General features: G+C 71.0%; 48 protein-coding genes (1 of these 48 only partly in view). 18 read left to right on the forward strand and 30 right to left on the reverse strand.

All coding sequences use genetic code 11. From position 1 onward, the window contains the following. A partial coding sequence (locus tag ACIQCZ_RS21520) for a hypothetical protein (RefSeq protein WP_402284229.1) occupies window positions 1–405 on the forward strand: 405 nt, incomplete at its 5' end. Window positions 406–621: 216 nt separating this feature from the next. On the opposite strand, the gene glnA is transcribed toward ACIQCZ_RS21520, so the two are convergent. Further along, a complete protein-coding gene (glnA, locus tag ACIQCZ_RS21525; RefSeq protein WP_351082790.1) occupies window positions 622–2,031 on the reverse strand; it encodes a type I glutamate--ammonia ligase in 1,410 nt (469 codons plus the stop codon). A gap of 256 nt (window positions 2,032–2,287) precedes the next feature. Between glnA and ACIQCZ_RS21530 the strand changes: the two genes are divergently transcribed. Further along, entirely contained in the window at window positions 2,288–2,755 is a 468-nt protein-coding gene (locus tag ACIQCZ_RS21530) for an RDD family protein (protein ID WP_402284231.1), read from the forward strand. 270 nt (window positions 2,756–3,025) lie between these two features. Here ACIQCZ_RS21530 and ACIQCZ_RS21535 read toward each other — a convergent pair whose 3' ends face one another. The 4 genes from ACIQCZ_RS21535 to lipB form a co-directional block, all read right to left on the reverse strand. After that, complete coding sequence (locus tag ACIQCZ_RS21535) at window positions 3,026–3,733, reverse strand: DUF4191 domain-containing protein (RefSeq protein ID WP_402284234.1); 708 nt, start codon at window positions 3,731–3,733, stop codon at window positions 3,026–3,028. Between the two features lie 19 nt (window positions 3,734–3,752). Continuing rightward, entirely contained in the window at window positions 3,753–3,953 is a 201-nt protein-coding gene (locus ACIQCZ_RS21540; RefSeq protein ID WP_114244165.1) for a hypothetical protein, read from the reverse strand. A gap of 329 nt (window positions 3,954–4,282) precedes the next feature. Beyond that, window positions 4,283–5,248 (reverse strand): lipoyl synthase, encoded by a 966-nt coding sequence (lipA, locus tag ACIQCZ_RS21545; protein ID WP_402284235.1) that lies wholly within the window; start codon window positions 5,246–5,248, stop codon window positions 4,283–4,285. A gap of 144 nt (window positions 5,249–5,392) precedes the next feature. Further along, window positions 5,393–6,205, reverse strand: coding sequence for a lipoyl(octanoyl) transferase LipB (gene lipB, locus ACIQCZ_RS21550; protein ID WP_351083240.1), 813 nt, complete (start codon window positions 6,203–6,205; stop codon window positions 5,393–5,395). Between the two features lie 263 nt (window positions 6,206–6,468). On the opposite strand from lipB, the gene ACIQCZ_RS21555 reads away from it, so the two are divergent. Next, window positions 6,469–8,220, forward strand: a complete 1,752-nt coding sequence (locus tag ACIQCZ_RS21555) for a regulator (protein ID WP_402284238.1) — start codon at window positions 6,469–6,471, stop codon at window positions 8,218–8,220. Window positions 8,221–8,341: 121 nt separating this feature from the next. Here ACIQCZ_RS21555 and ACIQCZ_RS21560 read toward each other — a convergent pair whose 3' ends face one another. Both ACIQCZ_RS21560 and ACIQCZ_RS21565 read right to left on the reverse strand, forming a co-directional pair. Continuing rightward, window positions 8,342–9,649 carry an FAD-dependent oxidoreductase gene (locus ACIQCZ_RS21560; protein WP_402284240.1) on the reverse strand — a complete coding sequence of 436 codons (1,308 nt, stop codon included), beginning with the start codon at window positions 9,647–9,649 and terminating at the stop codon, window positions 8,342–8,344. Between the two features lie 229 nt (window positions 9,650–9,878). Then, window positions 9,879–10,778: a TIGR01777 family oxidoreductase gene (locus ACIQCZ_RS21565; RefSeq protein ID WP_402284243.1), complete on the reverse strand. Its 900-nt coding sequence runs from the start codon at window positions 10,776–10,778 to the stop codon at window positions 9,879–9,881. Between the two features lie 129 nt (window positions 10,779–10,907). On the opposite strand from ACIQCZ_RS21565, the gene ACIQCZ_RS21570 reads away from it, so the two are divergent. Beyond that, window positions 10,908–11,435: a GNAT family N-acetyltransferase gene (locus tag ACIQCZ_RS21570; protein ID WP_402284245.1), complete on the forward strand. Its 528-nt coding sequence runs from the start codon at window positions 10,908–10,910 to the stop codon at window positions 11,433–11,435. Window positions 11,436–11,653: 218 nt separating this feature from the next. Here the strand turns inward: ACIQCZ_RS21570 and ACIQCZ_RS21575 are convergent, their stop codons facing one another. Then, window positions 11,654–12,289, reverse strand: coding sequence for a TetR/AcrR family transcriptional regulator (locus ACIQCZ_RS21575; protein ID WP_376285593.1), 636 nt, complete (start codon window positions 12,287–12,289; stop codon window positions 11,654–11,656). Between the two features lie 146 nt (window positions 12,290–12,435). Between ACIQCZ_RS21575 and ACIQCZ_RS21580 the strand changes: the two genes are divergently transcribed. Next, window positions 12,436–13,206 (forward strand): SDR family NAD(P)-dependent oxidoreductase, encoded by a 771-nt coding sequence (locus ACIQCZ_RS21580; protein WP_402284247.1) that lies wholly within the window; start codon window positions 12,436–12,438, stop codon window positions 13,204–13,206. A 25-nt stretch (window positions 13,207–13,231) separates the two neighbouring features. On the opposite strand, the gene ACIQCZ_RS21585 is transcribed toward ACIQCZ_RS21580, so the two are convergent. The 8 genes from ACIQCZ_RS21585 to ACIQCZ_RS21620 form a co-directional block, all read right to left on the reverse strand. Then, the gene (locus ACIQCZ_RS21585) at window positions 13,232–13,753 is read right to left on the reverse strand and encodes a DUF4240 domain-containing protein (protein WP_402284671.1); all 522 of its coding nucleotides are present in this window, start codon (window positions 13,751–13,753) and stop codon (window positions 13,232–13,234) included. Window positions 13,754–13,814: 61 nt separating this feature from the next. After that, window positions 13,815–14,786: a helix-turn-helix transcriptional regulator gene (locus ACIQCZ_RS21590; protein WP_402284248.1), complete on the reverse strand. Its 972-nt coding sequence runs from the start codon at window positions 14,784–14,786 to the stop codon at window positions 13,815–13,817. A gap of 174 nt (window positions 14,787–14,960) precedes the next feature. Further along, entirely contained in the window at window positions 14,961–17,630 is a 2,670-nt protein-coding gene (gene aceE, locus ACIQCZ_RS21595; protein ID WP_376477905.1) for a pyruvate dehydrogenase (acetyl-transferring), homodimeric type, read from the reverse strand. 371 nt (window positions 17,631–18,001) lie between these two features. Then, complete coding sequence (locus ACIQCZ_RS21600) at window positions 18,002–18,625, reverse strand: GntR family transcriptional regulator (RefSeq protein WP_351083259.1); 624 nt, start codon at window positions 18,623–18,625, stop codon at window positions 18,002–18,004. A 147-nt stretch (window positions 18,626–18,772) separates the two neighbouring features. Next, window positions 18,773–20,572 (reverse strand): 2-oxoglutarate dehydrogenase, E2 component, dihydrolipoamide succinyltransferase, encoded by a 1,800-nt coding sequence (gene sucB, locus ACIQCZ_RS21605; protein WP_402284251.1) that lies wholly within the window; start codon window positions 20,570–20,572, stop codon window positions 18,773–18,775. A 62-nt stretch (window positions 20,573–20,634) separates the two neighbouring features. After that, window positions 20,635–22,023 carry a dihydrolipoyl dehydrogenase gene (gene lpdA / locus ACIQCZ_RS21610; RefSeq protein WP_402284254.1) on the reverse strand — a complete coding sequence of 463 codons (1,389 nt, stop codon included), beginning with the start codon at window positions 22,021–22,023 and terminating at the stop codon, window positions 20,635–20,637. Between the two features lie 326 nt (window positions 22,024–22,349). Continuing rightward, the gene (locus tag ACIQCZ_RS21615; protein ID WP_402284255.1) at window positions 22,350–23,906 is read right to left on the reverse strand and encodes a leucyl aminopeptidase; all 1,557 of its coding nucleotides are present in this window, start codon (window positions 23,904–23,906) and stop codon (window positions 22,350–22,352) included. A gap of 486 nt (window positions 23,907–24,392) precedes the next feature. Then, on the reverse strand, window positions 24,393–25,172 hold the full coding sequence (locus ACIQCZ_RS21620) for an adenosylcobinamide-GDP ribazoletransferase (protein WP_402284258.1): 780 nt from the start codon (window positions 25,170–25,172) through the stop codon (window positions 24,393–24,395). Window positions 25,173–25,260: 88 nt separating this feature from the next. On the opposite strand from ACIQCZ_RS21620, the gene ACIQCZ_RS21625 reads away from it, so the two are divergent. Then, window positions 25,261–26,031: a hypothetical protein gene (locus ACIQCZ_RS21625; RefSeq protein WP_402284260.1), complete on the forward strand. Its 771-nt coding sequence runs from the start codon at window positions 25,261–25,263 to the stop codon at window positions 26,029–26,031. 140 nt (window positions 26,032–26,171) lie between these two features. Here ACIQCZ_RS21625 and ACIQCZ_RS21630 read toward each other — a convergent pair whose 3' ends face one another. The 5 genes from ACIQCZ_RS21630 to ACIQCZ_RS21650 all read right to left on the reverse strand — a co-directional run bounded on the left by ACIQCZ_RS21630 (window position 26,172) and on the right by ACIQCZ_RS21650 (window position 32,128). Then, window positions 26,172–26,900, reverse strand: coding sequence for a hypothetical protein (locus ACIQCZ_RS21630; protein WP_402284262.1), 729 nt, complete (start codon window positions 26,898–26,900; stop codon window positions 26,172–26,174). Then, window positions 26,897–28,702, reverse strand: coding sequence for a phosphatidylglycerol lysyltransferase domain-containing protein (locus ACIQCZ_RS21635; protein ID WP_402284264.1), 1,806 nt, complete (start codon window positions 28,700–28,702; stop codon window positions 26,897–26,899). The genes ACIQCZ_RS21630 and ACIQCZ_RS21635 overlap by 4 nt, the downstream gene beginning before the upstream one ends. A gap of 86 nt (window positions 28,703–28,788) precedes the next feature. Continuing rightward, window positions 28,789–29,901 (reverse strand): nicotinate-nucleotide--dimethylbenzimidazole phosphoribosyltransferase, encoded by a 1,113-nt coding sequence (gene cobT, locus ACIQCZ_RS21640; RefSeq protein ID WP_402284267.1) that lies wholly within the window; start codon window positions 29,899–29,901, stop codon window positions 28,789–28,791. 95 nt (window positions 29,902–29,996) lie between these two features. Beyond that, window positions 29,997–30,836, reverse strand: coding sequence for a class I SAM-dependent methyltransferase (locus ACIQCZ_RS21645; protein WP_402284269.1), 840 nt, complete (start codon window positions 30,834–30,836; stop codon window positions 29,997–29,999). An 89-nt stretch (window positions 30,837–30,925) separates the two neighbouring features. Further along, window positions 30,926–32,128 (reverse strand): bifunctional adenosylcobinamide kinase/adenosylcobinamide-phosphate guanylyltransferase, encoded by a 1,203-nt coding sequence (locus ACIQCZ_RS21650; protein WP_402284272.1) that lies wholly within the window; start codon window positions 32,126–32,128, stop codon window positions 30,926–30,928. A 128-nt stretch (window positions 32,129–32,256) separates the two neighbouring features. Between ACIQCZ_RS21650 and ACIQCZ_RS21655 the strand changes: the two genes are divergently transcribed. Beyond that, window positions 32,257–32,466: a hypothetical protein gene (locus tag ACIQCZ_RS21655; RefSeq protein ID WP_376219958.1), complete on the forward strand. Its 210-nt coding sequence runs from the start codon at window positions 32,257–32,259 to the stop codon at window positions 32,464–32,466. 92 nt (window positions 32,467–32,558) lie between these two features. Here the strand turns inward: ACIQCZ_RS21655 and ACIQCZ_RS21660 are convergent, their stop codons facing one another. The 3 genes from ACIQCZ_RS21660 to ACIQCZ_RS21670 all read right to left on the reverse strand — a co-directional run bounded on the left by ACIQCZ_RS21660 (window position 32,559) and on the right by ACIQCZ_RS21670 (window position 35,416). Beyond that, the gene (locus tag ACIQCZ_RS21660) at window positions 32,559–33,635 is read right to left on the reverse strand and encodes a S1C family serine protease (protein WP_402284274.1); all 1,077 of its coding nucleotides are present in this window, start codon (window positions 33,633–33,635) and stop codon (window positions 32,559–32,561) included. Window positions 33,636–33,962: 327 nt separating this feature from the next. Further along, window positions 33,963–34,721, reverse strand: a complete 759-nt coding sequence (locus tag ACIQCZ_RS21665; RefSeq protein ID WP_402284275.1) for a class I SAM-dependent methyltransferase — start codon at window positions 34,719–34,721, stop codon at window positions 33,963–33,965. A gap of 95 nt (window positions 34,722–34,816) precedes the next feature. Further along, entirely contained in the window at window positions 34,817–35,416 is a 600-nt protein-coding gene (locus ACIQCZ_RS21670; RefSeq protein WP_351083287.1) for a DUF3043 domain-containing protein, read from the reverse strand. A gap of 296 nt (window positions 35,417–35,712) precedes the next feature. Between ACIQCZ_RS21670 and ACIQCZ_RS21675 the strand changes: the two genes are divergently transcribed. The 5 genes from ACIQCZ_RS21675 (at window position 35,713) to ACIQCZ_RS21695 (ending at window position 42,333) form a co-directional block, all read left to right on the forward strand. Further along, window positions 35,713–36,495, forward strand: coding sequence for a PspA/IM30 family protein (locus tag ACIQCZ_RS21675; RefSeq protein ID WP_114248945.1), 783 nt, complete (start codon window positions 35,713–35,715; stop codon window positions 36,493–36,495). 9 nt (window positions 36,496–36,504) lie between these two features. Continuing rightward, on the forward strand, window positions 36,505–36,783 hold the full coding sequence (locus ACIQCZ_RS21680; RefSeq protein WP_351083289.1) for a hypothetical protein: 279 nt from the start codon (window positions 36,505–36,507) through the stop codon (window positions 36,781–36,783). Between the two features lie 278 nt (window positions 36,784–37,061). Continuing rightward, on the forward strand, window positions 37,062–38,321 hold the full coding sequence (locus tag ACIQCZ_RS21685; RefSeq protein ID WP_402284278.1) for a sensor histidine kinase: 1,260 nt from the start codon (window positions 37,062–37,064) through the stop codon (window positions 38,319–38,321). After that, entirely contained in the window at window positions 38,318–39,013 is a 696-nt protein-coding gene (locus ACIQCZ_RS21690) for a response regulator (protein WP_376219972.1), read from the forward strand. Before ACIQCZ_RS21685 ends, ACIQCZ_RS21690 begins: the two co-directional genes overlap by 4 nt. A gap of 164 nt (window positions 39,014–39,177) precedes the next feature. Continuing rightward, complete coding sequence (locus tag ACIQCZ_RS21695; RefSeq protein ID WP_402284280.1) at window positions 39,178–42,333, forward strand: efflux RND transporter permease subunit; 3,156 nt, start codon at window positions 39,178–39,180, stop codon at window positions 42,331–42,333. Window positions 42,334–42,486: 153 nt separating this feature from the next. Here the strand turns inward: ACIQCZ_RS21695 and ACIQCZ_RS21700 are convergent, their stop codons facing one another. Further along, complete coding sequence (locus ACIQCZ_RS21700; RefSeq protein WP_402284282.1) at window positions 42,487–45,930, reverse strand: hypothetical protein; 3,444 nt, start codon at window positions 45,928–45,930, stop codon at window positions 42,487–42,489. Window positions 45,931–46,122: 192 nt separating this feature from the next. Further along, window positions 46,123–47,322 carry a quinolinate synthase NadA gene (gene nadA, locus ACIQCZ_RS21705; protein ID WP_402284283.1) on the reverse strand — a complete coding sequence of 400 codons (1,200 nt, stop codon included), beginning with the start codon at window positions 47,320–47,322 and terminating at the stop codon, window positions 46,123–46,125. 223 nt (window positions 47,323–47,545) lie between these two features. Here nadA and ACIQCZ_RS21710 point away from each other — a divergent pair, with 223 nt between their 5' ends. After that, complete coding sequence (locus ACIQCZ_RS21710; RefSeq protein WP_030933606.1) at window positions 47,546–47,902, forward strand: iron-sulfur cluster assembly accessory protein; 357 nt, start codon at window positions 47,546–47,548, stop codon at window positions 47,900–47,902. A gap of 88 nt (window positions 47,903–47,990) precedes the next feature. Here the strand turns inward: ACIQCZ_RS21710 and ACIQCZ_RS21715 are convergent, their stop codons facing one another. Next, a complete protein-coding gene (locus ACIQCZ_RS21715; protein ID WP_402284284.1) occupies window positions 47,991–49,487 on the reverse strand; it encodes a hypothetical protein in 1,497 nt (498 codons plus the stop codon). A 140-nt stretch (window positions 49,488–49,627) separates the two neighbouring features. Then, entirely contained in the window at window positions 49,628–49,825 is a 198-nt protein-coding gene (locus ACIQCZ_RS21720; protein ID WP_376284994.1) for a hypothetical protein, read from the reverse strand. A 160-nt stretch (window positions 49,826–49,985) separates the two neighbouring features. On the opposite strand from ACIQCZ_RS21720, the gene ACIQCZ_RS21725 reads away from it, so the two are divergent. Further along, entirely contained in the window at window positions 49,986–50,960 is a 975-nt protein-coding gene (locus ACIQCZ_RS21725; RefSeq protein ID WP_402284286.1) for a carbohydrate kinase family protein, read from the forward strand. A 15-nt stretch (window positions 50,961–50,975) separates the two neighbouring features. On the opposite strand, the gene ACIQCZ_RS21730 is transcribed toward ACIQCZ_RS21725, so the two are convergent. Beyond that, window positions 50,976–52,358, reverse strand: coding sequence for a cysteine desulfurase/sulfurtransferase TusA family protein (locus ACIQCZ_RS21730; RefSeq protein ID WP_402284289.1), 1,383 nt, complete (start codon window positions 52,356–52,358; stop codon window positions 50,976–50,978). Between the two features lie 270 nt (window positions 52,359–52,628). On the opposite strand from ACIQCZ_RS21730, the gene coxB reads away from it, so the two are divergent. The 4 genes from coxB to ACIQCZ_RS21750 all read left to right on the forward strand — a co-directional run bounded on the left by coxB (window position 52,629) and on the right by ACIQCZ_RS21750 (window position 57,094). Then, complete coding sequence (gene coxB / locus ACIQCZ_RS21735; RefSeq protein WP_376209748.1) at window positions 52,629–53,591, forward strand: cytochrome c oxidase subunit II; 963 nt, start codon at window positions 52,629–52,631, stop codon at window positions 53,589–53,591. Next, window positions 53,588–55,324 (forward strand): cytochrome c oxidase subunit I, encoded by a 1,737-nt coding sequence (gene ctaD / locus ACIQCZ_RS21740; RefSeq protein WP_351078273.1) that lies wholly within the window; start codon window positions 53,588–53,590, stop codon window positions 55,322–55,324. Before coxB ends, ctaD begins: the two co-directional genes overlap by 4 nt. Further along, the gene (locus tag ACIQCZ_RS21745) at window positions 55,321–55,719 is read left to right on the forward strand and encodes a cytochrome c oxidase subunit 4 (protein WP_391740050.1); all 399 of its coding nucleotides are present in this window, start codon (window positions 55,321–55,323) and stop codon (window positions 55,717–55,719) included. Before ctaD ends, ACIQCZ_RS21745 begins: the two co-directional genes overlap by 4 nt. A 118-nt stretch (window positions 55,720–55,837) precedes the next feature. Beyond that, on the forward strand, window positions 55,838–57,094 hold the full coding sequence (locus ACIQCZ_RS21750; protein ID WP_402284292.1) for an Ig-like domain-containing protein: 1,257 nt from the start codon (window positions 55,838–55,840) through the stop codon (window positions 57,092–57,094). Between the two features lie 90 nt (window positions 57,095–57,184). Here ACIQCZ_RS21750 and ACIQCZ_RS21755 read toward each other — a convergent pair whose 3' ends face one another. Then, a protein-coding gene (locus ACIQCZ_RS21755) for a hypothetical protein (RefSeq protein WP_351078266.1) crosses the window boundary here: on the reverse strand, window positions 57,185–57,330 show its 3' end. It continues 253 nt past the right edge of the window; the window shows 146 of its 399 coding nt (coding positions 254–399); its start codon lies beyond the right edge, outside the window; its stop codon occupies window positions 57,185–57,187.

Below are 57,330 nucleotides of genomic sequence, written 5' to 3' on the forward strand. Positions count from 1 at the left end.
TCCGCCGACGACGGGTGGTGGCACGACTCCTCCGACGACGGGTGGTGGCACGACTCCGCCGACGACGGGTGGTGGCACGACTCCTCCGACGACGGGTGGTGGCACGACTCCTCCGACGACGGGTGGTGGCACGACTCCTCCGACGACGGGTGGTGGCACGACTCCTCCGACGACGGGTGGTGGCACGACTCCTCCGACGACGGGTGGCGGGACGACTCCTCCGACGACGGGTGGCGGGACCACTGCGCCGACGACGGGTGGCGGGACCACTGCGCCGACGACCGGTGGCGGGACGACCACCCCGACCACGACGGGAGCCATGTGATCCGGCACCGGGCCTTGCGAGCAACGAGTGACAGTGCAGGCTCAGCCACTCCCTCGTGGTGTCCTGCGCCCGACAGTTGATCGCCGGCCTCGATCGTTCATGAGCCCTCATCGCTTCTCGATGAGGGCTCATGAACCTGTGTGGTGCCGCCGCCCCGGAGCCACCTCGACGTTGCGCCTCACCTGGCGCATCCCCGAGCCGCCGACGGCGCGGCCTCCTTCGCCTCTCGTGCGGGCTCTCACGGCGAAGGCCGCCACCCCGCGGAGGGATGGCGGCCTTCGTGGAGAATCGGCCCCTCAGAGGTCGAAGTACAGCTCGAACTCGTGCGGGTGCGGGCGCAGCTGGATCGGGGCGATCTCGTTGGTGCGCTTGTAGTCGATCCACGTCTCGATCAGGTCGGAGGTGAAGACACCACCGGCCTGCAGGTACTCGTTGTCCGCCTCCAGCGCCTCCAGAACGGCCGGGAGGGACGTCGGGACCTGCTGGACGTTCGCGTGCTCCTCGGGAGCCAGCTCGTAGAGGTCCTTGTCGATCGGCTCGGCGGGCTCGATCTTGTTCTTGATGCCGTCGAGGCCCGCCATCAGCAGGGCGGAGAAGGCGAGGTACGGGTTCGACGACGGGTCCGGGGCGCGGAACTCGACGCGCTTGGCCTTCGGGTTGGAGCCCGTGATCGGGATACGCATCGCGGCGGAGCGGTTGCGCTGCGAGTACACCATGTTGACCGGGGCCTCGAAGCCGGGGACCAGTCGGTGGTACGAGTTCACCGTCGGGTTGGTGAAGGCCAGCAGCGACGGTGCGTGCTTGAGGATGCCGCCGATGTAGTAGCGGGCGATGTCCGAGAGCCCCGCGTAACCCTGCTCGTCGTAGAAGAGGGGGTTGCCGCCGGCCCACAGGGACTGGTGGACGTGCATGCCCGAGCCGTTGTCGCCGAAGATCGGCTTCGGCATGAAGGTCGCGGTCTTGCCGTTGCGCCAGGCGACGTTCTTCACGATGTACTTGAAGAGCATCAGGTCGTCGGCCGCGGCGAGCAGCGTGTTGAACTTGTAGTTGATCTCGGCCTGGCCGGCGGTGCCGACCTCGTGGTGCTGGCGCTCGATCTGGAGTCCGCTCCGCTCCAGCTCCAGGGACATCTCGGCGCGCAGGTCGGCGAAGTGGTCGACCGGCGGGACCGGGAAGTAGCCGCCCTTGTAACGGACCTTGTACCCACGGTTGTTCTCGACCGCGCCGGTGTTCCAGGCGCCGGCCTCGGAGTCGATGTGGTAGAAGCTCTCGTTCGCCGACGTCTGGAAACGGACGTTGTCGAAGACGTAGAACTCGGCCTCGGGGCCGAAGTACGCGGTGTCGGCGATGCCGGTGGAGGCGAGGTACGCCTCGGCCTTCTTGGCCACGTTCCGCGGGTCACGGCTGTACTGCTCGCCGGTGATCGGGTCGTGGATGAAGAAGTTGATGTTGATGGTCTTGTCGCGGCGGAAGGGGTCGACACGGGCGGTCGACAGGTCTGCGCGCAGTGCCATGTCGGACTCGTGGATGGCCTGGAAGCCGCGGATCGACGAGCCGTCGAAGGCAAGCTCGTCGGCCGGGTCGAAGGTCGCCGCCGGGACGGTGACGTGCTGCATCACACCGGGCAGGTCACAGAACCGGACATCGATGAACTTGACGTCTTCGTCGGCGATGAACTTCTTCGCGTCGTCGGCGTTCTGGAACATCCAACTCCTCCTACTCCCGGCCCGGGAGGGACGGGGTTGCAGCTCGTGGTGCGGCCAGTGCGGTGGCACACGCTGGACCCGACCATAGGCAGACCGGATTTCTCAAGCATGACCCATTTGTTTCGCAGAAGTTAACCGAGGCGGGTGTGAGCGACACCTCGTGGCCGACTCCGGGCCCCTCCCGAGGGGCGGCGCGGCGGCCCTCGGGAGGGGCCCGCCCGGGGGGCGGCACGGGCGGGCGCAGTACCGTGGTCGGGTGGACAACAGGCAAGCAATCGGATCGTGGCTCTCAGGGCCGCGCGCGGCCGCCGAGGAAATGGGGGCCGACTTCGGCTACCGGGGCAAGCGGCTCGGTCTGCCCGAGCACGGCCCGGGATCCGTGGCGCCGCTCGGCCGGCGCTTCGGCGCGGTCTTCATCGACTGGGCCCTGTGCCTGGTGATCGCATACGGGCTGCTCGCTCGCGGTGACCAGCAGGCGGCCGGAAACTGGGCGCTCGGCGTCTTTCTCGTACTGAGTGTGCTCACCGTCGGCACCATCGGCTGCACGCCGGGCAAGCGCCTCCTGGGCATCAGGGTCGTCGCCGAGAGCGGCGGCCGGCTCACCTTCGGCCGAGTGATCGTCCGGAGCGTGCTGCTGTGCATCGTGATCCCGGCCCTGGTCTGGGACCGCGACGGCCGCGGCCTGCACGACCGGCTGGCCCGCGCGGTTCAGGTCCGTATCTGAGCCACTGAGCCGAGGACGTACGGCCGAGGAAGCGGACGCCGAGGACGGAACAGGGAAGGGGGCGGGGGGGGGGGCCGGGGGGGGGGGGGCCCCCCCCCCGCCCCCCCCCCGCGGGCGGGGGGGGGGGGGGCCCGCCGCCCCCGGGCGCGGGCCCGGGGGCCGCCCCCCGCCCCGGGGGGGGGGGGGGGGGCCCCCCGGGGGGGGGCCCCCCCCCCGCCCCCTTCCCACGTGCAGCGGCCGTGTGCGGGAACAGCAGGTACGACGGAGGTGTCAGCGCATCTTCCCGCCGCGCGGCATCCGCGTGCCCTTCGGCATCGGGCCCTTGGGCAGCGGCATGTTGCTCATCAGGTCGCCCATCGCGCGCAGCCGGTCGTTGGCGGCCGTCACCTGCGGGCCGGTCAGTACGCGCGGCAGCTTCAGCATCTTGGTGCGCACCTTCTTGAGCGGCACCTGGCCCTCGTCGTTGCCGACGATGATGTCGTGCACCGGTACGTCGACCAGGATGCGCGCCATCTTCTTCTTCTCGGCCGCGAGCAGCTGCTTCACCCGGTTCGGGTTGCCCTCGCCGACCAGCACGATGCCCGCCTTGCCCACGGCGCGGTGGACGACGTCCTGGCTGCGGTTCATCGCGACCGCGGGTGTCGTGGTCCAGCCACGGCCGACCCGGTCCAGCACCGCGGCCGCAGCGCCCGGCTGTCCTTCCATCTGCCCGAAGGCCGCGCGCTCGGCACGCCGTCCGAAGACGATCGCCATCGCGAGGAGGGCCAGCACGAAGCCCAGGATGCCCAGGTAGACCGGGTGGTCGATCAGGAAACCGACCGCGAGAAGGACACCGAAGGTGACGATTCCCACACCCGCGACGACAAGACCGATCTTGGAGTCGGTCCGCCGGGTCATCTTGTAGGTCAGGGCGATCTGCTTGAGCCGCCCCGCGTTCTCGGCGCTGTCCGCGCCTTCAGTGTTTGCCTTCCTCGCCATGTACAGAAGTTTACGTGGCTCAAGAACGGTGGTCGGCCGCGGCCTCCAGTACGTACTCGGTCTCGACCCGGTCCTTGGCCCGGCGCCGGTCCTCCAGGACGGCGGTCCAGGCATTACGGCGAGCGGTGCGCTGGCCGCTGCTCAGCAGCAGCGACTCGACGGCACGGAGAGCATCGGTGACGGAAGGGATGGCGGTGGCGCGTACCGGCACGGCCTGCATCGTGGAAATCTCCTCGGAGCGGATGTGCGGACTGAGTGGCATGGACTCAGCTGCCCGGGTTGAGCTACCCGGGACTGCGTTGCGCGAAGTGGGTGGCGTGCGTCGGATGCGGGAAGCGGCGGTGGCAGCGGCCTGTGGGACCACTGCACCTGAGCATCCAGCGTCACTGCCCGGTGTTACCAGCGCATGACCGGTCGGTCAAACACCAATGAAACCTTGATCCGGGCTCGGCGCACGTCGACGCGGCCCATACGCGCTTCCGACCTGCGGAGAGCGTACGGGCCGCGTCGAATCAGCTATTACCGAGCGGTAGCCTCTTGTGCTCGGATTCACACGGCGGGCGTCGCCACGACGGCGCCGCGACGCTCGATCGCCTGCTGGAAGAGACGGCCCGCGCGGTAGGAGGAACGGACCAGCGGCCCGGACATCACGCCGGAGTAGCCGATCTCGTCGGCCTCCTCCTTCAGCTCGACGAACTCCTGCGGCTTCACCCAGCGCTCGACCGGGTGGTGACGCACGGACGGCCGCAGATACTGCGTGATCGTGATCAGCTCGCAACCCGCGTCGTACAGGTCCTGGAGCGCCTCGCTGACCTCCTCACGGGTCTCGCCCATGCCGAGGATCAGGTTGGACTTGGTCACCAGACCGGCCTCGCGGGCCCGCGTGATGACCTCCAGGGAACGCTCGTAACGGAAGCCGGGGCGGATCCGCTTGAAGATCCGCGGCACCGTCTCGACGTTGTGCGCGAGCACCTCGGGGCGGGCGGAGAAGACCTCGGCGAGCTGCTCGGGAACCGCGTTGAAGTCGGGGATCAGCAGCTCGACCTTGGTGCGTCCGGCCTCTCGCTCCGCGGTCAGCGCATGGATCTGGCGCACCGTCTCCGCGTAGAGCCACGCGCCGCCGTCCTCCAGGTCGTCGCGTGCGACGCCGGTGATGGTGGCGTAGTTCAGGTCCATCGTGACCACGGACTCGCCGACCCTGCGGGGCTCGTCCCGGTCCAGCGCCTGCGGCTTGCCCGTGTCGATCTGGCAGAAGTCGCAACGCCGGGTGCACTGGTCGCCACCGATGAGGAACGTGGCCTCGCGGTCCTCCCAGCACTCGAAGATGTTGGGGCAGCCGGCCTCCTGGCACACCGTGTGCAGACCCTCGCTCTTCACGAGCTTCTGCAGCTGGTTGTACTCGGGGCCCATCTTCGCCCGGGTTTTGATCCACTCGGGCTTGCGCTCGATGGGGGTCTGGCTGTTCCGGACCTCAAGGCGCAGCATCTTGCGCCCGTCGGGTGCGACAGCGGACACTCCGGCACTCCCCTTTGCTTTCACTGCATTGGATTCTTCGGCGAACACCAGGGTACGCCCGTGGTTCAAACGGCCTTACGTCCGGCCAACCTGTGGCCGGCAGGGCCTATTCCCGCATGGTCCGAACGGGACGTCCTGGGGCTGTCATGCCGTGGCCGCGGCATCCGTCGGGCGTTCGATGGTGCGCGGGGCGAGTTGCGCGTTCTCCAGGACGTCCTTGAGGTGCTTCTCGACGACCGGGAGCACCTCCTCGATTCCGATGTCGCGGCCCAGCTCGTACGCGAGCGACGTGACGCCCGCGTCCCGGATCCCGCACGGCACGATGCGGTCGAACCAGGTGTTGTCCGGGTTCACGTTGAACGAGAAGCCGTGCATGGTCACGCCCTTCGCGACCCGGATGCCGATCGCGGCCAGCTTGCGGTCCTCGCGCCGCTGGCCGGCGTTGGACGGGGCGTACTCCGGGCCGTTCAGCCGCGCGTCGAACTCCTCGTCGTGCAGCCGCGGATCGAAGTCGAGGGAGAGGCCGCCGATCGCCGGACGCTCCTCGACCGGGTCGCCGAGCACCCAGACCCCGCTGCGGCCCTCGACCCGGGAGGTCTCCAGGCCGAATTCGGCGGCGGTGCGGATCAGGGCGTCCTCCAGCCGGCGGACGTGCGCGACGACATCGACCGGGCGGGGCAGCTTCTGGATCGGGTAGCCGACCAGCTGCCCGGGACCGTGCCAGGTGATCTTTCCGCCGCGGTCCACATCGATGACCGGGGTGCCGTCCAGCGGGCGCTCACTGTCGGTCGTGCGCCGCCCCGCCGTGTAGACGGGCGGGTGTTCCAGCAGCAGACAGGTGTCGGGGACGGCGTCCTCGAATCTGGCCGCGTGCACCTCGCGCTGCTTCTGCCAGGCCTCCTGGTAGTCGACGGCTTCCACGCCGAATCCCAGCCGGACGAACCGAAGCTCGCTCACGACAGCTGCCTCCCTACTCGCGGTGACTGGAGCCGGGGTGCCCGGAGCCACGCCACCCTGCACTCAATCGGCCCCAAGCCACTGTACGACCGGTCACCGAACGGCGGCCCAGCAGGTCGATCCCGTCAGTACCACCACCCAATCCTCACACGATCGGATGAAAGTGAAGCGATGGTGGCTTTGACCGCCGCAGAGGCCGCTAAATTCGCGCCGTTCCATTAGGGCCGCCCGCCCGGCCCCGAAGGCAGGAGACCGTACAGCTGATGTCGGAACGACCTCCGCAGCGCACCCCGAACCGCCGACTCGCCTCGCTCATCACCGAGGCCGGTTTCTCCCATGCCGGTCTCGCCCGAAGAGTGGACCAACTCGGCCTGGAACACGGTCTCGACCTGCGGTACGACAAGACCTCCGTGACCCGTTGGCTGCGCGGTCAGCAGCCGCGCGGGACCACGCCCGCGCTGATCGCCGAGGTCTTCACCCGGCGCCTCGGACGCCGCCTCTCCGCGCAGGACCTGGGCCTCGACGCGTGCGCTCCCGTCTACGCGGGGCTGGAGTTCGCGGCCACGCCCGCCGAGGCGGTCGACATCGTCAGCGGTCTGTGGCGGAAGGACTCGGGCAGCCATGCGGAGCTGCGCAAGATCGCCTTCACCCCGGCCGGACTCGTCGTACCCAGCAGGGACTGGCTGATCGGCCGGGCCGACGAGTGGGTGGGAAGGGGAAGCGCGTCCTCGCCGCCGGTGCCGGACGGGGCGGACGGTGCCCGTGCGGCCGGGGGGCCGGGCAGGACCATCGGGGCCTCCGGGATCGCGGGGACTGCCGAGATGGGCGCTCCGAGGCGGGCCGGCGGCCCCGGCGGGACGCGCGGGGCGCCGGGGTTGCACGGGGCGTACGGTTCGCACTGGCCCGGCGGCGGGCACGGCGGGACGGGGACCGCGGCGGCCGGCGCCGGTGGCCGCAACGCCGCGGCCCGCGGGCCCGTGCCGTCCCGGCCCTCCGGACCGTCCGCCCCACCCGGATCCCCCGCCCCTTCGGCAGGCCCCCTCTCCCCGGGAGCCGGGCTGCCGGGTGCCCCCGGAGTCCCCCGGCAGCGGCAGTCCGACCGGGGACCCGGCCAGCGGGTCAGCGGCGGCGACGTCGCCGCACTGCGTTCGGTCGGGGAGCTCTTCCGCACCCTCGACAACGCCTACGGCGGCGGCCACGCCCGGCAGGCCCTCGTCCGGTACCTGGAGCACGAGACGGAACCGATGCTGCGCGGGACGTACGGGGAGGCCACGGGGCGCCGGCTCTTCTCCGCCGCCGCCGAGCTGACCCGGCTGGCGGGCTGGACGTCGTACGACATCGCGGCCCACGGCCTGGCCCAGCGCTACTTCGTCCAGGCCCTGCGGCTCGCCCAGGCCGCCGGTGACCGCGCGTACGGCAGCTACGTCCTGGTCACCATGAGCCGGCAGGCGGTCTATCTCGGGCACGGCAGGGAGGCCGTACAGCTGGCGCGCGTCGCTCAGCAGGGCATCGGTTCGTCGGCGCCGCCCGTCGTCCAGGCGCTGCTGCACGCCGTCGAGGCGCGCGGGCACGGAGTGCTCGGCGAGGCCAGGCCCTGCACCGCCTCGCTGGCGCGGGCGGAACGCGCGCTGGAGAGCGCCCGCGCCGGGGACGAGATGCCGCACTGGGCACGGTATTTCGACGAGGCCCAGCTCGCCGACGAATTCGGACACTGCCACCGGGACCTGCAGCAGTACCGGGCCGCGGCGCAGCACGCGGAGCGCTCCCTCGAACTCCGCGCCCCGGCGTACGCCCGCAGCCGGCTGTTCTGTCGGGTGGTGCTGGCCTGCGCGCGGCTCGGGCTCGGCGAGCTCGACCAGGCGTGTGAGCTCGGCGCCGAGGCCGCGCAGCAGGCGGCGGAGATGCGGTCGGTACGGGCGACGGAGTACGTACGGGACTTCGAGCGCCGCCTTGAGCCGTTCAGGGACGCGGCAGCGGTGCGGGGGTACCGCGAGCGGGTCGCCGCGCTGGGATGAGCCCGGGGCGTCCACCGGACGGGCCCGGCGCCCCGGGGCCGGGCCCTACGCCGCTTCGGGCAGTACCGCCCCGCTTCCGGGCCCTGCACCGCTTCGGGCAGCACCGCCCCGCTTCCGGGCCCTACGCCGCTTCGGGCAGCACCGCCCCGCTTCCGTGTCCCGGCCGTACGCCCAGGTCGGTGAGGATCGCGTCGGCCGCGCGGCGTCCGGAGAACAGGGCGCCCTGGACCGAGCTCGTGTCGCGGTGGTCGCCGCACACGTACAGCCCGGTGAGCAGCCGGACCGGGCGGCGCAGATCGTGCGGGGCCGGCATCGTGGGGACGGCCTCGGGATCGTGGTGGGCGGCCAGCAGCTCCCAGTCGTCCGTAGGAGTGCCGTACAGGGCGGCGAGATGGGAGCGGACCGTGCGGTCCAGGTCGGACGGCGGGGTGCCGAGCACCGTCGAGCTGATCAGGGTCCGGCCGCGCGGGGCGCGCGAGGGGTCGACCGCACTCATCACCGCGGTGTGCGCGACCGGGCCGGAACGGTCGGCGTCCAGCAGCAGCGAGGCGCCGGTCGGCGGGGGAGCGGGGGCGGTGTGGTGAAGGACCGTCACGGGGTGGAAGGACGGCATCCGCAGACCGGGCAGCAGCTCGGTGGCGGCACCCGCGCCGGTCGCCAACAGCAGGGAGCGGCAGCCCAGTTCACCGTGCTCCTTGGTGCGGACCGAGGTGATGTCGGCGGCGGTGACATGCACACCCGTGCGCACGGTGCCGGGCGGCAGGGCGGCGGCGAGCCGCTCGGGCAGCTCGCCCGAGCCGCCCTCGGGCACGCACAGCCTGCCGCGTGCGTAGTCGCGCAGGGCGAGATCGGCGCACCGGCTGGACGTGATGAGGTCCGGGTCGCTGAGAAGCGCGGAGAGCAGGGGGCGCAGAAAGCCGTTGACGGTACGGGAGGTCAGACCGCGGTGCGACAGCGCGGCGAGCGCGGTCTGTTCGGGCCGGGCCAGGATGCGGGTGGCCGGCGTGGCGGCGAGCCGGGTCAGGGCGGCGCCCAGCCTGGCCTGGTCGATCGGCCCGCCCATCGGCGGACGGGGGGCGCTTGCGCGGGCGCGTGCCGCCTTGAATGCGCCCCGCGCGCCCCGCGCATCGCCCGTCCGGTACTGACGGCCCTCGCTGTGGACGAGCACACCCGGCGCGAAGGTGCGCAGTGCGAGACCTTCGAGGGCGGGTATTCGGCGCAGTTCCGGGTACGAGGTGCTGAGCAGCGGGCCGATGTGGTCGAGCCGGAAGCCGTCCACGTCGGCCGTGGTCATCCGGCCGCCGACCCGGGGGCCGGCCTCCAGGACGCTGACACTTACCCCTGCGCTGATCAGTTGGTGAGCGGCTGACAGGCCGGCGATCCCGGCTCCGATGATGACGACGTCCGCGTGATGTGCCGAGCTGAGCACGTGCCCCTCCCCGAGTCGGCGCAACTACTGGGAAGCTCTTGCCCCCAACAGGCCCCCGGAATGCCCGAGTTCGCAAGGAGGCTAGGAGGGCGTCCGGTGCGGGCGCAGTCGCGCGCGGCCGGGGCACCGTTGCACACGGGGTCGCATGTCCGTCCGATTCCTGAGTGGATGTGCGGGCTCCGGCTCCGAGCGGTGCGGTCCCGTGGACGCCGGCGCCGTCCCGGTGCGCTCAGCGCAGCGCCGCGCGGATCGCCGCGTCGATTCCGGGGAAGGCGAACACGAAACCCGAGTCCAGCAGCTTGCCCGGCAGTACCCGCTGGCTCCCCAGCACGTCCTGGGCGAAGTCCCCGAGGGCGATCCGCAGGGCGGGTGCCGGGGCGGTCAGCAGCGTGGGGCGGTGCAGCACCCGCCCCATCGCGGCTGTCACCTCCGCGTTGGTGACGGGGTCGGGGCCGGTCAGATTCACCGGGCCCGACAGCGACTCCGTGTCCAGGATGTGCCGCAGCGCCGCGACCTCGTCGTGCAGCGCGATGAAGCTCCAGTACTGACGTCCGTTGCCCAGCCGCCCGCCGAGCCCCGCGCGGAACAGCGGGAAGAGCCGGCCCCAGGCACCGCCCTCACGGCCGACGACCAGACCGGTGCGCGCGTGCGCGATCCGGACGCCCGCCTCGTGAGCGGCGGCCGTGGCCGCCTCCCACTCCACGCACACGGACGGCAGGAAGCCCTCGCCGGCCGGCGCGCTCTCGTCGACCGCGCGGTCCCCGGTGTCGCCGTAGTAGCCGATGGCCGATCCGGACAACAGCACCTTCGGCGGTACGTCCAGTGAGGCGACGGCCTCGGCGATCGCCGTCGTCCCGAGGACCCGGCTGTCCCGGATCTCCCGCTTGTACGCCGGTGTCCAGCGGTGGTCGCCGACCCCGGCCCCGGCGAGATGGACGACCGCGTCGCAGCCCACCAGGCCCGCCACGTCGACGAACCCGCGCCCGGGATCCCATTCCACCTCGTCGCCGGCCCGGGCCGGACGCCGCACCAGGCGTACGACCTCGTGTCCGTCGGCCCGCAGCGAGCGCACCAGCGCCGCTCCGATGAGTCCGGATGCTCCGGTGACAGCGATACGGGAGTGCAGCATGGGTCCATCCTGCCGCAGCGGCCCCCCGCGCGCCCCGCTCGCCGGGCCGACGGCCTGCCGCGTCGGCGGTCGGCGCCGAGCCGGAAACAGGGCTGACCGGGTGAAGGGCGGCGTGGCACAGTGGCGCGCATGGTTGAGAACCACGCGCACCCGGTCCGCCTCGTCCGCCCCGCCGCTCCGTCCGACGAAGCCGCTCTCGGCGAGCTCGACCGCTCCACCTGGTCGACGCTGCACGCCGTGACACCACGGCCCCAGCCGCCGTACGAACCGTTCTTCGACGACCGGCACAAGCCCGAGGACTTCCTCGTGGCCGAGGCGGAGAACGAGGCGGGCGAGGTGTGCCTCGCCGGGTACACCCGGCTGGTCCCGCCGACCCCGCTGGCCTGTAACACGCACGTCCGGCAGATACAGGGCCTCGCCGTGGCCGACTGGGCGCGCGGGCGCGGTGTCGCCAGGGCCCTGCTGCGGGCGGCGTGCGCGGCGGCGCGCGGCGACGGGGCGAACCGGATGACGCTGCGGGTGCTCGGGCACAACGCACCCGCGCGGGCCCTGTACGAGTCGGAGGGGTTCGTCGTCGAGGGCGTGCTGCCCGGTGAGTTCTTCCTGAACGGGCGTTACGTCGACGACGTCATGATGGGCCGTTCGCTCGCCCCGTGACCCCGCGTTTCCCGCTCAGAGCCTGTCGGGTGACCTCCGACCGGGCGGGCACGCCCCGGCACGCACACTTCCCGCGTTGTCGTCGGTCGCCGGCGCTCCTTCCCCGAGCTCTCAGCTGCGTTCGAGCAGGGGAGGCCCCATCCGACTCTCTCCTCCGCCTTGGAAGCGCACGCACCGGACCGCGCCCGCCATCCGGTCCGAGGCCACCCGACAGACCCTCAGCCCTTGAACAGCCTCATGCCGCCCATGAGTTCATGGAGGCAGCGCACCGCCAGATCGGCAGGTGAGCCGGGCCCGTCGGCCGGCGCCTCCGTCCGTGCCCAGGCCTCCAGTGCGACACGTACCGCGTCCGTGGCGGCGGCTGCGGCGAGCCGGACCTCCAGCGGGTCCGCTCCGTCGCCCGCCAGCCGGGCCAGCACCGGCAGCAGTCGTTCCTCCGAATCCTGATTGACCCGGTACCAGACGGCACGCAGCGCCGGGTCCTCCACCGCCGCCCGCAGCAGCCCGCGCGTCCAGCCGAGCTGCTCGGCGGCGTGTGCGTCGGGTACCCGCAGTGCCTCGGTGACCGCCTGCTCCAGGACCTCGGCGAGTGCCTCCCCCGGCTCGGCCGCCTCCAGCAGCGCCCGCCAGCGCTCGGCACCGCCGGAGAGCAGCGGGCCCACCGCGTCCTGCTTGGAGCGGAAGTACCGGTAGAAGGTGCGCAGCGCGACGCCCGCCCGGTGCGCGATGTCCTCCGCCGTGGTGCCGTCGGGGCCGCGCTCGGCGAAGAGCGCGGCGGCGGCGCGCGCGATGTCCAGCTGGGTCGCGGCCTTGCGGCGCTCAGTGAGGGACGGCTGACTCGGCTTGGGGCTCATTCCCAGGAGATTACCTCGGCAAGGAAGAAGCATGCGTGAAATGCCGTCGTGGCAAAACGTGCCAGACAGGCGTACGGTGGACATCGATCGAGACGCTATCGAGACAGCCCCGGGGCAGCAGTCACCGGGATCGGGAGAGAACAGACATGAACCGCTATGAAGGTCGCCGTGCACTCATCACCGGTGGTGGCTCCGGCATCGGACAGGCCACCGTCCACCGCGTCCTCGCCGAGGGCGGCCGTGTCGTCGCGGCCGACGTCAACGAGGCCGGGCTGAAGGCCACCCATGAGACGGCCGTGGCGAACGGTGTGGCCGACCGCCTCACCACCCTCGTCCTCGACATCTCGGACGAGGCGGCGGTCCAGGCGGGTGTCGCCTCCGCCGTGGCCACCCTCGGGGGCCTGGACGTACTGGTCAACGCGGCCGGAATCCTGCGCTCCGAGCACACGCACAAGACGTCGCTGGAGTTCTTCAACAAGATCCTCGCGGTCAACCTGACGGGTACGTTCCTGATGATCCGTGAGGCGATACCGGCCCTGCTCGCGGGCGACCAGCCGGTCGTGGTGAACTTCTCCTCCACTTCGGCGAGCTTCGCGCACCCCTACATGGCGGCGTACGCGGCGAGCAAGGGCGGCATCCAGTCGATGACGCACGCGCTGGCGAGCGAGTACAGCAAGCAGGGGCTGCGAGTCGTCGCCGTCGCGCCCGGCTCGATCTCCTCCGACATGACCAGCGGCAACGGCCCGGGGCTGCCCGCCGATGCCGACATGTCGCTCTTCATGAAGCTGGCGCCGGCCCTCGGGGAGGGCTTCGCCAGCCCGGACACCGTCGCGGGCGTCGTCGCGATGCTCGGATCGCAGGACGGGGCGTTCATCACGGGTACGGAGATCCGGATCGACGGCGGAACCCACTTCTGACCGGGCGGCAGGGCCCCGGACTCGGTCAGCCGGCCCCGAACCGCGCCCAGAGCGCGGGAAAGCGTTCCGCCAGGACCGCCTCGTCCTCCAGATCGAAGGGCGTGCCCTCCGGCTCGGCGGTCTGGGGCGGCAGACCGAGGTCCGGGGTGACCACGCCGGTGAGCTGTTCGTACGCCTCGTCGGCGGCGTAGCCGAGATCCTCGGCGTCCCCGTCGATCTCCTCGTCGAAGTCGTCGAGGAGTTCGGCGAGGCCGTCCGGGTCGTGCACGGCGCCCTCGAAGACCTCCCGGCCCTGTCCGATCAGCCAGCAGCGGAAGAAGTCGAAGGCGTCGTCGCTCGCGCCGCCGAGCAGCACGGCGGCGGCCCCCCACAGCTCCCAGCGGTAGGCGCGGTGGTAACGGGCCTCGAAGTGCCTGGCGAAATCCAGCACGGCTTCGGGATCGAGCCGGATCAGCCGTTCGACGAGCAGGTCGGCCTGGTCCTCGGGGTCGCCCTCGGCGGCCTCGCGGGTGCTGTCGACGATCTCCCAGAACTCCGTCTCGTCCATCACGGGTCAAGCATCGGTCCTGGCGACGGACGATGCACGCGGACGCGGCGGGAAGAAGTCCTCAGTGATAGAGGTCGCGCAGGCGTTCGGCGGCCTCGCGGAGACGGTCCCGCAGAGCGGCCGGTTCGACGACTTCCAACTCGGGCCCCAGGCCCAGCAGTTGGCTGTACGCGATATCGAGGGACTCGACCGGCAGGACGGCCGTGAGCCACCCCTGCGCATCGGGTGGACCGGCCGCGTCCAGCGCTTCGCGGACCGCCGAACGGTCCAGGGCGTACGGCAGTCGGCGTACACCCTCCTGCGACACCCGTACCGTCACCTCGGTACGCAGGAGAGAGCGGGCGAACTGGGCGGCCCGCTCGTCCCAGAAGCCCCGCAGATCGAACTGCTCGTCACGGGCGAACCGCTCGTCGGACACCGCGGCGGCCGAGAACCGGTCGATCCGGTACACCCGGAAGTCGTCGGCCACGCGGGCGCAGAGGTACCAGACCCCGGCCTTCAGCACGAGCCCGTACGGGGCCAGCTCGCGCTCCACCTCGTGGTCCCGGCCGCTGCGGCGGTAGCGGGCGTGGACGATCCGGTCGTCCCAGACCGCCTCCGCGACGGCGGGCAGCAGTTCCGGGGTGACCGGCTCCTGGTACCAGCCGGGAGCGTCCAGGTGGAAGCGCCGGGCGGCACTGTCCGAGGCGCCGCGCAGGGACGGGAGCAGGGCCGCCGACACCTTGAGCCGGGCGGCGGACGCGGCGTCCTCCAGGCCCATCTCGCGCAGCGCGGACGGCAGTCCGGACAGGAAGAGCGCCTCGGCCTCGTCGCGGGCGAGTCCGGTCAGCCGTGTGCGGTACCCCCCGACGAGCCGATATCCCCCGGCCCGGCCCCGGTCCGCGTACACCGGTACGCCCGCTTCGGAGAGTGCCTGCGCGTCCCGGGTGACGGTCCGCTCGGACACCTCCAGCTCCTGCGCGAGCTCGGCGGCGGTCATGGCGGGGCGGGACTGCAGGAGCAGCACCATTTTGATGAGACGGGCAGCACGCATGGGGCCATTGTGGCCGTGGTGAGCGGGGTCGTGAGCCGTGTCCCCGTCACATGGCGGCCCCGGTCGTCTGCCGAGCGCGAGAACGTCCCCGACCGCCGGGCGGGCTCGGCCTTCGAGCCCGCCCGGCGGCCGGGGACGGAGCGGCGGACGGGCGTCCCCGGCCGCCTTCGCGCGTCAGAGCCCGTAGCGCTCCCGGGCCTCCTTGACCGCGGACGCGGTCACCTCGCCGCGGCGGGCCAGCTGGGCCAGGGCCGCGACCGTGATCGACTGGGCGTCGACGCCGAAGTGGCGGCGGGCCGCGTCGCGGGTGTCGGAGAGGCCGAAGCCGTCCGTGCCGAGCGAGGACCAGTCCTGCTCCACCCACTGGCTGATCTGGTCCGGGACCTGGCGCATCCAGTCGCTGACCGCGAGGACCGGTCCCGGCGCACCCTCCAGCGCCCGGGTCACGTACGGCACCCGCTGCTCACCGCGGAGCAGCGCCTCGTCGCACTCCAGCGCCTCGCGGCGCAGCTCGCCCCACGAGGTGGCGGACCAGACGTCGGCCGTGACACCCCAGTCCGCGGCCAGCAGCTCCTGCGCCTCCAGGGCCCAGTGGATCGCCGTACCGGAGGCCAGCAGCTGGACGCGCGGCGCCTCCGCCGTCGCGGGCGTGCCCTCCTTGAAGCGGTAGAGGCCCTTGACGATGCCCTCTTCGACGCCTTCCGGCATCGCAGGCTGCGGCTTCGGCTCGTTGTAGACCGTCAGGTAGTAGAAGACGTCCTCGGCCTCGGGGCCGTACATCCGGCGCAGACCGTCCTTGACGATCACCGCGATCTCGTACGCGAACGCCGGGTCGTAGTTGAGCGCGGCCGGGTTCGTCGAGGCGATCAGGTGGGAGTGGCCGTCCGCGTGCTGCAGACCCTCGCCCGTCAGCGTCGTACGGCCCGCGGTGGCGCCGACCACGAAGCCGCGGCCGAGCTGGTCGCCGAGCTGCCAGAACTGGTCGCCCGTGCGCTGCCAGCCGAACATCGAGTAGAAGATGTAGAAGGGGATCATCGGCTCGCCGTGCGTCGCGTACGACGTGGACGCGGCGATGAAGTCGGCCATGGCGCCGGCCTCGGTGATGCCCTCGTTGAGGACCTGGCCGTCCTTGGCTTCCTTGTAGTACATCAGCTGGTCGCGGTCGACCGGGTCGTACGTCTGTCCCAGCGGCGAGTAGATGCCGGCCGACGGGAACAGCGCCTCCATGCCGAAGGTGCGCGCCTCGTCGGGGACGATCGGAACCCAGCGCCTGCCGGTCTCCTTGTCCCGCATCAGGTCCTTGGCCAGGCGTACGAACGCCATCGTGGTGGCCAGCTCCTGCTTGCCGGAGCCCTTCTTCAGCGCGGCGAACGCACGTTCGTCGGGTTCCGGCAGCGCCACCGCGTGGACCCGGCGGGCCGGGGCGGGACCGCCGAGGGCGGCACGGCGCTCCTGGAGGTAGCGGACCTCGGGGGAGTCGGCGCCCGGGTGACCGTACGGCACCAGGCCCTCGTCGAGCTTCGAGTCCGGGATCGGCAGCTCCAGCAGGTCCCGCATGGCGCGGAACTCCTTGCCGGAGAGCTTCTTCATCTGGTGGTTGGCGTTGCGCGACTCGAAGCCGGGGCCGAGCGTGTAGCCCTTCACCGTCTGGGCGAGGATCACGGTCGGCGCGCCCTTGTGCTCGACGGCCGCCTTGTACGCCGCGTACACCTTGCGGGCCTCGTGGCCGCCGCGCGAGGTGTGGAAGCACTCGGCGATCTTCGCGTCGGTGAGCAGCTTCGCCAGCTCGGCGAGCGCGGGCTCGGCGCCGAAGAAGTGCTCGCGGATGTACGCGACGTCGCGGGTGGCGTACGTCTGGAACTGCGCGTCCGGGACCTCCCGGAGCCGGCGGACCAGCGCACCGGTGGTGTCCAGCTGGAACAGCTCGTCCCAGGCGTTGCCCCAGAGCGTCTTGACGACGTTCCAGCCGGCACCGCGGAACGCGCCCTCCAGCTCCTGGACCACGCGGAAGTTGGCGCGGACCGGGCCGTCGAGCCGCTGCAGGTTGCAGTTGATGACGAAGGTCAGGTTGTCGAGCCGCTCACGCGCCGCGAGGGCGAGGGCCGCCGTCGACTCGGGCTCGTCCATCTCGCCGTCGCCGAGGAAGGCCCAGACGTGCGAGTTCGACGTGTCCTTGATGTTGCGGTTGGCCAGGTAACGGTTGAAGCGCGCCTGGTAGATCGCCGAGAGCGGGCCGAGGCCCATCGACACGGTGGGGAACTCCCACAGCCAGGGCAGCCGCCGCGGGTGCGGGTAGGACGGCAGACCGTCGCCGCCCGCCTCCTGGCGGAAGTTGTCGAGCTGCTGCTCGCTGAGCCGGCCGTCGAGGAAGGCGCGGGCGTAGATGCCGGGGGAGGCGTGACCCTGGACGTAGAGCTGGTCGCCGGAGCCGTCCCCCTCCTTGCCGCGGAAGAAGTGGTTGAAGCCGGTCTCGTACAGCCAGGCCGCCGAGGCGAAGGTGGCGATGTGGCCGCCGACGCCGAGCCGGGAGCCGCGGGTGACCATCGCGGCCGCGTTCCAGCGGTTCCAGGCGGTGATCCGGGACTCCATCTCCAGGTCGCCGTCGAACGCGGGCTCGGCGGCGGTCGGGATGGAGTTGACGTAATCGGTCTCCAGCAGCTTGGGCAGCGCGAGACCGGCGCCCTCGGCGTGCTGGAGCGAGCGACGCATCAGGTACGCGGCGCGGTGCGGGCCCGCGGCCTTGGTGACGGCATCCAGGGAGGCCGCCCATTCGGCGGTCTCCTCGGGGTCGCGGTCCGGGAGCTGGTCGAGCTCGCTCGGAAGCTTTCCTACGGGGTCGGTCATGATCGCCGCCTTCCGGAGTGGAGGGGGGTGGAGAAAGGCCCTGACTGGCAGGACAGGGCGATGGGGCCGGTGGGCCCGCGGACTGAACTGTAAGCGGTCGATCGATGATCGATCAAAGGATGAACGGCAAAACTTCTCGATATGAAGAAAAGTGGCATTCGGTGCCGCGGGACGGGGCACGGAGTGACGGGATTTTGCTGGCAAAAGGGGTGCTCACCTGCACGGGCGAGCACCCCGCGCGACAGATGCGCCGACTCCTCGGCCGCGCCCCTCGGAGCCTGTCGGGTGATCTCCGACCACCATCCCGGCGCCTGGGAATCGCACGCACCGCACCGCGTCCGCTCTCCGGTCGAAGGCCGCCCGACAGGCTCTCAGGCGCGCGGCGCACAGCCGAGCACATGCGCCTTGACCAGCACCCCGATGTCCGGATCCTTGCGCAGGAACGCCTCGATGAGCGCCTCGTGCTCCTCCGCGTACGACTTCTGCACGGTGCCCAGCCACCGGATCGACAGGGCGGTGAACACCTCGATGCCCAGCCCCTCCCAGGTGTGCAGCAGCACGGCGTTCCCGGCGGCCCGCACCATCTCGCGGTGGAATCCCACGGTGTGCCGGACCTGCGCCTCGCCGTCGGCCAGCCGGTCCGCCTCGTAGAGTGCCGCCACGTGCGGTGCGAGGCGCGAGCAGTCCTCGCCGAGGGCCGGAGCCGCCAGTTCCGCCGCGATCTGCTCCAGGCCGGCCCGTACCGGATAGCTCTCCTCCAGGTCGGCCGCCGTGAGATTGCGGACCCGTACGCCCTTGTTGGGCGCCGACTCGATCAGCCGGAGCGTCTCCAGCTCCCGCAGGGCCTCGCGCACGGGCGTCTGGCTGACCTCCAGCTCGGTGGCGATCCGGCGCTCCACGATCCGCTCACCGGGCTTCCAGCGCCCGCTGACGATCCCGTCCACGATGTGCTCGCGGATCTGTTCGCGCAGCGAGTGGACGACGGGCGGGGTCATGAGGGGCTCCTTCGGGGCAAACCGGTGCTGTCCGCACCATCACGGCTGCCGGGGCGACCGGTGGTGTCTAGACAATACGGCGGCGCCCCCGTCCGGAAGTGTTCCGGACGGGGGCGCCGCTGGTGAGGCTGGTTACAGCCGTGGTGCTCAGAGGCCGAGCTCGACCTCGAACTCACCGGCCTCCAGGATCGCCTTGACCGCGGTCAGGTAGCGGGCGGCGTCGGCGCCGTCCACCAGACGGTGGTCGTAGGAGAGCGAGAGGTACGTCATGTCGCGGACACCGATGACGGTGCCCTCGGCGGTCTCGATGACGGCCGGACGCTTGACGGTGGCACCGATGCCCAGGATGGCTGCCTGGTTCGGCGGCACGATGACCGTGTCGAACAGGGCACCGCGCGAACCGGTGTTGCTGATGGTGAAGGTGGCACCGGACATGTCGTCCGGCGTCAGGCCGCCACCGCGGGCCTTGCCGGCCAGCTCGGCGGTCTTCTTCGAGATACCGGCGATGTTCAGGTCGCCCGCACCCTTGATGACCGGCGTCATCAGACCCTTCTCGGCGTCCACGGCGATGCCGATGTTCTCCGAGTCGAAGTACGTGATGGTGCCTTCGTCCTCGTTGATCCGGGCGTTGACGACCGGGTGGGCCTTCAGCGCCTGGGCGGCGGCCTTGACGTAGAACGGCATCGGCGAGAGCTTGACGCCCTCACGGGCCGCGAAGGCGTCCTTCGCCTGGTTGCGCAGCTTCATCAGCTTGGTGACGTCGACCTCGACGACCGAGGTCAGCTGGGCCTGCGAGTGCAGCGCCTTCATCATGTTGTCGCCGATGACCTTGCGCATGCGGGTCATCTTGACCGTCTGACCGCGCAGCGGGGACGCCTCCAGCTTCGGCGCCTTCGAGGCCGCGACGCCTCCGGCGGTCACCGCGGCGGCGGCCGGGGCCGGGGCAGCGGCGGCGGCCTTGGCGGCCTCCGCGGCGGCGACGACGTCCTGCTTGCGGATACGGCCACCGACGCCGGTGCCCTTGACCGCGCCCAGGTCGACGCCGCTCTCGGCGGCGAGCTTGCGGACCAGCGGCGTGACGTACGCGCCGTCGTCACCGGAGGTCGCGGCCGGGGCGACCGGAGCCGGAGCGGCGACGGGCGCCGGAGCGGCCGGGGCCACCGGAGCCGGGGCGGCGGCCGGGGCGGCGGGCGCCACCGGGGCCGGAGCCGGAGCGGGGGCGGCCGGTGCCGGTGCCGGGGCGGCCGGTGCCGGTGCCGGAGCGGCCGGAGCCGGGGCGGCGGCGGGTGCCGGCGCGGCCGGTGCCGGGGCAGCCGCCGGAGCGGCACCCGGGGCACCGATGACGGCGAGCTTGGCGCCGACCTCGGCGGTCTCGTCCTCGGCGACGACGATCTCCAGCAGCACACCGGAAACCGGGGCCGGGATCTCGGTGTCGACCTTGTCCGTGGAGACCTCCAGGAGGGGCTCGTCCTCCGTGACCTCCTCGCCGACCTCCTTCAGCCAGCGGGTGACGGTGCCCTCGGTGACGCTCTCGCCGAGCGCCGGCAGGGTGACGTCGGTCCCGGCGGCGCCACCGGCCGGTGCGGCGGCGGCCGGTGCCTCGGCCACGGGGGCCGGGGCCGGGGCGGCGGGAGCCTCGGCGGCGGGCGCCGGGGCCGGGACGGCGGCGGGCTCGGCGGCCGGAGCCGCGGCGGCAGCCGGCGCGCCCGTGCCGTCGTCGATGACGGCCAGCTCGGCGCCGACCTCGACGGTCTCGTCCTCGGCGACCTTGATGGCGGAGAGGATGCCGGCCGCCGGGGCCGGGATCTCGGTGTCGACCTTGTCGGTCGAAACCTCGAGCAGCGGCTCGTCGGCCTCGACGCGCTCGCCCTCGGCCTTCAGCCAGCGGGTGACAGTGCCCTCGGTGACGCTCTCGCCGAGCGCCGGAAGGGTTACGGAAACCGACATGGTTTCAGTTGCTCCTTACGAAAGTGCGGAAGTAGGTCGGTCGTCGCGCCCGGTCGACTGAATCAGTCGTGGGAGTGCAGGGGCTTGCCGGCGAGGGCCAGGTGGGCCTCGCCCATCGCCTCGTTCTGCGTCGGGTGGGCGTGGATGAGCTGCGCGACCTCGGCGGGCAGCGCCTCCCAGTTGTAGATCAGCTGGGCTTCGCCGACCTGCTCGCCCATACGGTCACCGACCATGTGGACGCCTACCACGGCACCGTCCTTGACCTGGACGAGCTTGATCTCGCCCGCGGTCTTGAGGATCTTGCTCTTGCCGTTGCCCGCGAGGTTGTACTTCAGAGCGACGACCTTGTCCGCGCCGTAGAGCTCCTTGGCCTTGGCCTCGGTGATGCCGACGGAGGCGACCTCGGGGTGGCAGTACGTCACCCGCGGGACACCGTCGTAGTCGATCGGAACGGTCTTCAGACCGGCCAGCCGCTCCGCCACCAGGATGCCCTCGGCGAAGCCGACGTGCGCGAGCTGGAGCGTCGGGGCCAGGTCACCCACGGCCGAGATGGTGGGCACGTTGGTCTGCATGTACTCGTCGACGAGGACGTAGCCGCGGTCCATCGCGACGCCGGCCTCCTCGTAGCCCAGACCCTGCGAGACCGGGCCGCGGCCGATGGCGACCAGCAGCACCTCGGCCTCGAAGGTCTTGCCGTCGGCGAGGGTCACGCGGACGCCGTCCTGCGTGTACTCGGCGCTCTGGAAGAACGTACCGAGGTTGAACTTGATGCCGCGCTTGCGGAAGGCGCGCTCAAGAAGCTTCGAGCTGTTCTCGTCCTCGACCGGGACGAGGTGCTTCAGACCCTCGATGATCGTGACATCGGTGCCGAAGGACGTCCACGCCGAGGCGAACTCGACGCCGATGACGCCGCCGCCCAGCACGATCGCGGACTTCGGGACGCGGTCCAGCTTGAGCGCGTGGTCCGAGGAGATGATGCGGTTGCCGTCGATCTCCAGGCCCGGCAGCGACTTCGGCACGGAGCCGGTCGCGAGAAGCACGTGGCGGCCCTCGACGCGCCGGCCGTTCACATCCACCGAGGTGGGGGAGGAGAGCCGTCCCTCACCCTCGATGTAGGTGACCTTGCGCGAGGCGATGAGACCCTGCAGACCCTTGTACAGGCCCGAGATCACGTCGTCCTTGTACTTGTGGACGGCCTCGATGTCGATGCCCTCGAAGGTGGCCTTGACACCGAACTGGTCGGCCTCGCGCGCCTGGTCGGCGATCTCGCCGGCGTGCAGCAGGGCCTTCGTGGGGATGCAGCCGTTGTGCAGGCAGGTGCCGCCGACCTTGCCCTTCTCGATCAGAGCGACGTCCAGGCCCAGCTGCGCTCCGCGCAGGGCCGCGGCGTAACCGCCGCTACCACCGCCGAGGATCACTAGGTCGAAAACGGTGCTGGCGTCGTTCGCCACGTCACGTCCTCCATGCATGTGCGCCGTACGCCGGGCCCCGCCGCTGGGGGATGACCGGCCGGTCGGCTGGTGTTCGGCCGCTTTTGTTATTCGGCCCTGTGGTGGGGGCCCTGTCCTGCCGAGAACCCATCTTCGCACTTGTTGACGGTGGGCGGGACGCGGGGCCCGGGTCTGGGACGGATGATCAACCGTCCCTGGTGGTTACCGCTGCGTAGAGCCCCACGGATTTCGTTGAGAGCGAAACCTGCCGGATCCCTGCCGCGATGCCACCCGGAGAACACGTACGGCCCCGGACGTATGCCCGGGGCCGTAGGTCGGCTGCTGCGTCAGCCGAGGTCTCCGGCAGCGGTGCGCTCGGCCAGCTTCACCAGCGTGCGGACGGCGGAACCGGTGCCGCCCTTCGGCGTGTAGCCGTACGGCGCGCCCTCGTGGAAGGCCGGGCCCGCGATGTCCAGGTGCGCCCAGGCGATGCCCTCGCCCACGAACTCCTTCAGGAACAGACCGGCGACCAGACCGCCGCCCATCCGCTCGCCCATGTTGGCGATGTCGGCGGTCGGGGAGTCCATGCCCTTGCGCAGGTCGGCGGGGAGCGGCATCGGCCAGGAGGCCTCGCCGACCTCCTCGGCGATCTCGTGGATGGAGGTACGGAAGGCGTCGTCGTTCGCCATGATGCCGAAGGTGCGGTTGCCCAGCGCCAGCACCATGGCGCCGGTCAGGGTCGCCACGTCGACGATCGCGTCCGGGTTCTCCTCCGAGGCGCGGGTCAGCGCGTCGGCGAGGACGAGCCGGCCCTCGGCGTCCGTGTTCAGGACCTCGACGGTCTTGCCGCTGTACATGCGCAGCACGTCACCGGGGCGGGTGGCGTTGCCCGACGGCATGTTCTCGGCCAGCGCCAGCCAGCCGGTGACATTGACCTGGAGGCCCAGACGGGCGGCCGCGACGACGCTCGCGAACACGGCGGCGGCGCCACTCATGTCGCACTTCATCGTCTCGTTGTGACCGGCCGGCTTCAGCGAGATGCCGCCCGAGTCGTAGGTGATGCCCTTGCCGACCAGGGCCAGGGTCTTCTCCGCCTTCGGGTGCGTGTAGGCGAGCTTCACCAGGCGCGGGCCGTGGGTCGAGCCCTGGCCGACGCCCAGCAGACCGCCGAAGCCGCCCTTGACGAGCGCCTTCTCGTCGAGGACCTGCACCTTGATGCCGTGCTCCTTGCCCGCGGCGGTGGCCACGGCGGCGAAGGACTCGGGGTACAGGTCGTTCGGCGGGGTGTTGATCAGGTCGCGGGCGCGGTTGATCTCCTCGACGACCGCGACGGCGCGCTCGGCGGCCGCCTTGAACGCCTTGTCGCGCGGCTTGGTGCCGAGCAGGGCGACTTCGCCGAGCGGCTGCTTCGCGCCGTTGCCGTTCTTCTTGCCCTTGGGCGCCAGCTTGTCCTCGCCGCCCTGGTACGCGGTGAAGGCGTACGCACCGAGGAGCGCGCCCTCGGCGATCGCTTCGGCGTCCTCGGCGGACGCGACGGGCAGCGCGAAGCCGGCCTTCTTCGAGCCGCTCAGGGCACGGGCGGCCGAGCCCGCGGCCCGGCGCAGTGCCTCGGCGTCGTACGCCGCGTCCTTCTCCGGGACGGAGCCGAGTCCGGCCGCGATGACGACCGGGACCTTGAGGCCGTCGGGCGCGGGGAGCTTGGTCACCTCGCCCTCGGCACCCGCGGCGCCCAGGGCCTCCAGGACGGCGGCGAGCTTTCCGCCGAACGCCTTGTCCACGGCCTCGGCGCCCGGCGCGAGGACCAGGCCCCCAGACTTGGATCCAGCGCCCTTGGCGACGCCGACGACGAGTGCGTCGGCGCGCAGCGTCGCCGCACCGGCAGTGCTGAGAGTGAGAGCAGTCACGGTGGTGAAATCTCGCTTCCGTTGAGTTCGTTTTCGGTCGAGGGGTGGGCCGACCGTGCCCGGCGCATCGTAGACGCCGCCGCAATGTGCCGGGAATGAGCCTACGCGCGCACTTGCTGCGGGATCACGGCGGCGGGCCGTCCGCGGCCCGTCGTGGCGCCGTGGCCGAGATCGAGCGTCGCAGGATCGGGGGCCGTGCGGCACGAACGCGCCGTGGAAACAGGGTCGTTGCCGGTGACAGACCCATCGGCGGAGAACCATGCGGGCCCACGGGGCCGCACACATGACGCGACCAGGACCGGCGTTGCCGGTCACCGTGCCGATGTGCCGGGGCGTGGCCGCCCGGTCGGAGGTCACCAGGCTCTGAGGGCTGTGCCGGAGCGGGGGCGGACAGGTCCCGGCCGGCCGTCCGGGCCGGCCCCGACCGACGTCGACGCGGCGGGGTGTGGCACCGGGGCGCGCCCGGCACGATCCGGACGAGAGGCCCTAACCGAGGGCCAGCATCACCAGGGACGCCGTCGCCGCCGTCTCCGCCAGGGCACCGAAGACATCGCCGGTCACCCCGCCGAAGCGCCGCACGCAGTGGCGCAGCAGCAGTTGGGCGACGCCGAGGGCGACCAGCGCGGCGAGGGCGTGGCGGGGTGCTCCGTACCCGCCGAGGAGCGCGCCGGCCCCGGCGCAGGCCACGACCACCACGGCCCCGACCACCACCGCGGCCCGGAGCGTGACCGTGCCCGCCACCGCCGCGCCCAGCCCCTCCGGACGGGCCGCCGGCACGCCCTGACGCGAAGCCAGCGTGAGCGCCAGCCGGGCGGTGACCGCGGAGACGACCGCCGCCACCGCTCCCCGCGCCCAGCCCTGCCCGTACAACTGGTCGAGGACCGCGACCTGGGCCGCCAGCACGAACAGCAGCGTGATCACACCGAACGGCCCGATGTCCGACCGCTTCATGATCCGCAGGGCGTCGTCGGCGGGTCTGCCGCTGCCCAGGCCGTCCGCGGTGTCCGCGAGGCCGTCCAGATGCAGCCCCCGGGTCAGCACGGCCGGTACGGCGACGGACGCGACCGCGGCGAGCAGCGGGCCGGAGCCGAGCAGCAGCAACAGGCCGCCGGGCACCGCCGCGAGCAGCCCCACGACGAGGCCGGCCAGTGGCGCGCACAGCATCCCGGCGCGGGCGGTACCGCGGTCCCAGCGGGTGACGCGGACGGGGAGCACGGTCAGGGTGCCGAAGGCGAAACGCAGGCCATGGCTGTTCAGGGAGGTCACGGCGCGCAGGCTAATCGCTGCGACAGGCCGATAGATTGGACAGAACGCGACAGATCGTGACGGAAGCGTCCTATCGGGGGTGGGTGGCATGGGTCACTGGTTCGATCGCAACATCGTCGAGCCGGGGAAGCTGCCGCTGCTCCTCGCCCTGGCCGCCTTTGTGCTCACCTTCGTCATCACCCGGTTCATCACCCGGATGATCAGGGCGGGAAAGGGGCCGTTCCGCAACATCACGCCCGGTGGGGTGCACATCCATCACGTGGTGCCCGGGGTGGTGCTCAGCGTCGTCGGCGGTTTCGGGGCGGTCGCCAGCGGACGCCACGGCGTCACCGCGGCCGTCTGTGCGGTGATCTTCGGCATGGGTGCGGGTCTGGTCCTGGACGAGTTCGCCCTGATCCTCCACCTCGACGACGTGTACTGGACCGAGGAGGGCCGCCAGAGCGTGGAGGTCGTGGTCCTCACGGCGGCGCTGGTGCTGCTGGTCCTGGCCGGTTTCTCACCGCTCGGCGTGAACGAGCTGAGCAGTGAGGAGCAGCAGAGCAGGCTCGGTGTCGTCCTGACCCTGGTCGTCAACTTCTGCTTCGTGCTGATCTCCCTGTTCAAGGGCAAGGCGCGGCTCGCGGTCCTCGGCACCCTCGTTCCGTTCGTCGCATTGATCGGGGCGATCCGGCTCGCCCGGCCGACCTCGATGTGGGCGAGGCGCTTCTACCGCAAGCGCCACCGCGCCCGTGCGCGAGCGGTGCTGCGCGCCTACCACCACGATGTGCGCTGGGCGGGCCCGCGCCGCCGGATTCAGGACCTGATCGGCGGCGCCCCGGACCGGTCCCCGGCCCCGGGCCCCGAGAGGCCGCGCACATAGGTGGGGCGGCGTCGCGTGCCGATGGGCGGCTCCCGGCGGCGTTGTCGTCGGTCGACGACGCTCCTTCCCCAAGCTCTCAGCTGCGTTCGAGCAGGGGAGACCCCATCCGCCTCCCTCCTCCGCCTTGCCGGGCTTGCCCCTCACCCCGCTCCTCTCCCCACCCCACCCACGTGCGCGGCCTCCGAGTCCTGAGCCCGGCGGCGCTGGAGCCGGCGCCGGTCCCGGCGGACCGTGGCGGCGCACAGCACGAGCACCGCGGCGATCGCGGCCAGGTGCTCCTTGCCCGCCAGATTGTTCTTGAAGATCATTTCGGCCACCATCGCCGCGATCACCAGCACCCCGGTGAACCAGGCCCGGTAGACGTAACACACATAGACGGCCAGCCCGACCACCGCCGCCGACGGGCCGGTGTCGACGACCGCGGCATCCGTCGCCGGCAGCCCGAACAGCCCTTCGGGATCGATCGAGACACCGATCCGCGCGTACATCGTCCCGGCCAGCGTCGCGACGTACGCGATCAGCAGGGTCCGCCGGCGGCCCAGACAGATCTCGGCGGTCCCGAACACCACCAGGATCTGCACCAGCGCCCCCCACACCGGCAGGTCCAGCGCCGGGACGAACAGCGACAACGGGGTGCGCAGCAGGGCCGCCCACAGCGGGTCCTCGGCCCGCACCGCCCCGAGGTCGTGCACCGGCCCGTACCCCCAGGACTGGTTCTGCACCACCTGGACCAGTCCCGTCAGACAGACGGCCGCGAGCGTCATCGGGATCGCCTGCAACCGGGAGGTGGCGAGTGCGTTGCGTACGGTCGAGAACAGCGGGCCCCACTCGTGAAGGGCCGCTCCGCGCAGGGCGCGCACCGGTCTCATCCACGGGTCCCGAGATGCGAGCGGTGCAGCCACTTGGGCAGTCCGGGCGCCTCCAGGAACCCTTCGGCCCGGCCCGCCGCGAGGCCGATGCGCAGCAGGTCCGAACTCTTCTCGAAGAGCATGAAGCGCGGCTCCCAGATCGGCCGGTACTTGGCGTTGGCACGGTAGAGCGACTCGATCTGCCACCAGCGCGAGAAGAAGCTGAGCATGGAGCGCCACAGCCTCAGCACCGGTCCGGCGCCGAGCCGTGAACCCCGCTCGAAGACGGACCGGAACATCGCGAAGTTCAGCGAGACCTGGGTGATCCCGATTTTCTCGGCGCGCTGCAGGAGTTCGATGACCATGAACTCCATCAGGCCGTTCTCGGCGTCCCGGTCACGGCGCATCAGGTCCAGCGAGAGGCCGTTCGGCCCCCACGGCACAAAGCTCAGCACCGCGCGCAACTCGCCCGGACCGCCCCCCTCCTCGGTGGGCGCGTCGCGGCATTCGAGCATGACGCACTGCCCGTCCGCCGGATCGCCCAGCCGGCCCAGCGCCATCGAGAAGCCGCGCTCGGTCGCCCCGTCGCGCCAGTCGTCGGCGCGCCGCACCAGTTCGTCCATCTCGTCGGCGGGGATGTCGGCGTGCCGGCGGACGGTCACGTCGTACCCGGCGCGCCTGACCCGGTTGTAGGCCTGGCGGACGGTCCTCATCGCGCGTCCTTCGAGGGTGAACTCGGCGGTCTCCACGATCGCCTCGTCGCCCAGTTCCAGGGCGTCCAGGCCGTGCCGCGCGTAGATGGTGCCGCCCTCCTCGCTCACCCCCATCGCAGCCGGGATCCAGCCGTGCTCGCGGGCCTCGGCCAGCCACGGCTCGATCGCGCCGGGCCACGCCTCCGGGTCTCCGATGGGATCGCCGGAGGCCAGCGAGACCCCGCCGACCACCCGGTAGACGACGGCGGCCTTCCCCGTGGGCGACCAGATGACGCTCTTCTCCCGGCGCAGCGCGAAGTACCCGAGCGAGTCCCGCTCGCCGTGCTTGTCGAGCAGCACGCGCAGCCGGGCCTCGTCCTCGGAGGTGATCGGGTCGACGGCCCGGCGGGCCCGGAACGCCGCGTACACGACGGCGATCAGCAGCAGGGTGGAGAGGATGTTGATGCTGACGTTGACCCAGCCGGGCGTGGTGATCCCGGGGTAGTTGGTGTCGTTGTCGGTGATCGAGACCAGTCGCAGGGTGCCGTAGCGCCAGCGGTCCAGGAAGGTCGAGCGGTATTCGTCGTGCGCGGTGTTGGTGAGGGTCACCAGGCCCGCGGCGATCAGCGACGTGACCAGGAGTCCGCCGGCCGCGACGATCGCGGCCAGCCGGGGGTTGGACCGGTCGCCCTTCGCGTAGAACTCACGCCGCCCGAGGACCAGGGCCAGCACGAAGAAGGCCGTCAGCACCAGCGAGACCCAGTTCTGCGGATACTGCCGCACTTCCGGGAACGGGATCACCAGGACGAAGAGCAGCAGCAGAAGACTGCTCACCACCATGTTCACGATCCAGGCGGCCCGCTTGCGGCGGCGCATGGTGATCGCGAGGAAGAGGGCGACCACCCCGGAGGAGAAACCCGCGGTGAGCAGGTACGGGGTGAAGTAGTTCGCGGTGTTGTGGCGGCGCAGGTCGTTTCCGAGCGTGACCCAGACGGCGCTCAGGAAATTGATGAACGACACGACGCGCAGGTACCAGATGGTGAACGCGGCACTGCGGCGTGACCGGGCGGTGCTCTGTGCCCGGGGGCTGCCCCGCCCGGAATCCTCGGTGGACAATCGGACCTCTCCCATGAAAAGCGAGCATATGTCGCATCGCGCAGCATGAGGGGACTGTGCTGCGGCCGTTTGTTTCGGCGACCGCAGCTCTGCCGGGTCCGTCAGCCGTCGGTCGCGTCGTGGTCGGCTCCGCTTCCGTCGGCCTCTTCGCCGGCACCGTCCTTCTCGTCGGCGACGGGTGCGCGCTCGGGCAGCTCCGCCGCCAGTGCGGCCGCGGCCCGAACAAGTGGAAGTGCGAGCAATGCCCCGCTTCCTTCCCCCACCATGACGCCGTGGTCCAGCAAGGGGTTGAGTGCCATCCGGTCCAGGGCCTTGGACTGCGCCGGCTCTCCGCTCGCCTGGCCCGCCAGCCACCAGTCCGGTGCCCGGAACGCCGCCCGCTGACCCACCAGCGCACAGGCCGAGGAGACCACCCCGTCCAGAATCACCGGCAGCCTGCGCACCGCGCACTGCAGCAGGAACCCGGTCGTGGCCGCCAGATCCGCACCGCCCACCGTGGCAAGCAGCTCCAGCTGATCACCGAGGACCGGCCGGGCCCGCCGCAGCGCGTCCCGGATCGCCGCACACTTGCGCATCCACGCCAGATCGTCGATGCCCGCACCGCCGCGCCCGGTGACCACCGAGGCGTCCGTGCCGCACAGCGCCGCGATCAACGTGGCCGCGGCCGTCGTACCACCGACGCTCAGATCGCCGAGCACCACCAGATCGGTGCCCGAGTCGGCCTCCTCGTCGGCGATCGTCATGCCCAGACGCACCGCCTGCTCGGCCTCCTCGGCCGTCAGCGCGTCCTCGATGTCGATCCGGCCGCTGCCGCGCCGCACCCGGTGCCGGACCGCGGACTCGGGCAACAGCTCGGGGTTGCAGTCCAGACCGGCGTCGATGATCCGCACGGGTACGGAGAACTGCCGGGCCAGCACGGCGAGCGGGGTGGAACCCTCCAGCGTGGCCCGCACCAGCTCGTACGCGGTCCCGGCGGCGCGCCCGGAGACACCCAGCTCGGCCACCCCGTGGTCGCCGGCGAAGAGCACCACGCGTGGCTGCTCGATCGCCCTGACCGGTACGGACTGCTGGGCGGCGGAGAGCCATTCGCCCAGCTCGTCCAGGCGGCCGAGGGCGCCCGGAGGAACGGCCAGGCGCTCCCGGCGTTCCTCGGCGTCGCGCCGTACGCCGCCGTCGGGGCGTTCGATCAGGTCGGAGAAGTCGTCCAGGTTCACGGGGGTCTGCCTCGCGGGTCGATGCGTCCAATGGGCCGGTGAGCCCGGCGGCGGGCTCACTGCGGAACAGTACCCGTCACATTTCTGACGCCCGGTCAGTGCGGAGTTCCGCCTCCGAACCGCAACTGCGTCATCGCGGGCGTCAGGGTCCGCAGCCCCGGCAACAGCGACTGGAGCCGGATCAGTTCGCCCATCGCGCCCCGCCCCCGCGGCAGTCGCAGCGCCCGCACCTCGGTGATCGCCGGATGCGCGCAGCGCAGCTTGTGCCGCTCGCCGGGGTTCATCGCCCAGCGCATCGGCGGAACGGTCGTCCGGCCGACCTTCGACGTACCGGCCACCGTGCCCCTGGCCAGCCAGCGCGCCATCGTGTCCAGGACCAGGATGCCGCCGGGCAGGCGTTCGGCGCAGCCCGCCAGGATCCTGCGTACCTCGGGGGGAGGCAGATACATCAGCAGCCCCTGCGTCGTCACGACGACCCCGCGGCCCACCGGGTCCTCGATCTCGTCCAGCCAGGACAGATCGGTCGCCGACCGGGCCAGGGTGCGCAGCCGGTCACAGGCGGGCAGCAGCGCCCGGCGCAGCTCGGCGACCTCGGGAAGCTCCACGCTCAGCCAGTTCAGCCGGTTGTTGTCGACCCGCCAGAAGCCGGTCTCCAGCCCGTCGCCGAGCGCGACCACCGTGGCCTGCGGCCGGTCGGCGAGATACTCCTGCACGGCCAGGTCGAAACAGCGGGAGCGCAGCCCCTGGGCCTGCGAGTGGAACGCGTTCGGCCGCCCGAACCGCTCCTCGAAGGGGTAGTCCAGATCCTTCAGCAGCCGCAGGGCCATCGGATCGTCCAGCACCGGGTAGCGCTGCCCCGCCTCGTACGCCCGGTTGTACAGCGTCCACAACAGGGTCTCGGGAACCCCGTTCAGCATCGGTCGTGCGCCTGCCATGTCCGCTCCTCCTGATTCTCTTCCGTCGGCGACCCCGCGTTCCGTGTCCGAGTCCGTTCCCCCGTCCCGTTCCCGTCGGCGTGTGCCGGTCAACCGCGCAGCGTCAGCACCTGTCCGGCCACCACCAGCAGCACCTGCTCGCACTCGTCGGCGAACGCGGCGTTCAACCGCCCCAGCTCGTCCCGGAACCGTCGCCCGGCAGCCGACGCGGGCACCACGCCCGAGCCGGTCTCGTTGGTCACGGCGACGACCGTGCGCCGTGTTCCGCGCACCGCGGCGACCAGCTCGGCGGTCCGCTTCCGCAGCGTGTCCTCGCCGCCGCCCGCCCACGCCGCGTCGTCCCAGGCGTTCACCCGGTCCATCGCGTCCGTCAGCCACAACGACAGACAGTCGATCAGCAGCGGCGGCCCGTCCGATGCCAGCAGCTCCACCAGCTCGCAGGTCTCCTCGGTACGCCAGGCGGCCGGCCTGCGCTCCCGGTGCAGTCCGACCCGGGCCGCCCACTCCGTGTCCCCCTCCCTGCCTCCGCCGGTCGCCACGTAGACCACCTCGGGGTACGTCTCCAGCCGCCGCTCGGCCTCCACCGACTTCCCCGACCTGGCGCCGCCGGTCACCAGCGTGCGCCGCGGCACCTCCGGCACCGCGTGGTACTCGCCCACCATCAGCGTCGTCCCGTCCGGCACGGCCCGCGCGCCGGCCGCGGCGAGCCGCCGGTCCAGTTCGGCGCCGGGAGGCGCGTCGTGGTCCAGGTGGACGGCGACGATCTCGGTGGCCGGCCCGATCGCCTCGACGGCCCGCAGCCGTGCCACCGCGTCCGGCCGTCCGACGACATCGCCCACCACCATGTCGTACGGCTGCGCCACCCGGTCCGCGAGACCGGAGGGGGCGCCGCCCGGCGGCAGGTAGAGCAGCCGGGCGCCCTCCGGCGCGGTCACGTCGTAGCCCGTGCCCGGCGCGTCCATCGGCACCGCCCGCACCCGATGCCCGCTGATCAGCGTCAGCTCCCGTCCGTCCGGTACCCGTCCCGCCGGAGGCAGCCCGGCGGGCAGCTCCACGGCCGGCCCGTCGTGCGGGTGGGTGAGCAGCACCTGCCGTACGCCGGTGAGCGAGTGCCCCGCACGGGCCGCGGCGAACACGGCCCCCGGCGTGAGATCGAGCAGCAGCGCGTCGTCGATCAGCAGGGCGGTCGCGGCCCGCGAGCGTGCCCCGCGGGCGGTGGCGCAGGCGGCGCATGGGCAATCGGGCCGCGGCAGCCCGTCGGGGGCTCCGGTGCCGAGCAGAGTCAGTTCCACGCCTCCGATCCTCCCGCGTCCGGGCTTCGGCTGCGCGGTCTGGGGGGTGTCCGGACCGGCGCACGACCCGTTCCGTCACTGGTTGGAGGCACTAGGCTGCGGGCAGCAAAGCGACCCAGGAGGCGGACATGGCGTGGACGTGGCGGTTCGAGAAGTCCGACGGTACGGAGACGGAGCCGGCCCTGCGGCCGGAGGAATTCACGACGCAGGGCGACGCGGAGTCCTGGATCGGTGAGTACTGGAAGGAACTCCTCGACGGTGGGGCGGACCAGGTGACGCTGTTCGAGGACACGACGAAGATCTACGGCCCCATGAGCCTCCAGGCCGACCAGGACTGACCTGCCCCGACGCGTGGCGGGTCGGTCCCGGTGCCGGGCGTACGGGCTCGGGCTTGCCGCCGAGCCCGTACGGCCGCGGACCGGGCGTGAGGTCAGATCTCGCCCAGGGTGACCTTCGCCGTCGACTCCGCCCCGTTGCGCAGATACGTCACGGTGACCTTCTGACCCGGCCTGTCCGAGGCCAGCGCCTCCGACAGGGACGTGATCGTCGTGACCGGCAGATCACCGATCTTGGTGATGATGTCGCCGACCTGCAGCCCCGCCTTGTCCGCGGCGCCGTTCTTCGTCACGCTGACCAGGGCCACTCCGGCCGGCTGGTAGTTGACGTCGACGACCGTGCGCCCGACGATGTTCAGCGCCGCCCGGCCCGAGTCGGTGACCCTGCCGCTCTTGATGATCTGGTCGGCGACCGTCTTCACCATCGACACGGGGATCGCGAATCCGATTCCCGGTGCCGCGGAATCACCCATCTGCGGGTCGATCGCCCCCAGGGTCGGGATGCCGATCACCTCGCTGTCGAGGTTGACCAGCGCGCCACCGCTGTTCCCCGGGTTGATCGCCGCCGAGGTCTGCACCATGTTCGCGATCGTCGCGCCCGTTCCCCCGCCCGCGCGGCTTTCGCTGACGGTCCGGCCGAGCGCCGAGACGATGCCCTGGGTGACGCTGGAGGACAGCCCGAGCGGCGATCCCATCGCCAGCACGATCTGCCCCACCTCGACCTTGTCCGAGTCACCGAACTTCGCGGGCTTCAGCCCCTTCGGCACGGTGTCCAGCTTGATGACGGCCAGATCCTGTTCCGGATAGGAGGCGACCAGCGTGGCGTTCTCCACCTTCTCGCCGGTGGCGACGGTGACCTTGAACGTCCTCTCGTTGCCGACCACATGGGCGTTGGTGACGATGTGGCCCTTGGAGTCGTAGACGACGCCGGAGCCCAGGCTGTTGCCGGCTTCGATCTGCACGACCGACGGCAGCACATTCTTGATCACGGTCTGGTAGTCGCTCTGCAGATCACTGGCGGCCCGGGTGGCGGAGGCCGACGAGGTGGGATCGGGGCTCGGCGAATCGGAGCTCGCGTCCGAGCAGCCGCTGACCAGGGCGAGCGCACAGAGACCTGCGGTCAGCGGCAGCAGCAGACGACGTACACGGCTGCGGGAGTGAAATGCATCCATGTCCGGATTGTCGCTTTTAGTCCTCTTGGCGGCCTCTCGGGAGAGGCTGACCGGGCACCCCTCCCGGCGTCGTTGACGACCGGCTCGCGGCTCCGGGCCGGTCCCGGGGATTCGTCGGACGCCCCCCGCCGCCTGTCCGGCTCCGATCCGCCGGACGGGTTCCGGGGCGCGTGTTCGTGTTCCGAGGTGTTCCCGAAGCCCTGGCGTCTTCCGTCCGGTCCGGGCCGGAGCCCGCGGGCCCGGCATGATCCAAACGAAAGGCCCCGGGGCGTGTTTCGAAAGTAGCGTCGTCCGCCCGCAGGGCGGGCCAGACGCCGCCAGGCAGACCTAGCCCCGGACCCCGCACAGATGCAGCAGAGCGGCCACCCGGCGGTACGGGTCCGTCCGCCCGGCCCGGTCCTCCGCGGCCAGTACCTGCTCCAGTTCGGCGGCGGCCGGCAGTTCCACGTCGTTGCCGACGTTGTCCGTGAAGACACGCACCCCGTACCAGGTGTGCAGGGGCGCGGCGATTCCGGCCAGCGTGGCCGTCAGGGCGTCCAGCCGGTCGGCCCGAACCGTGAGGCCCAGCCGGCTGGTGTACGTATCCGTGTCGAAGGCGGACAGCGTGGCGTCCCAGTCCCCGGCGGTCCCGGGCCGCATCGCCAGCGCGTCGGCGTTCCGTACGAGCAGCGAGAGGAGGCCGCCGGGGGCCAGCATCCGCGCCAGTCCGGCCAGCATCGCGTCCGGCTCCCGGACATACATCAGCACGCCGTGGCAGAGCACCACGTCGAAGCTGCCGGGCAGGAAGTGCACCCCGGTGTCCAGGCCGTCGCCCTCGATCAGCCGGACCCGCTCACGGATGCCCGCGGGTTCGCTGCCGAGCGCCTCACGGGCCACCCGCAGCATCTCCGCGTCGGACTCCAGGCCCGTGACGGTGTGACCGGCCCTGGCCAGGCGCAGCGCCTGGGTGCCCTGGCCCATGCCGACGTCGAGGACGCGCAGTCGCTGCCCGACCGGGAAACGGGCGGCTATCTGCTCGTCGAGCTGTCGCGCGACGAGCTCCTGGCGGACGGTGTTGCGCAGTCCGCCGAGCCCTTTCAGCCACATCGGGGTGGCTCCCGTGAATCCGGTGACCAGGGCGGGCGCAGCGCTGTCCGGCAGGTCGGCGGCAGGACCGCCGACCGAGCCGGAGATATCCGTGCTCAGGGCCGCTCTCCGCGCTTGACCTGCGGCTTCGGCAGCCGGAGCCGACGCATCTGAAGCGTGCGCATCAGCCCGTAGGAGACCGCGCCGCGCTTCGGCGTATCGGGGAAGCGCGCGTTCAGCTGCTTCTTCAGGCGGAACGCGAGACCGATCGAGTCGACGACGATCAGCACGATCACGATGAGCCAGAGCAGCAGGGAGATGTTCTGGATGTTCCGCACCTGGATCACGCTGAGGATCAGAATGATCACGGCGAGCGGCAGGAAGAACTCCGCGATACAGAAACGCGAGTCCACGTAGTCGCGGACGAAGCGCCGCACCGGGCCCTTGTCACGGACCGGCAGATAGCGCTCGTCGCCACTGGCGAGCGCCTCGCGCTGCTTGGCCAGGTCCACACGGCGCGCTTCGCGCTGCCGCTTCATGGCCTCCTTGCGGTCGAGCGGCGCACCACTGGAGGCGCGACGGCGCTGCGACTGGGCATCGCTGCGCTTGGGGGTGGGGCGACCTTTGGGGGCCTGCGGGTCGCGGGGCTGCTTGGAGAGGTCCGCCGTCACCTTGCCGGTGGGCGCCTTCTCTTCCTTCGAACGGCTACGGAACACAAGGCCCAAGGGTACGGGTTCGATCGCCGGGACCCCAGGCCGGTCGGGAACGATCCGGCAACGGCCCGCGTCCTCGCCGGTGTCCCCAGGGGTTCCGCACGGACGTCGTCACCGGTTTCCCCGACCACCACCTACTCCCTGGGCCGGAGCGGTGACCGGGCGCAGTCGTCCTTGGGGAGGAGCACATCTGTGCTCGAACAGTGCGGTAATAGAGACAGGGCCCGTACTGTGGGTTCTGTTGGAGTGCTGGAGCTCAGTCCGTCAGAAGGGGGCGCGCGAAGCCCATGAGCGGTGTCATGAAGCGTATGGGGATGATCTTCCGCGCGAAGGCAAACAAGGCCCTTGACCGGGCCGAGGATCCGCGCGAGACCCTCGATTACTCGTACCAGAAGCAGCTGGAGCTGCTTCAGAAGGTGCGCCGCGGGGTCGCCGACGTGGCGACTTCGCGCAAGCGGCTGGAGCTGCAGCTGAATCAGCTGCAGGGTCAGTCGTCCAAGCTGGAGGACCAGGGCCGCAAGGCGCTCGCGCTCGGCCGCGAGGACCTGGCCCGCGAGGCGCTGTCCCGGCGCGCCGCGCTCCAGCAGCAGGTCACCGACCTGGAGACGCAGCACAGCACGCTGCAGGGCGAGGAGGAGAAGCTCACTCTCGCGGCCCAGAGGCTCCAGGCCAAGGTCGATGCCTTCCGGACCAAGAAGGAGACCATCAAGGCCACCTACACCGCTGCCCAGGCGCAGACCCGGATCGGCGAGGCCTTCTCCGGGATCTCCGAGGAGATGGGCGATGTCGGCCTGGCGATCCAGCGGGCCGAGGACAAGACCCAGCAGCTGCAGGCACGGGCCGGCGCGATCGACGAGCTGCTAGCCTCCGGAGCCCTGGACGACCCGACCGGGACGGCGAAGGACGACATCGCCGCCGAGCTGGACCGGATCTCCGGTGGTACGGATGTGGAGCTGGAGCTGCAGCGCATGAAGGCCGAGCTGGCCGGCGGCTCCACCCAGCAGCAGGCGATCGAGGGCGGCCCGCAGGATGCCGCGCAGCAGCAGTCGTCGCAGTCCCCGCACAGGTTCGACAAGAGTTGAGGCGGCGTCATGATCGTACGGATCATGGGGGAGGGCCAGGTCGCACTGGCCGACAGTCACCTCGCCGAGCTCGATGAGCTCGACGACGAACTGCTCGCCGAGGTGGAGCGCGGCGACGGCCCCGGCTTCCGCTCCACCCTCCACGCGCTCCTCGCCAGGGTGCGCGAGCTCGGCACACCCCTGCCGGACGACTCCCTGGAGCCGTCCGGGCTGATCCTGCCGTCGTCCGACGCGACCCTCGAAGAGGTGCGCGCCATGCTCCGGGACGACGGTCTGATCCCCGGCTGACGCCGGGCGTTCTCCAGCCCCCGCACGAGTCCGCGCCCCGTGTCCGGTCCGCCGGACACGGGGCACGGCCGTGTCCGGTCCGATGGACCCGGCCGGCCGCGCCGTCCGGACCGCGCTCCGGACACGGGGCGCCGGCCTGCCGGCCGAACCGCGCTCCGGATGTTCGACGCATTCCGGGTGCCGGGCGTCGCAGGTGCTGCGCCGATCCGTGCGTTCCGCGCCGATGTCTCCGTACGACCGGGACGATTCCCGCGCGACACGCCGTAACGTAGCTTGACGTGACCACCCTCGGAACCGGGGTTCAGCGCGTCCGGCACTGGCTGCGCGACCATCCCCTCGCGCTGGACGCGGCGCTCGCCCTGGCCGTGCTCGTGGCCATGATCATCGGATCGTTCGTCGAGCCGAACGGACCCGACGGACCCACCTTCGGTACCCGTGCGCCCGAAGCGGCCAGTGTGCTCCTGATGGTGCTCGGCGCCGTCGCGCTCATCTGGCGGCGGCGGAACCCCATGCCGGTGCTCGCGGCCACCGCCGCGCTGACCGTCGTCGAGCTGGTGCTGTTCGATCCGCCGGCCCCGGTGGTGATGAGCACCGTGATCGCGCTGTACACCGTCGCCTCCCGCACCGACCGGCCCACCACGTGGCGGGTGGGCCTGCTCACGATGGCCGCGCTGACGGCCGCCGCGATGCTCTTCGGCACGCCGCCCTGGTACAGCCAGGAGAACTTCGGCGTCTTCGCCTGGACCGGTATGGCCGGGGCCGCGGGGGACGCCGTCCGCTCCAGGCGGGCCTTCGTCGACGCGATCCGGGAGCGCGCGGAACGGGCGGAGCGCACCCGCGACGAGGAGGCCCGGCGCCGGGTCGCCGAGGAGCGGCTGCGGATCGCCCGCGATCTGCACGATGTCGTCGCCCACCACATCGCCCTGGTCAACGTCCAGGCCGGGGTCGCCGCCCACGTCATGGACAAGCGCCCCGACCAGGCCAAGGAGGCGCTCGCCCACGTCCGGGAGGCGAGCCGCTCCGCGCTGAACGAACTGCGGGCCACCGTCGGGCTGTTGCGCCAGTCCGGCGACCCGGAGGCGCCGACCGAACCGGCCCCGGGCCTCGCGGTCCTCGACGAGCTGGTGGACACCGTCCGGCGGGCCGGGCTCCCGGTCGAGGTGGCCTGCACCGACCGGCGGCCCCCGCTGCCCGCGGCCGTCGACCTGGCCGCGTACCGGGTGATCCAGGAGGCGCTGACCAATGTGCGCAAGCACGCGGGCCCCGGGGCGAGGGCCGAGGTCAGTGTCGTACGGGTCGGGGCCACGGCCGAGGTGACCGTGATCGACAACGGCTCGGGCGGCGGCGGACACAACGGGGACGGCGGCGGGCACGGCCTCCTCGGCATGCGCGAACGCGTCACCGCGCTCGGTGGCTCCCTCACCGCCGGGCCCCGCTACGGCGGTGGATTCCGGGTCCATGCGATCCTGCCCGTCAAGGCCCGCACGGCAGAGCCGGATGAGCCGGGCGTGGCGGGCCGGACGGGGGAGAACACATGACGCCGCCGATCAAGGTGCTGCTCGTCGACGACCAGGCGCTGCTGCGCAGCGCGTTCCGGGTGCTGGTCGACTCGGAGGCCGACATGGAGGTGGTCGGCGAGGCGGCGGACGGCGCGCAGGCCGTCGCGCTCGCCCGCTCGACCCGGGCCGACGTGGTGCTGATGGACATCCGGATGCCCGGTACGGACGGACTCGCCGCGACCCGCATGATCAGCGCCGATCCGGAACTGGCGGACGTGCGGGTCGTCATGCTCACCACCTTCGAGGTGGACGAGTACGTGGTGCAGTCGCTGCGGGCCGGGGCCTCCGGCTTCCTCGGCAAGGGGGCGGAACCGGAGGAACTGCTCAACGCCATCCGTGTCGCCGCGGGCGGCGAGGCGCTGCTCTCACCGGCCGCGACCAAGGGGCTGATCGCCAGCTTCCTTGCGCAGGGCGGCAGTTCGGACGGCGGCGGACCGAGCGCCGCGGAGTACTCCGACCGGCTCGCCGCGCTCACCGGCCGCGAACGCGAAGTGCTGGTCCTGGTCGCGGGCGGGCACTCCAACGACGAGATCGCCGAGCGGCTCGTGGTCAGCCCCCTCACCGTGAAGACCCATGTGAACAGGGCGATGGCGAAGCTGGGCGCCCGGGACCGGGCTCAATTGGTGGTAATTGCCTATGAATCGGGCCTGGTGCGCCCTCGGGTGGAGTAACGGGTGGAGATACGGCGTACTCCACCTGCGGTATGCGCGGCATAAGAAAGCGACCCTGGGCCGACGCCCGGGCCCTTGCGGGTCGGCGATCGTATAGGTGGGTCGGGTCTGTCCCCCAGCCGCCCGCCCATCTGCCGCGTAAGCCACAGAAGAGAGACCCACCCATGTCCTGGCTGTCCAGATTCAGCCTCGCGCAACGGGCCCTGATCGGACTGATCTCGATCGTCGCGCTCGTATTCGGAGCGATCGCGATCCCGCAGCTCAAGCAGCAGCTGCTGCCCACCATCGAACTCCCGATGGTGTCGGTGCTCGCCCCCTACCAGGGTGCGTCCCCCGATGTGGTCGAGAAGCAGGTCGTCGAACCGCTTGAGAATTCCATCAAGGCCGTCGACGGTGTCACCGGCACCACCTCGACCGCCAGCGAGGGCAACGCCGTCATCATGGCGACCTTCGACTTCGGCAGCGAGGGCACCAAGCAGCTCGTCGCCGACATCCAGCAGGCGGTGAACCGCGCCCGCGCCCAGCTGCCCGACTCCGTGGACCCGCAGGTCGTCGCCGGTTCGACCGACGACATCCCGGCCGTCGTCCTCGCCGTCACCTCCGACAAGGACCAGCAGGCCCTCGCCGACCAGCTGGACCGCACGGTCGTTCCCGCCCTGGAGGACATCAGCGGCGTCGGCCAGGTCTCCGTCGACGGCGTGCAGGACCTCCAGGTCTCCATCACCCCCGACGACAAGAAGCTCGGCGCCGCAGGTCTGAACGCCGCGACGCTCTCCCAGGCGCTCCAGGCGGGCGGCGCCACGGTCCCCGCCGGCTCCTTCTCCGAGTCGGGCAAGAGCCGCACCGTCCAGGTCGGCGGCGCCTTCACCTCCCTGAAGCAGATCGAGGACCTGAGGGTCACCGGCCAGGACCCGGCGACCGGCAGGTCCGGCAAGCCGGTCCGCGTCGGCGACGTGGCCACGGTGAAGCAGGAGCCGTCCAGCGCGGTCTCCATCACCCGCACCAACGGCAAGCCGAGCCTCGCCGTGATGGCCACGATGGACAAGGACGGCAGCGCCGTCGCCATCTCGGACGCGGTCAAGGAAAAGCTGCCCGACCTCCGCAGGGACCTCGGCGCCGGCGCCGAACTGACGGTCGTCTCCGACCAGGGCCCCGCCGTCTCCAAGGCGATCTCCGGTCTGACCACCGAGGGCGCGCTCGGCCTGCTCTTCGCGGTCATCGTGATCCTGGTGTTCCTCGCGTCGCTGCGCTCGACCCTGGTCACCGCGGTCTCCATCCCGCTCTCCGTGGTCCTCGCGCTGATCGTGCTCTGGACCCGTGACCTGTCGCTCAACATGCTCACGCTCGGCGCGCTGACCATCGCGATCGGCCGTGTCGTCGACGACTCGATCGTGGTCCTGGAGAACATCAAGCGTCACCTCGGCTACGGCGAGGAGCGCCAGTCGGCGATCATCACCGCGGTGAAGGAAGTGGCCGGTGCGGTCACCTCCTCGACCCTCACCACGGTCGCCGTCTTCCTGCCGATCGGTCTCGTCGGCGGCATGGTCGGCGAACTGTTCGGCTCGTTCTCGCTGACCGTCACCGCGGCCCTGCTGGCCTCGCTGCTGGTCTCGCTGACCGTCGTGCCCGTCCTGTCGTACTGGTTCCTGCGCGCCCCCGAAGGCAGCACGGAGAACCCGGACGAGGCCCGTCGCAAGGCCGAGGAGAAGGAAGCCCGCAGCCGGCTCCAGCGGCTGTACGTCCCGGTACTGCGCTTCGCGACCCGGCGCCGTGTCACCAGCATCGTCATCGCCGTCGTGGTGCTGCTCGGCACCTTCGGCATGGCCCCGCTGCTGAAGACCAACTTCTTCGACCAGGGCGAGCAGGAGGTCCTCTCCATCAAGCAGGAGCTGGCCCCCGGCACCAGCCTGGCGGCGGCCGACGCGGCGGCCAAGAAGGTCGAGAAGGTCCTCACCGACGACAAGGGCGTCAAGGACTACCAGGTCACCGTCGGCTCCTCCGGCTTCATGGCGGCCTTCGGCGGCGGTACGGGATCCAACCAGGCCTCGTACCAGATCACCCTGAAGGACGCGGGCGACTCCGAAGCCGTGCAGAAGCGCCTGGACACGGAGCTCGGCAAGCTCGACGGCATCGGTGACACCACCATCTCCGCCGGCGGCAGCTTCGGCAGCCAGGACCTCAGCGTCGTGGTCAAGGCCGCCGACGCGGACGTCCTGAAGAAGGCCTCCGAAGAGGTACGGGCCGAGGTGGCCGAGCTCAAGGACGTCACCGACGTCCAGAGCGACCTGGCGCAGAGCGTCCCGCGGATCTCGGTCAAGGCCAACGCCAAGGCCGCGGAGGCCGGTTTCGACCAGGCCACGCTCGGCGCGGCGGTCGCCGGGGCGGTGCGGGGGACCCCGGCCGGCAAGGCGATCATGGACGACACCGAGCGTGACATCGTCATCAGGTCCGCCCACCCGGCGACCACGATGGCCGAGCTGAAGAACCTCCCGCTCGGCCCGGTGAAGCTCGGTCGGATCGCCGACGTCGAACTGGTCCCCGGACCGGTCTCGATGACCCGGATCGACGGCCAGCGCGCCGCGACCATCACGGCCAGGCCCGTCGGTGACAACACCGGCGCGGTCAGCGCCTCGCTCCAGACGAAGATCAACGCGCTGAAGCTCCCGGACGGCGCCACGGCCACCATCGGTGGTGTCTCCGAGGACCAGAGCAACGCGTTCCTGAAGCTCGGCCTGGCCATGCTGGCCGCGATCGCGATCGTCTTCATGCTGCTCGTGGCGACCTTCCGTTCGCTGGTCCAGCCGCTGATCCTGCTGGTCTCCATCCCGTTCGCGGCGACCGGAGCCCTCGGCCTGCTCGTGGTCACCGGCACCCCGATGGGTGTGCCGGCGATGATCGGCATGCTGATGCTGATCGGCATCGTGGTCACCAACGCCATCGTGCTGATCGACCTGATCAACCAGTACCGGACGCAGGGCATGGGTGTCGTCGAGGCAGTCATCGAGGGTGGCCGCCACCGGCTCCGCCCGATCCTGATGACGGCACTCGCGACGATCTTCGCCCTGCTTCCGATGGCGCTCGGCGTCACCGGTGAGGGCGGCTTCATCTCGCAGCCGCTCGCGGTCGTGGTGATCGGCGGCCTGGTCACGTCGACGCTGCTGACCCTGCTGCTCGTGCCGACGCTCTACGCGATGGTCGAGCTCCGCAAGGAGCGCCGCGCGAAGAAGAAGGCGATCAAGCGGGCCAAGAAGGCGGGTCTGTCCGCCCCGGCGCAACCGGAGGAGACCCCCTCCGAGGAGCCCGAGCCCGCGAAGGCCTGACCTGCCCGGTACGACGAGGGGCCTGTTCCACGCACGCGCGTGGGACAGGCCCCTTCGGGTTTCCGCCCGCTGCTTGAACGCCGCGGCCGTGTGAGCGAGGAGACGAACGCGCCCCGGGCCGCGGCCCGGACGACGAGTGCGGGGCGGTGAGCGTCAGGCGGCCCCGTTGAGAGCCCGGACGATCCGGAGCCATGTCTCGCCGTGCGGGTGGGCGTGCCGGACGCCGAGGGCGAGGATCTCCCTCAGCAGCCGGGCACGGGTCTCCTCGGGCGCGTGGGGGAGGAGCGTGGCCAGCTCGTCCGGTTCGATGCCTTCGACGGCCCCGGAGAGCACCATGCCCGCCTGGGCGTGGGTGAGGGAGGACAGCCTGTCGTCGAAGACCTGCCCCTCGACGGCCGCCGCGTGCAGCAGCGCGTTGCCGTCCCCGGCCGCCAACGCCCTTTCCACGTAGGCCTGGAGGGCGTCGCGGTCCTCGACGAGGCGGTACGCGGCGTCCATTCCTTCGGTGCGGGCGACATCGAGGACGGCGACGTGCGCGAGCGGGGTGGCCTCGGACGGCTGGGCGTGGAGGATGCGGGGGTGGTCCTGGAGGAAGGCCCGTGACTCCGCCCAGTCGGCGCAGTCCACCCACTCCGCCAGCTGCTCCGCGAGGATCAGCGGATCGTACGCGGCGGTCACGCCGTGGACGAGGACGGCCTCGCGGAGCGCGGCATGCCGCTGTGCGGTGCCGGGGTCCAGGAGTGCCAGCTCTTCGAGGGCTGTCGCTGTCTCCTCGCGCTTGAGCACTTCGGTATTCCGGGACCAGAAGTCGCGTGACTGCGGCCAGTTGGGCGCGAACATCCAGGAACTGACGAGGTCCAGAGTCTTTGGCGACAGGGTGAGCCAGGCCGGTGCGGGGGCGAAGGTCTCCTCCTCCCACGCAGTGCGTACGGCCTCGGTGTCGCTGAAGGCGCGAAGCGCCCGCCGGGCCCGTACGGTCACGCCGTCCGCGACGCCGTCCGGCGCGGAGTCCCCACCGAGAACGGACACCAGCTCGCGTACGCCGATCGAGGCCTGGGGTTCGGGGCAGTCCAGCAGGAAAACACTCCGCTCGACACCGATACGCCGGGCGGTTGCGGGGTGGGCGGAAGCGAACTCCGCCACGGCCTCGTCGAATTCCCGGATCGCCGACGCGCGGTCGTCGGCGCGGACGAGAGCCTGGGCCAGGTCGGTGAGAGCGGAGACCAGGGCGTTCTCGAAGGCACCGGGGTTCTCCACCGCCAGAGTCCGGTAGACGGCGACCGCTTCCTGCGCCGTGCTCACGGCTCCTTCGGCGTCCTGGTTCCGTCCCAGGTGCCCGCTGAAATTCTGAAGGGCGAGAGCCAGATCAGGAAGGAAGGCGCTGCTCTGTTCGTCGACGAGTCCGCGCAGCAGACGGACGCTTTCCCCGGCCGGCGCCAGGGCATCCTTCAGACTGCCGGTGTCGGCCAGGTTCTGTGCCAGGGTGCCGAGTGAGCCCGCGAGAGCACAGCGGGAGGCGGGCTGCCGTTCGGCGAGTTCACGGTGGAGAACGACAGCTTCCTCGGCGGCTCGCAGCCCCGCCGCAGGATCTCCGGTCCTGTTCAGGTGAGCGGCCAGGTCGGTGAGTGCCGCGGCCAGGTCCTGCCGGAAGACGGCGGGCTGCTGTGCGGCGAGTACGCGACGGATGGAGACGGCTTCCCGCCCCGACGCGAGCGCCCCGGAAACATCGCCCAAGGTCGCGCGATGGTTGCCGAGGTCGTTGAGGGCTGTCGCGAACTCCGGGAGAAAGGCGCTCGGTTCCTCGGCGGCCAGGCGCCGGCAGATGCCGGTTCCTTCCTCGGCGTGGAGCAGGGCCGCCGCAGGTTCACCTGCGGAGGCGAGGTGCATGGCGAGGTTGTTGAGCATCCTGGCCAGGCCCGGGAGGGACGCCGTCGGCCGGTCCTCGGCCACTTCGCGCTGGATGCGTACGGCCTCCCGCGCGAACAGCACCGCTGCCGCCCGGTCTCCCGCGGCGGCCGTCCTGTCGGCCAAGGAGGTCAGGGACCGGGCGAGATCCGGATGAAAGGCGACCGGGTGCTGCGAAGCGAGCTCGGCGTACATGCGCGCGGCCTCCCGCGCGTGGGCCAGCGCACCGTCCGGATCCCCTTCCGTCCCGAGCCGCTCGGAGAAGCGATGCAACGCCTGGGCCAGAAACGGCGCCGCGCCCGCCCCGCCCCGCTCCACCAGCCCCCGCAGCATCCCGATCCCCGGTGCACCCGCCCGCGCCGCGTGCACCGCCAGTCCCCGGACCACGTACGGATCAACAGCGCCCCAGTCGCCGCCCACCGCTCGCCGCTCGACGTGCGCGACGAGCGCGGCCAACGCCACCTCTCCGGCCTCGGCGCGCCCCGGCCCCTCCAGGTCCGCGAGATGTGACACGAACTCGCGGTGGTACAGGCGGTACACCGCCTGCCCGTCCTCGAAGTCCTCGACGATGCGGCGGCCGTAGGCGGACAGCACCCAGTCCACGTCGCTCTCGTCGTACGACACGTCACCGCCGCCCAGCGCTCCGGCGACCTCCTCCCACACACCCCCGGCGGGCATCCCGCGCCCGACCGTCCACGCCAGCGCGGTCAGCAGATCCCGCGCGGCGGACGGCCGTACGGTGCCGTCCGCCAGGACCCGTACGGCCCCCGCCCGCAAGTCCTCCTCGAACGCGGCACCGATGGAGTCCGGCAGACCGTCCGGCCACCGGTCCTCGTCGGCGATACGCCCCCCTGCCGGCAGTGAGTCCGTCACCAGCCGGGCGAACAGGAACCCGCCGCCCACCGCTGTGGCACGCGCCCCGACCGCGTCGCCCGCCTCCCGCGCCCGGTCCTGCGGGACACCGGCCGCCGCGCACCGGCGGAACACGTACTCACCGATGTCCTCCCGCGTGCGCGGCTCCCGCTCAAGGTCCGCCGTGGTGACCCCCGTGCCGATCAGCCGGGCCAGAGCGTCCGGCAGGGTCTCGTTCCCCTGCCCGTCCTCCTCGACACGGCTGCGGAACGCACGGTCGCGGGAGGCGAGCAGGACCGGGTTCGTCCGGCTGAGCGGGAGGACCAGCTCCTCGATCACGGCGCGGAGGTGCTCGGCGGGCACTTCGTCCAGGCCGTCGAGCACCAGCACCGGCCGCGGGGACAGCTCACGGATTTCGTCCCGGAGGTCGTCCGCGTCGCGGGGTTCCGGCAGTCCGAGCTGCCGGGCCAGCTCCGAGGCCGCCTGGAGAGGGCTCAGGCCTCGCAGATGCACGGAGGCGAGGGAGCGGTCGGGGCGGAGGCCGGGGTCCGGGTCGTCCTCGCGCAGGCCCCCGTGTGCCTCGGTCTCCTTGCGCCGCACGGGATCGGAGAGCGTCGCGACCCGGCCCAGCACGGCCGACTTGCCGCAGCCCGCCGGGCCGGTCACCAGGAAGAGCCCGGCCTCGTCCGCCGCCAGCCATGCGGCGATCCGGCCCAGCACCTCCTTCCGGCCCGTGAAGAACCAGCCCTCCTCGCGGTACCCGGCCGCGTCCGCCGGCCGACTGCCGAGAATGCCCGGGTCGACGACCACCATGTCGTCGGCCCGGTTGCGAGACGTCATGTGGCCCCGTACCCCCGTGAATGTGCGCTGCTGCCGTGGATGAAGCAGCGTAGTGACGGAGAGGGCTGTTCGGGTGCCATATGGAGGAAACCAGGCGGCTCGGGACGTTCCGCACCTACCGAGCACGAGGCCCGGTCCACCGACCGTCCAGCGGTGGACCGGGCCTCATGGCCATGCCGCGGGCGGCACCCCTTACGGCAGCGCCAGCATCCGCTCCAGCGCCAGCTTCGCGTACTTCTCCGTCTCCGGGTCGACCTCGATCCGGTTGACCGGGTTCCCCTCGGCCAGCGACTCCAGCGTCCACACCAGGTGCGGAAGGTCGATGCGGTTCATCGTCGAGCAGAAGCACACCGTCTTGTCGAGGAAGACGATCTCCTTGTCCTCGGCCGCGAAGCGGTTCGCCAGGCGCCGCACCAGGTTCAGCTCGGTGCCGATCGCCCACTTGGAGCCGGCCGGGGCCGCTTCCAGGGCCTTGATGATGTACTCCGTCGAGCCGACGTAGTCCGCCGCCGCCACGACCTCGTGCTTGCACTCCGGGTGCACCAGCACATTGACGCCCGGAATGCGCTCGCGCACGTCATTGACGGAGTCGACCGAGAAGCGCCCGTGCACCGAGCAGTGCCCGCGCCACAGGATCATCTTGGCGTTGCGCAGCTCCTCGTCGGTCAGGCCGCCGTTCGGCTTGTGCGGGTTGTAGAGGACGCAGTCCGCCGGCGTCATCCCCATGTCCCGGACCGCGGTGTTCCGGCCGAGGTGCTGGTCGGGCAGGAAGAGCACCTTGCCCGTCGAGGGCTCCCGCTGCTCGAACGCCCACTCCAGCGCCCGCTTCGCGTTGGACGAGGTGCAGATCGTGCCGCCGTGCCGGCCGGTGAAGGCCTTGATGTCGGCGGAGGAGTTCATGTACGAGACGGGGACGACCTGCTCGGCGATTCCGGCCTCGGTCAGTACGTCCCAGCACTCGGCGACCTGCTCGGCGGTGGCCATGTCGGCCATCGAGCAGCCCGCAGCCAGGTCCGGCAGCACGACCTTCTGGTCGTCGGTGGTCAGGATGTCCGCGGACTCGGCCATGAAGTGCACGCCACAGAAGACGATGTACTCGGCCTCCGGGCGCGCCGCCGCGTCCCGGGCGAGCTTGAACGAGTCGCCGGTGACGTCCGCGAACTGGATGACCTCGTCGCGCTGGTAGTGGTGGCCGAGGACGAACACCTTGTCCCCGAGCTTCTCCTTCGCCGCGCGGGCGCGCTCCACGAGGTCCGGGTCGGACGGGGAGGGCAGGTCGCCGGGGCACTCGACGCCGCGCTCGCTCTTCGGGTCGGCCTCCCGGCCGAGCAGGAGCAGGGCGAGGGGCGTCGGCTGGACGTCGAGATCCTGGACGGGGTGGGCCGTGGTCACGTCACGTACCCTTTCTTTGAGCCTTTTCGTCTAATTGACGTTATCTATCATATCCGGTTCACGTCACTTTGACGATGGCCATAGTGTCGATGTGACGCATCCCCGGGAGCGGCCGGTGTGCGAGCATGAATGGAACAGGCAAGCGCTCGGCCCGGAATGAATCCGCGGTCCCGACGGTTGCAACGTCGGCAAGCAGTCTCCGTACAACCCGGGAGAGAAGCAGATGTCCGTATCGGACGAGACCACCACCGTGAGCGACGGCATCCTCCTGTCCGACGCCGCCGCAGCCAAGGTCAAGGGCCTGCTGGAGCAGGAGGGCCGTGACGACCTGGCGCTGCGCGTCGCCGTCCAGCCCGGCGGCTGCTCGGGCCTGCGCTACCAGCTCTTCTTCGACGAGCGTTCGCTCGACGGCGATGTCGTGAAGGACTTCGACGGCGTCAAGGTCGTCACCGACCGGATGAGCGCTCCGTACCTGGGGGGTGCCTCCATCGACTTCGTCGACACCATCGAGAAGCAGGGCTTCACGATCGACAACCCCAACGCCACGGGCTCCTGCGCCTGCGGCGACTCCTTCAGCTGAGCCCTGAAGGCACTCGCGGAACGACACAGAGGCGGCGGCCCCGGAATTCGGGGCCGCCGCCTCTGTGTCGTGTGCAAGGGGCCGGACGTCAGCTGCGGGGCACGTCGCCGCCCGACGCCGCGTCGACCACTGTCCGGTCGCCGAGCGGCGCGTCCAGCGTCACCGTGCGGGTCAGTTCCTTGGCGATCATGACGCAGAGCTTCTTCCCGGCCGGCTTCGCCTCCGCCACCGTCACCCGCACCGCCTTCCCGTCCTCGCTCGCACTCGCCGTGTACGTGCTGCACGCCCCGCCCCAGAACGTCACCGACAGGGTCCGCCCGTCGGCGCTGTACGACAGGATCTGCCGCGAGGCCCTCTCCGTGTCCCCCGGGGGCGGCGTCGTCGCCGACGGCGCTTCCTTCTTCAGGTATGCGGGGTCCACGGCGATCTGCGACACGGTCCGGCCCGTGCCGCCCGTGGCCGGCCGCACCGAGAAGAACCAGGACGGTACGAGCGTCTGCTTGCCCGCCACGTACCGCGCCGTGAGGCCGAACACGGCCTTGTCGACCGTCACGGTCGTCGTCGGCCGCTCCGCCCCGGTCCGCGTTCCGCAATGGATCTGCGGCGATTTCAGGCCGTCCTGCTGCGGCACGCCGTCCTGCAGCGGTACGGGGGTGGCGCACCCACCGATGTCCGCGCCCCCGTCCGTCCGGGACGCCGCCGCGTTCAGCTGCTTCAGCGCCTCGCCCGCGCTGATCACCGGATAGCTGTCGCCCTTCTCCAGGGCCTTCAACTGCCCGCTGCCGCCGACCACTTCGCCGTCCGAACCCACCTGGATCCCGGTCGACCAGCCATGGGTGGGAAGTCCGTCCACCACCGGGTCGGCGTTCACCACCCTTACCGAGCCCATGAGTTGCCGGGTGTCGAGTGCGGCGTCGTCCTGGCCCACCGCCTTCAGGACCGGCGCCGCGGCGGCCCGCGCGGCGCCCTCGCCCACCGGGGGACCACTGTCGCCCGGGATCACCTTCGTGCTCGAACAGGCCGAGACGCCCTCGCAGTTGTCCGTACCGCCGGAGCCGTACCGGGCGAAGCTCCAGGTGCCCGGCGCCTGCTTGTTCACCCGGAGGATCGGGCCGGAGCCGTCCTTGTCGGACCCCACCTTCCACGACGTGCCCTCCGCCCGCGGCGCGCCTTCGAGGCCCAGCGCCTTCGCCAGCCGGGACACCTCCGCAGCGGAGACGGTGCCCTCGGTGCGCCGCACCGCCGCCGTACCCGGCCCCTCGGGAAGCCTGCCGTCGGCGCGATAGACCACCCGGCCGCCGTGCGGGTCGGGCTCGCCCGGCGCGATGCCGGGCGCGGCGCCCGACGAGGACCCGTCGGGCGACGCCGGGCCGCCCGCGTGCTCGTCCAGGGCCAGCAGAGGAGGGGTGCGCCCCCCGTCGGCCGCCCCGCTGCCACCGCTTCGGCCGTCGCCGTCCGCGGCGGTCGCGGCCCAGTACGCGCCACCGCCCCCGGCCAGCAGTACGGCTGCCGCCACCGAGGCCACGGCGAGTGGCGAGCGCCGCCGGGGGCCGGTCACGTCGTTGTCGGGTCGCTCGGTGCTCACCGGATCGCTCCTTCGCCTGCGTTGCCGTCACAGACCGTCACCGGCCTGCCCTCCGTCCCGCGGGTGGGGACAACGGTGGGACGGGGCACGCGGGCGCGCGGTTCCCTCGGGGGCGGGGGGCCGCGACCGGAGCGCCGGGCTCAGTCGCCGTAGTCGGACATGGCGTCGATCAGCCGCGCGGAGGCCGGAGGCACGGTCACCCCGTGAATGCGGGACGGCGCGACCGGAACGGGGGCGGACTTCGCGGGGGCCACCCAGTGCGGAGCCATGCGCGCGCAGTCACCGCGCAGCTCGGCCAGGCTGATCTCGGACTCGCGTGGAGCGTTGTGGTTCGACATACGCGCACCGTAGGCATCACACGCCTCGGGAAGAAAGCCCTACTATCGGGTAGTTTTCCCCCCTTCAGGGCGAGTGCGAGAAACGGGTAGCGTGAACTGTCACGCCGCCCCGGGAACACCGTCACTCGTTCCCCCCGATCTCCACAGGAGCAGTCTCCCCGTGCGAATCGCAGTCACCGGCTCCATCGCCACCGATCACCTCATGACCTTCCCCGGCCGTTTCGCCGACCAATTGGTCGCGGATCAGCTGCACACGGTCTCGCTGTCCTTCCTGGTCGACAACCTCGATGTGCGCCGGGGCGGTGTCGCCGCCAACATCTGCTTCGGCATGGGCCTGCTGGGTACCCGCCCGATCCTGGTCGGTGCCGCGGGCTCCGACTTCGACGAGTACCGCGCGTGGCTCGACCGCCACGGCGTCGACACCGGGTCGGTCCGGATCTCCGAGGTCCTGCACACCGCCCGTTTCGTCTGCACGACGGACGCGGACCACAACCAGATCGGTTCCTTCTACACGGGCGCGATGAGCGAGGCGCGGCTCATCGAGCTCAAGTCCGTCGCCGACCGTGTCGGCGGCCTCGACCTCGTCTCGATCGGCGCGGACGACCCCGAGGGGATGCTCCGCCACACCGAGGAGTGCCGCTCGCGCGGCATCCCGTTCGCCGCGGACTTCTCGCAGCAGATCGCGCGGATGGACGGCGACGAGATCCGGATCCTCCTGGACGGCGCCACCTACCTCTTCTCCAACGAGTACGAGAAGGGGCTCATCGAGTCCAAGACCGGCTGGAGCGACGCGGAGATCCTGGCCAAGGTCGGTCACCGGGTCACCACGCTCGGCGCCCGCGGCGTGCGGATCGAGCGGGCCGGCCACGAGCCGATCGAGGTCGGCTGCCCCGAGGAGGAGATCAAGGCCGACCCGACCGGTGTCGGCGACGCCTTCCGGGCCGGATTCCTCTCCGGTCTCGCCTGGGGCGTCGGTCTGGAGCGCGCCGCCCAGGTCGGCTGCATGCTCGCCACCCTGGTCATCGAGACGGTCGGTACCCAGGAGTACACCCTGCGCCGCGCCCACTTCATGGACCGCTTCACCAAGGCGTACGGCCACGACGCCGCCGCCGAGGTCCGTGCGCACCTGGGCTGATCCCGAAGGGGAGTCTCAGGTCAGCCGGCGGACCACATAGGCCGAGCCGCGGTCCGCCGGCTCCTCGCCCACGTACTCCTGGTCGCGCATCGCGCACCAGGCCGGGATGTCCAGCCGCGCCGCCTCGTCGTCGGAGAGCACGGTCACCGTCCCGCCCAGCGGTACGTCCCCGATCACCTTCGCGAGCTCGATCACGGGGACCGGGCAGCGCTTCCCGAGGGCGTCGACCACCAGGGACGCGGACGCGGCGGGGGAGGGGGGAGCCGAGACGGGCGCCCCCAGCCTCTCCCGTACCTCTGCCACCACCCGGGGCAGTACGCCCAGGAAGCGGTCGACATCCTCGTCCGTGGTGCCGGTCGGCAGCGACACCCGTACATTCCCCTCCGACAGCGCCCCCATGGCCCTGAGCACATGGCTCGGGGTCAGCGTGCTGCTGGTGCAGGAGGAACCGGACGACACGGAGAATCCGCAGCGGTCCAGTTCATGGAGCAGGGTCTCTCCGTCGACATAGAGACAGGAGAACGTCACCAGATGCGGCAGCCGCCGCACCGGATCGCCGACCACCTCCACATCGGGCACCAGTTGCGGCACCCGGGCCCTGATGCGGTCCACCAGGGCCCGCAGCCGTACGGACTCGGCCGCCGCCTCCGCCCGCACCGCCCGCAGCGAAGCCGCAGCGGCCACGATCGCCGGGATGTTCTCGAACCCCGCGGCCCGCCCCGACTCGCGCTCGTCGGCCGGGCCCTGAGCCGCGAACCGCACCCCCTTGCGCACCGCCAGCAGCCCGACCCCCGAGGGACCGCCCCACTTGTGCGCGCTCGCCGCCAGCAGCGACCAGCCGCCCGGCACCGGCCCCCAGCCCAGCGACTGGGCGGCGTCCACCAGCAGCGGCACCCCCGCCGCCCGGCAGGCCTCCGCGACCTCGGCCACCGGCTGTTCGGTGCCGACCTCGTGATTGGCGGACTGCAGACAGGCCAGCGCGGTGTCCTCGCGCAGCGCCTGCGCGTACGTCGCCGCGCTCACCGCCCCCGACCGGTCCACGACGACCTCGGAGACCGATCCGCCCTGGGCCTCGTGGGCGGCGGCCGAATGAAGCACGGAGGAGTGTTCGACCGCGGAGAAGACCAGATGGCGGCCGACACGCCGACGTCCCGCGAGGGCCCCGGAAACTCCCGAGTGCACCGCGCGCGTCCCCGAAGGAGTGAACGTGAGCTCGTCCGGGCGGCACCCCACGGCCTCCGCGGCGGCCTCCCGGGCCGCGTCCAGCAACAGCCGGGCCCGGCGTCCCTCGCGGTAGAGCCTGGCCGGGTCGGCCCACCCCTCGTCCAGCGCGGCAAGCAGAGCCTGGCGGGCGACGGGGTGCAGGGGAGCGGAGGAAGCGGCGTCGAAGTAGGGCACACGGCCACGCTAGCCCGCGCCGGGCCGCCACCCGGTGACGGGCCGCCCGCGCGCCCAGGAGAGGGGGCGTCAGATGGCTGCCTCGGGCCCGTACTCCACCCCTTCGGGGTGTCGGACGGCGCGTTGGGCACCCTCCCCGCGCGACCCCAAATAGCGTCCAGTAGGGTTTGGTCCGCATAAACATCCAAACCCCTGCCCGCGTCAGGGCGGCGACCGACCAGAAAGACGGCCGCGCCGACCGCGCGGGCGAGACTCTCGGGAAGGCGCTACGTGAGTCCCAACGGCTCCGACCGCTCGTCGCGGCGCCCGATGCGGCGGAAGCTGCCGCAGGTGCTGACTGCGGGCCTGGTCCTGGCGACCGCCACCGGTTGCACATACAAGGACTTCCCCCGTCTTGGTATGCCTACGCCGGTAACGGAAGAGGCGCCACGGATCCTTTCCCTCTGGCAGGGCTCGTGGGCGGCAGCGCTCGCCACGGGCGTGCTGGTCTGGGGTCTGATCCTGTGGAGCGTCATCTTCCACCGGCGCAGCCGCACCAAGGTCGAGGTTCCTACGCAGACCAGGTACAACATGCCCATCGAGGCGTTGTACACCGTGGTCCCTCTGATCATCGTCTCGGTGTTGTTCTACTTCACCGCGCGCGATGAATCGAAGCTCCTCACGCTCTCCCCCAAGCCCGCCCACACCATCAACGTGGTCGGCTACCAGTGGAGCTGGGGATTCAACTACATCGAGAACGTGGAAGGCTCGCCCTCCACGGGCAACAAGATCCCCAAGGAACTGGACGCCATCCCGGACAGGTTCCGGAAGGACTTCCCCAAGGGTGCTGGCGGCGTCTACGACTACGGCATCCCCGGGACGCGGAACCCGCAGAACGGCAACCCGGGTCCGACCCTGTGGCTGCCGAAGGGCGAGAAGGTCCGCTTCGTTCTGACTTCGCGTGACGTCATCCACTCCTTCTGGGTGGTGCCGTTCCTCATGAAGCAGGACGTCATTCCGGGCCACACCAATGCCTTCGAGGTGACTCCCAACCAGGAGGGCACCTTCATGGGCAAGTGCGCCGAGCTCTGTGGCGTCGACCACTCCCGGATGCTCTTCAACGTCAAGGTCGTCTCCCCGGAGCGCTACCAGGCGCACCTCAAGGAGCTGGCGAAGAAGGGCCAGACGGGCTACGTGCCGGCCGGTATCGCGCAGACTGACCCGGCCAGGAATGCGGAGACGAACAAACTGTGAGCATCCTCAACGAACCTCAGGGTGCCGCGGCAGCAGACGACTCGTACGAGGACGAGCTGCCGGTCCGGCGCAAGCAGCCGGGAAACGTCGTCATCAAGTGGCTGACCACCACTGACCACAAGACGATCGGCACGATGTACCTGGTCACGTCGTTCGTGTTCTTCTGCATCGGCGGTCTGATGGCGCTCATCATGCGCGCCGAGCTGGCCCGTCCCGGCACGCAGATCATGTCGAACGAGCAGTTCAACCAGGCGTTCACGATGCACGGCACGATCATGCTGCTGATGTTCGCGACGCCGCTGTTCGCCGGATTCGCGAACTGGATCATGCCGCTGCAGATCGGCGCGCCCGACGTGGCGTTCCCGCGGCTGAACATGTTCGCGTACTGGCTGTACCTCTTCGGCTCGCTCATCGCGGTGGCCGGCTTCCTCACCCCGCAGGGTGCGGCCGACTTCGGCTGGTTCGCCTATTCCCCGCTCTCGGACGCGGTCCGTTCGCCGGGTGTCGGCGCCGACATGTGGATCATGGGTCTGGCCTTCTCCGGCTTCGGCACGATCCTCGGTTCGGTCAACTTCATCACCACGATCATCTGCATGCGTGCTCCCGGCATGACGATGTTCCGCATGCCGATCTTCGTCTGGAACGTCCTGCTGACCGGTGTGCTGGTCCTGCTGGCCTTCCCGGTTCTCGCCGCCGCGCTCTTCGCGCTGGAGGCCGACCGCAAGTTCGGTGCGCATGTGTTCGACGCGTCCAACGGCGGCGCATTGCTCTGGCAACACCTCTTCTGGTTCTTCGGCCATCCAGAGGTGTACATCATCGCTCTGCCATTCTTCGGAATCATTTCCGAAGTGATTCCGGTGTTCAGTCGAAAGCCGATGTTCGGCTACATCGGTCTGATCAGCGCGACGATCGCCATCGCGGGCCTCTCCGTGACCGTGTGGGCTCACCACATGTACGTCACCGGCGGTGTGCTGTTGCCGTTCTTCTCGTTCATGACATTCCTCATCGCGGTGCCGACCGGTGTGAAGTTCTTCAACTGGATCGGCACGATGTGGAAGGGATCGTTGTCCTTCGAGACACCGATGCTCTGGGCCGTCGGCTTCCTGATCACCTTCACCTTCGGTGGTCTGACCGGTGTGATCCTGGCGTCGCCCCCGATGGACTTCCACGTCTCGGACTCGTACTTCGTCGTCGCGCACTTCCACTACGTCATCTTCGGCACCGTGGTCTTCGCGATGTTCTCCGGATTCCACTTCTGGTGGCCGAAGTTCACCGGCAAGATGCTGGACGAGCGGCTCGGCAAGATCACGTTCTGGACGCTGTTCGTGGGCTTCCACGGCACGTTCCTGGTGCAGCACTGGCTGGGTGCCGAGGGCATGCCGCGTCGTTACGCGGACTACCTCGCCGCGGACGGCTTCACCGCGCTGAACACGATCTCGACCATCTCCTCGTTCCTGCTCGGTCTGTCGATGCTGCCGTTCTTCTACAACGTGTGGAAGACCGCCAAGTACGGCAAGAAGGTCGAGGTCGACGACCCGTGGGGCTACGGCCGTTCGCTGGAGTGGGCGACCTCCTGCCCGCCGCCGCGGCACAACTTCCTCACCCTGCCGCGGATCCGTTCCGAGTCCCCGGCGTTCGACCTGCATCACCCGGAGATCGCGGCGCTCGAGCAGCTGGAGCACCACTCCGAGGATGACAAGGCCCTCGCTGGTGGCAAGGAGGCCGGCAAGTGAAGATCCAGGGCAAGATGTTCATCTGGCTGAGCGTCTTCATGCTCGCCATGGCCATCACGTACGGCGTGTGGTCGAAGGAGCCGGCCGGTACCACCGCGCTCTTCCTGGCCTTCGGCCTGAGCGTCATGATCGGCTTCTACCTGGCCTTCACGGCCAGGCGGGTCGACGCCATGGCCCAGGACAACAAGGAAGCCGATGTCGCGGACGAGGCCGGCGAGGTGGGGTTCTTCTCCCCGCACAGCTGGCAGCCGCTCGCGCTGGCGATCGGCGGCGCCATGGCCTTCCTGGGCATCGTCTTCGGCTGGTGGCTGCTCTACTTCTCGACCCCGGTCATCCTGATCGGTCTGTTCGGCTGGGTCTTCGAGTACTACCGCGGTGAGAACCGCACCCAGTGACCTGGCGTCACCGCTCCACCTGACGGGGGGCCTGTACTTCTCCACCAGAAGAAGTACAGGCCCCCCGTTTGGAGTCACATAGCGCGCTTATAGGGATGAATCTTCATAGCGTGTGTGCATGAACCACACGCCGCGCTTCCGCCCCGTAGTGAGCTGCACTCTGCTGGTCGTGACCCTGGTCGCAGGTGTGACCGCGTGCGGGGGGTCCGACGGCCACCCGCTCGCGGCGAAACCGTACGACGCCGTGGACGAGATCTCCGCCAACGTCTCCGACGGCGACGAGAAGGTCGACTCCGACAAGCCGCTCGAACTCACTGTCGACGGTGACGACGGCCGGATCACGGACGTCACGGCCGTGGACGCGGCGGGACGCCATCTGGCGGGCGAGCTCGACGCCGACGGGAGGCGCTGGCACGCCACCTCCCCGCTCGCCGCGGGTACCCGCTACACGGTCCGGGTCAGCATGGAGGACGGCGACGGCGATCCGGGCAGCCGTACGCTCTCCTTCGGGACCACCTCCGCCAAGAAGTTCCTGAAGGTCGCCTTCGGACCTCAGGCGGGCACCTACGGCGTCGGACAGCCCATCACGGCCGAACTCAGCGCTCCGATCAAGGACAAGGCGTCCAGGGCCATCGTGGAGCGCGCGCTGCGGGTCCGTTCCACGCCCGCCGTGACCGGCTCCTGGTACTGGGTCGACGACAAGACCCTGCACTACCGCCCCGAGGAGTACTGGCCCGCCAGGGCCACCATCGACGTCACCAGCGGCCTGGCCGGGGTCAAGGTCACCGGCGGCCTGTACGGGGCCCCCACGAAGGCGCTGAGGCTCACCACCGGCGACCGCATCGAGGCCATCACCGACGCCGCCGCGCACACGATGACGGTCAAGCGCGACGGGAAGGTGATCAACACCATTCCGGTGACCACCGGCAAACCGGGCTTCGCCACCCGAAACGGTGTCAAGGTCGTGCTGGCCAAGGAATACGCCGTACGCATGCGCGGTGAGACGATCGGCATCTCGGAGAACTCGTCCGACTCGTACGACCTGATGGTCTACTACGCGACGCGCGTGACGTGGAGCGGCGAGTACGTGCACGCGGCCCCCTGGTCCACCGGTTCGCAGGGGTACGCGAACGTCAGCCACGGCTGTACGGGGATGACCACCGGCCTGGCCGAGTGGTTCTACAACACCGTGCGCACGGGCGACATCGTCCAGGTCGTCGGCAGCCAGGGCGCGACGATGACGCCGTTCGACAACGGCTACGGCGACTGGAACCTCTCCTGGGCCAAATGGCTGAAGGGCAGCGCGCTGCAGAACAACACCGCTCCGGACCGCACGGACACGATCCAGGCGGCGCGACTGCGCCCCGAGGTCTGACCGGCCCGGGGGGTGCGCCGCCCCTCAGAGCCTGTCGGGTGGCCTCCCGACAGGCTCTCAGCGGGGCCGCGGACGGATCCGCGGCGGGCCTCAGGCCATGCAGAGCCTGTTGCGCAGCAGAGCGGCCAGGGCGTCCGCGAACTCGACCGGCTCGACCGGCAGGGTCACCGCGGCGTCCGCACGGCTCCACGTGGCCAGCCAGGCATCCTGCGGGCGCCCCATCAGCAGCAGGACGG

Origin of the sequence: Streptomyces sp. NPDC093149 (assembly GCF_044754145.1) — a bacterium.
GTDB lineage: Bacteria > Actinomycetota > Actinomycetes > Streptomycetales > Streptomycetaceae > Streptomyces.

Bases quoted from the DNA above. Each gene is read 5' to 3' on its own strand.
- glnA (WP_351082790.1), bottom strand. From the start codon at position 2,031: ATGTTCCAGAACGCCGACGACGCGAAGAAGTTCATCGCCGACGAAGAC.
- ACIQCZ_RS21535 (WP_402284234.1), bottom strand. From the start codon at position 3,733: ATGGCGAGGAAGGCAAACACTGAAGGCGCGGACAGCGCCGAGAACGCG.
- ACIQCZ_RS21540 (WP_114244165.1), bottom strand. From the start codon at position 3,953: ATGCAGGCCGTGCCGGTACGCGCCACCGCCATCCCTTCCGTCACCGAT.
- ACIQCZ_RS21555 (WP_402284238.1), top strand. From the start codon at position 6,469: ATGTCGGAACGACCTCCGCAGCGCACCCCGAACCGCCGACTCGCCTCG.
- ACIQCZ_RS21565 (WP_402284243.1), bottom strand. From the start codon at position 10,778: ATGCTGCACTCCCGTATCGCTGTCACCGGAGCATCCGGACTCATCGGA.
- ACIQCZ_RS21570 (WP_402284245.1), top strand. From the start codon at position 10,908: ATGGTTGAGAACCACGCGCACCCGGTCCGCCTCGTCCGCCCCGCCGCT.
- ACIQCZ_RS21575 (WP_376285593.1), bottom strand. From the start codon at position 12,289: ATGAGCCCCAAGCCGAGTCAGCCGTCCCTCACTGAGCGCCGCAAGGCC.
- ACIQCZ_RS21580 (WP_402284247.1), top strand. From the start codon at position 12,436: ATGAACCGCTATGAAGGTCGCCGTGCACTCATCACCGGTGGTGGCTCC.
- ACIQCZ_RS21585 (WP_402284671.1), bottom strand. From the start codon at position 13,753: ATGGACGAGACGGAGTTCTGGGAGATCGTCGACAGCACCCGCGAGGCC.
- ACIQCZ_RS21590 (WP_402284248.1), bottom strand. From the start codon at position 14,786: ATGCGTGCTGCCCGTCTCATCAAAATGGTGCTGCTCCTGCAGTCCCGC.
- aceE (WP_376477905.1), bottom strand. From the start codon at position 17,630: ATGACCGACCCCGTAGGAAAGCTTCCGAGCGAGCTCGACCAGCTCCCG.
- ACIQCZ_RS21600 (WP_351083259.1), bottom strand. From the start codon at position 18,625: ATGACCCCGCCCGTCGTCCACTCGCTGCGCGAACAGATCCGCGAGCAC.
- sucB (WP_402284251.1), bottom strand. From the start codon at position 20,572: ATGTCGGTTTCCGTAACCCTTCCGGCGCTCGGCGAGAGCGTCACCGAG.
- ACIQCZ_RS21625 (WP_402284260.1), top strand. From the start codon at position 25,261: ATGGGTCACTGGTTCGATCGCAACATCGTCGAGCCGGGGAAGCTGCCG.
- ACIQCZ_RS21630 (WP_402284262.1), bottom strand. From the start codon at position 26,900: ATGAGACCGGTGCGCGCCCTGCGCGGAGCGGCCCTTCACGAGTGGGGC.
- ACIQCZ_RS21635 (WP_402284264.1), bottom strand. From the start codon at position 28,702: ATGGGAGAGGTCCGATTGTCCACCGAGGATTCCGGGCGGGGCAGCCCC.
- ACIQCZ_RS21645 (WP_402284269.1), bottom strand. From the start codon at position 30,836: ATGGCAGGCGCACGACCGATGCTGAACGGGGTTCCCGAGACCCTGTTG.
- ACIQCZ_RS21655 (WP_376219958.1), top strand. From the start codon at position 32,257: ATGGCGTGGACGTGGCGGTTCGAGAAGTCCGACGGTACGGAGACGGAG.
- ACIQCZ_RS21660 (WP_402284274.1), bottom strand. From the start codon at position 33,635: ATGGATGCATTTCACTCCCGCAGCCGTGTACGTCGTCTGCTGCTGCCG.
- ACIQCZ_RS21665 (WP_402284275.1), bottom strand. From the start codon at position 34,721: ATGTGGCTGAAAGGGCTCGGCGGACTGCGCAACACCGTCCGCCAGGAG.
- ACIQCZ_RS21675 (WP_114248945.1), top strand. From the start codon at position 35,713: ATGAAGCGTATGGGGATGATCTTCCGCGCGAAGGCAAACAAGGCCCTT.
- ACIQCZ_RS21680 (WP_351083289.1), top strand. From the start codon at position 36,505: ATGATCGTACGGATCATGGGGGAGGGCCAGGTCGCACTGGCCGACAGT.
- ACIQCZ_RS21690 (WP_376219972.1), top strand. From the start codon at position 38,318: ATGACGCCGCCGATCAAGGTGCTGCTCGTCGACGACCAGGCGCTGCTG.
- ACIQCZ_RS21695 (WP_402284280.1), top strand. From the start codon at position 39,178: ATGTCCTGGCTGTCCAGATTCAGCCTCGCGCAACGGGCCCTGATCGGA.
- ACIQCZ_RS21700 (WP_402284282.1), bottom strand. From the start codon at position 45,930: ATGACGTCTCGCAACCGGGCCGACGACATGGTGGTCGTCGACCCGGGC.
- ACIQCZ_RS21710 (WP_030933606.1), top strand. From the start codon at position 47,546: ATGTCCGTATCGGACGAGACCACCACCGTGAGCGACGGCATCCTCCTG.
- ACIQCZ_RS21720 (WP_376284994.1), bottom strand. From the start codon at position 49,825: ATGTCGAACCACAACGCTCCACGCGAGTCCGAGATCAGCCTGGCCGAG.
- ACIQCZ_RS21750 (WP_402284292.1), top strand. From the start codon at position 55,838: ATGAACCACACGCCGCGCTTCCGCCCCGTAGTGAGCTGCACTCTGCTG.